This window comes from Streptomyces pyxinicus (assembly GCF_024753135.1).
In the GTDB taxonomy this organism is placed as follows: Bacteria; Actinomycetota; Actinomycetes; order Streptomycetales; family Streptomycetaceae; genus Streptomyces; species Streptomyces pyxinicus.
This window is the reverse complement of the sequence record NZ_JANUGP010000001.1, coordinates 1-56570: the sequence shown is the minus strand read 5'-3', so window position 1 is coordinate 56570 and position 56570 is coordinate 1. Positions and strand designations below refer to the sequence as shown.

At 74.1% G+C, this 56570-nt stretch carries 53 protein-coding genes and 1 pseudogene (1 of these 54 running past the window's edge); 35 read left to right on the top strand and 19 right to left on the bottom strand.

What is annotated here, in order from left to right; all coding sequences use genetic code 11:
• Window positions 1-60, top strand: partial view of a LuxR family transcriptional regulator AbsR2 gene (locus tag NX794_RS00270; RefSeq protein ID WP_258775864.1) — the end only. It extends 1653 nt beyond the left edge of the window; the window shows 60 of its 1713 coding nt (coding positions 1654-1713); its start codon lies off the left edge, out of view; it ends in the stop codon at window positions 58-60.
• A gap of 4 nt (window positions 61-64) precedes the next feature.
• On the opposite strand, the gene NX794_RS00265 is transcribed toward NX794_RS00270, so the two are convergent.
• Window positions 65-2674 (bottom strand): CHAT domain-containing protein, encoded by a 2610-nt coding sequence (locus tag NX794_RS00265; RefSeq protein ID WP_428985822.1) that lies wholly within the window; start codon window positions 2672-2674, stop codon window positions 65-67.
• 73 nt (window positions 2675-2747) lie between these two features.
• Between NX794_RS00265 and NX794_RS00260 the strand changes: the two genes are divergently transcribed.
• From NX794_RS00260 to NX794_RS00250, 3 genes are read left to right on the top strand one after another with little or no spacing between them, the layout of a single operon-like run.
• Complete coding sequence (locus tag NX794_RS00260; protein ID WP_258775860.1) at window positions 2748-4172, top strand: S8 family peptidase; 1425 nt, start codon at window positions 2748-2750, stop codon at window positions 4170-4172.
• Window positions 4169-4807 (top strand): RNA polymerase sigma factor, encoded by a 639-nt coding sequence (locus NX794_RS00255; RefSeq protein ID WP_258775858.1) that lies wholly within the window; start codon window positions 4169-4171, stop codon window positions 4805-4807. Before NX794_RS00260 ends, NX794_RS00255 begins: the two co-directional genes overlap by 4 nt.
• Complete coding sequence (locus tag NX794_RS00250; RefSeq protein ID WP_258775857.1) at window positions 4804-5274, top strand: hypothetical protein; 471 nt, start codon at window positions 4804-4806, stop codon at window positions 5272-5274. Before NX794_RS00255 ends, NX794_RS00250 begins: the two co-directional genes overlap by 4 nt.
• Before the next feature lie 39 nt (window positions 5275-5313).
• Here the strand turns inward: NX794_RS00250 and NX794_RS00245 are convergent, their stop codons facing one another.
• Complete coding sequence (locus tag NX794_RS00245) at window positions 5314-6597, bottom strand: cytochrome P450 (protein WP_258775856.1); 1284 nt, start codon at window positions 6595-6597, stop codon at window positions 5314-5316.
• 76 nt (window positions 6598-6673) lie between these two features.
• Complete coding sequence (locus NX794_RS00240) at window positions 6674-7459, bottom strand: N-formylglutamate amidohydrolase (RefSeq protein ID WP_258775855.1); 786 nt, start codon at window positions 7457-7459, stop codon at window positions 6674-6676.
• An 80-nt stretch (window positions 7460-7539) separates the two neighbouring features.
• Between NX794_RS00240 and NX794_RS00235 the strand changes: the two genes are divergently transcribed.
• Window positions 7540-7881: a DUF5713 family protein gene (locus tag NX794_RS00235; RefSeq protein ID WP_258775854.1), complete on the top strand. Its 342-nt coding sequence runs from the start codon at window positions 7540-7542 to the stop codon at window positions 7879-7881.
• A 10-nt stretch (window positions 7882-7891) separates the two neighbouring features.
• Here NX794_RS00235 and metX read toward each other — a convergent pair whose 3' ends face one another.
• The 5 genes from metX to NX794_RS00210 form a co-directional block, all read right to left on the bottom strand.
• The gene (gene metX / locus NX794_RS00230; RefSeq protein ID WP_258775853.1) at window positions 7892-9010 is read right to left on the bottom strand and encodes a homoserine O-acetyltransferase MetX; all 1119 of its coding nucleotides are present in this window, start codon (window positions 9008-9010) and stop codon (window positions 7892-7894) included.
• On the bottom strand, window positions 9011-10330 hold the full coding sequence (locus NX794_RS00225; RefSeq protein ID WP_258775852.1) for a bifunctional o-acetylhomoserine/o-acetylserine sulfhydrylase: 1320 nt from the start codon (window positions 10328-10330) through the stop codon (window positions 9011-9013).
• Window positions 10331-10516: 186 nt separating this feature from the next.
• The gene (locus NX794_RS00220; protein ID WP_258775851.1) at window positions 10517-12736 is read right to left on the bottom strand and encodes an NADP-dependent isocitrate dehydrogenase; all 2220 of its coding nucleotides are present in this window, start codon (window positions 12734-12736) and stop codon (window positions 10517-10519) included.
• A gap of 108 nt (window positions 12737-12844) precedes the next feature.
• Window positions 12845-13267 carry a DUF4186 domain-containing protein gene (locus NX794_RS00215; protein ID WP_258775850.1) on the bottom strand — a complete coding sequence of 141 codons (423 nt, stop codon included), beginning with the start codon at window positions 13265-13267 and terminating at the stop codon, window positions 12845-12847.
• Between the two features lie 14 nt (window positions 13268-13281).
• A complete protein-coding gene (locus NX794_RS00210; protein ID WP_258775848.1) occupies window positions 13282-13491 on the bottom strand; it encodes an SHOCT domain-containing protein in 210 nt (69 codons plus the stop codon).
• A gap of 95 nt (window positions 13492-13586) precedes the next feature.
• Here NX794_RS00210 and NX794_RS00205 point away from each other — a divergent pair, with 95 nt between their 5' ends.
• The 4 genes from NX794_RS00205 (at window position 13587) to NX794_RS00190 (ending at window position 16600) form a co-directional block, all read left to right on the top strand.
• Entirely contained in the window at window positions 13587-13796 is a 210-nt protein-coding gene (locus NX794_RS00205; RefSeq protein ID WP_258775847.1) for a hypothetical protein, read from the top strand.
• Window positions 13797-13826: 30 nt separating this feature from the next.
• Window positions 13827-14153 carry a hypothetical protein gene (locus NX794_RS00200; protein ID WP_258775846.1) on the top strand — a complete coding sequence of 109 codons (327 nt, stop codon included), beginning with the start codon at window positions 13827-13829 and terminating at the stop codon, window positions 14151-14153.
• 91 nt (window positions 14154-14244) lie between these two features.
• A complete protein-coding gene (locus tag NX794_RS00195) occupies window positions 14245-15576 on the top strand; it encodes a hypothetical protein (RefSeq protein ID WP_258775845.1) in 1332 nt (443 codons plus the stop codon).
• 505 nt (window positions 15577-16081) lie between these two features.
• The gene (locus NX794_RS00190) at window positions 16082-16600 is read left to right on the top strand and encodes a hypothetical protein (RefSeq protein WP_258775844.1); all 519 of its coding nucleotides are present in this window, start codon (window positions 16082-16084) and stop codon (window positions 16598-16600) included.
• Window positions 16601-16662: 62 nt separating this feature from the next.
• On the opposite strand, the gene NX794_RS00185 is transcribed toward NX794_RS00190, so the two are convergent.
• From NX794_RS00185 to NX794_RS00175, 3 genes are all read right to left on the bottom strand, one after another.
• Window positions 16663-17748, bottom strand: a complete 1086-nt coding sequence (locus tag NX794_RS00185; protein ID WP_258775842.1) for a mechanosensitive ion channel family protein — start codon at window positions 17746-17748, stop codon at window positions 16663-16665.
• Window positions 17749-17935: 187 nt separating this feature from the next.
• The gene (locus tag NX794_RS00180; protein ID WP_258775841.1) at window positions 17936-19468 is read right to left on the bottom strand and encodes an amino acid permease; all 1533 of its coding nucleotides are present in this window, start codon (window positions 19466-19468) and stop codon (window positions 17936-17938) included.
• Window positions 19469-19540: 72 nt separating this feature from the next.
• Window positions 19541-20533, bottom strand: a complete 993-nt coding sequence (locus tag NX794_RS00175) for a hypothetical protein (protein ID WP_258775839.1) — start codon at window positions 20531-20533, stop codon at window positions 19541-19543.
• A gap of 260 nt (window positions 20534-20793) precedes the next feature.
• On the opposite strand from NX794_RS00175, the gene NX794_RS00170 reads away from it, so the two are divergent.
• From NX794_RS00170 to NX794_RS00160, 3 genes and pseudogenes are all read left to right on the top strand, one after another.
• Window positions 20794-22224: an FGGY family carbohydrate kinase gene (locus NX794_RS00170; protein ID WP_258775838.1), complete on the top strand. Its 1431-nt coding sequence runs from the start codon at window positions 20794-20796 to the stop codon at window positions 22222-22224.
• On the top strand, window positions 22221-23633 hold the full coding sequence (locus tag NX794_RS00165) for an FAD-dependent oxidoreductase (RefSeq protein ID WP_258775837.1): 1413 nt from the start codon (window positions 22221-22223) through the stop codon (window positions 23631-23633). The genes NX794_RS00170 and NX794_RS00165 overlap by 4 nt, the downstream gene beginning before the upstream one ends.
• Window positions 23623-24543: pseudogene (locus tag NX794_RS00160) on the top strand (NAD(P)/FAD-dependent oxidoreductase); the annotation flags it as partial. The gene NX794_RS00165 and the pseudogene NX794_RS00160, both read left to right, overlap by 11 nt.
• Before the next feature lie 79 nt (window positions 24544-24622).
• Here the strand turns inward: NX794_RS00160 and NX794_RS00155 are convergent.
• Window positions 24623-25387 carry a crotonase/enoyl-CoA hydratase family protein gene (locus NX794_RS00155; protein WP_258775836.1) on the bottom strand — a complete coding sequence of 255 codons (765 nt, stop codon included), beginning with the start codon at window positions 25385-25387 and terminating at the stop codon, window positions 24623-24625.
• A gap of 64 nt (window positions 25388-25451) precedes the next feature.
• On the bottom strand, window positions 25452-26417 hold the full coding sequence (locus NX794_RS00150; RefSeq protein WP_258775835.1) for a lysylphosphatidylglycerol synthase transmembrane domain-containing protein: 966 nt from the start codon (window positions 26415-26417) through the stop codon (window positions 25452-25454).
• Window positions 26418-26579: 162 nt separating this feature from the next.
• Between NX794_RS00150 and NX794_RS00145 the strand changes: the two genes are divergently transcribed.
• The 7 genes from NX794_RS00145 to NX794_RS00115 all read left to right on the top strand — a co-directional run bounded on the left by NX794_RS00145 (window position 26580) and on the right by NX794_RS00115 (window position 37116).
• Window positions 26580-28463: an ABC transporter ATP-binding protein gene (locus tag NX794_RS00145; protein WP_258775834.1), complete on the top strand. Its 1884-nt coding sequence runs from the start codon at window positions 26580-26582 to the stop codon at window positions 28461-28463.
• 174 nt (window positions 28464-28637) lie between these two features.
• Complete coding sequence (locus NX794_RS00140) at window positions 28638-29999, top strand: ricin-type beta-trefoil lectin domain protein (protein WP_258775833.1); 1362 nt, start codon at window positions 28638-28640, stop codon at window positions 29997-29999.
• A gap of 145 nt (window positions 30000-30144) precedes the next feature.
• Window positions 30145-31005, top strand: a complete 861-nt coding sequence (locus NX794_RS00135) for an SCO4651 family lipoprotein (protein ID WP_258775832.1) — start codon at window positions 30145-30147, stop codon at window positions 31003-31005.
• Between the two features lie 72 nt (window positions 31006-31077).
• On the top strand, window positions 31078-31617 hold the full coding sequence (locus tag NX794_RS00130) for a 2Fe-2S iron-sulfur cluster-binding protein (protein WP_258775831.1): 540 nt from the start codon (window positions 31078-31080) through the stop codon (window positions 31615-31617).
• Window positions 31614-32609: an FAD binding domain-containing protein gene (locus NX794_RS00125; protein ID WP_258775830.1), complete on the top strand. Its 996-nt coding sequence runs from the start codon at window positions 31614-31616 to the stop codon at window positions 32607-32609. The genes NX794_RS00130 and NX794_RS00125 overlap by 4 nt, the downstream gene beginning before the upstream one ends.
• A 24-nt stretch (window positions 32610-32633) precedes the next feature.
• A complete protein-coding gene (locus tag NX794_RS00120; RefSeq protein WP_428985821.1) occupies window positions 32634-34742 on the top strand; it encodes a xanthine dehydrogenase family protein molybdopterin-binding subunit in 2109 nt (702 codons plus the stop codon).
• Window positions 34743-34746: 4 nt separating this feature from the next.
• Window positions 34747-37116: a glycoside hydrolase family 65 protein gene (locus NX794_RS00115; protein WP_258775828.1), complete on the top strand. Its 2370-nt coding sequence runs from the start codon at window positions 34747-34749 to the stop codon at window positions 37114-37116.
• Between the two features lie 6 nt (window positions 37117-37122).
• Here the strand turns inward: NX794_RS00115 and NX794_RS00110 are convergent, their stop codons facing one another.
• Entirely contained in the window at window positions 37123-37740 is a 618-nt protein-coding gene (locus NX794_RS00110; protein ID WP_258775827.1) for a TetR/AcrR family transcriptional regulator, read from the bottom strand.
• A gap of 154 nt (window positions 37741-37894) precedes the next feature.
• Between NX794_RS00110 and NX794_RS00105 the strand changes: the two genes are divergently transcribed.
• The 5 genes from NX794_RS00105 (at window position 37895) to NX794_RS00085 (ending at window position 43737) form a co-directional block, all read left to right on the top strand.
• Window positions 37895-39346, top strand: coding sequence for an amidase (locus NX794_RS00105; protein WP_258775826.1), 1452 nt, complete (start codon window positions 37895-37897; stop codon window positions 39344-39346).
• A 91-nt stretch (window positions 39347-39437) separates the two neighbouring features.
• Window positions 39438-40238 (top strand): LytR/AlgR family response regulator transcription factor, encoded by an 801-nt coding sequence (locus NX794_RS00100; RefSeq protein ID WP_258775825.1) that lies wholly within the window; start codon window positions 39438-39440, stop codon window positions 40236-40238.
• 122 nt (window positions 40239-40360) lie between these two features.
• Window positions 40361-40702 carry a hypothetical protein gene (locus NX794_RS00095; RefSeq protein ID WP_258775824.1) on the top strand — a complete coding sequence of 114 codons (342 nt, stop codon included), beginning with the start codon at window positions 40361-40363 and terminating at the stop codon, window positions 40700-40702.
• Window positions 40703-40733: 31 nt separating this feature from the next.
• Complete coding sequence (locus NX794_RS00090; RefSeq protein ID WP_258775823.1) at window positions 40734-42443, top strand: sodium/solute symporter; 1710 nt, start codon at window positions 40734-40736, stop codon at window positions 42441-42443.
• A gap of 94 nt (window positions 42444-42537) precedes the next feature.
• The gene (locus NX794_RS00085) at window positions 42538-43737 is read left to right on the top strand and encodes a sensor histidine kinase (RefSeq protein ID WP_258775822.1); all 1200 of its coding nucleotides are present in this window, start codon (window positions 42538-42540) and stop codon (window positions 43735-43737) included.
• A gap of 3 nt (window positions 43738-43740) precedes the next feature.
• Here the strand turns inward: NX794_RS00085 and NX794_RS00080 are convergent, their stop codons facing one another.
• Window positions 43741-43971, bottom strand: coding sequence for a hypothetical protein (locus tag NX794_RS00080; protein WP_258776413.1), 231 nt, complete (start codon window positions 43969-43971; stop codon window positions 43741-43743).
• 208 nt (window positions 43972-44179) lie between these two features.
• On the opposite strand from NX794_RS00080, the gene NX794_RS00075 reads away from it, so the two are divergent.
• A complete protein-coding gene (locus tag NX794_RS00075; RefSeq protein ID WP_258775821.1) occupies window positions 44180-44374 on the top strand; it encodes an antitoxin in 195 nt (64 codons plus the stop codon).
• A 105-nt stretch (window positions 44375-44479) separates the two neighbouring features.
• Here the strand turns inward: NX794_RS00075 and NX794_RS00070 are convergent, their stop codons facing one another.
• Window positions 44480-45046: a hypothetical protein gene (locus NX794_RS00070; protein WP_258775820.1), complete on the bottom strand. Its 567-nt coding sequence runs from the start codon at window positions 45044-45046 to the stop codon at window positions 44480-44482.
• A gap of 729 nt (window positions 45047-45775) precedes the next feature.
• On the opposite strand from NX794_RS00070, the gene NX794_RS00065 reads away from it, so the two are divergent.
• The 4 genes from NX794_RS00065 (at window position 45776) to NX794_RS00050 (ending at window position 49630) form a co-directional block, all read left to right on the top strand.
• A complete protein-coding gene (locus tag NX794_RS00065) occupies window positions 45776-46630 on the top strand; it encodes an ABC transporter permease (protein WP_258775819.1) in 855 nt (284 codons plus the stop codon).
• 71 nt (window positions 46631-46701) lie between these two features.
• Window positions 46702-47751, top strand: a complete 1050-nt coding sequence (locus NX794_RS00060; protein ID WP_258775818.1) for a taurine ABC transporter substrate-binding protein — start codon at window positions 46702-46704, stop codon at window positions 47749-47751.
• Window positions 47738-48646 (top strand): ABC transporter ATP-binding protein, encoded by a 909-nt coding sequence (locus tag NX794_RS00055; protein ID WP_258775817.1) that lies wholly within the window; start codon window positions 47738-47740, stop codon window positions 48644-48646. The genes NX794_RS00060 and NX794_RS00055 overlap by 14 nt, the downstream gene beginning before the upstream one ends.
• A 102-nt stretch (window positions 48647-48748) precedes the next feature.
• Window positions 48749-49630: a TauD/TfdA dioxygenase family protein gene (locus tag NX794_RS00050; protein ID WP_258775816.1), complete on the top strand. Its 882-nt coding sequence runs from the start codon at window positions 48749-48751 to the stop codon at window positions 49628-49630.
• Between the two features lie 30 nt (window positions 49631-49660).
• Here NX794_RS00050 and NX794_RS00045 read toward each other — a convergent pair whose 3' ends face one another.
• The 3 genes from NX794_RS00045 to NX794_RS00035 form a co-directional block, all read right to left on the bottom strand.
• Window positions 49661-50428 (bottom strand): siderophore-interacting protein, encoded by a 768-nt coding sequence (locus NX794_RS00045; RefSeq protein WP_428985833.1) that lies wholly within the window; start codon window positions 50426-50428, stop codon window positions 49661-49663.
• A gap of 117 nt (window positions 50429-50545) precedes the next feature.
• Window positions 50546-51454 carry a PDR/VanB family oxidoreductase gene (locus NX794_RS00040; RefSeq protein ID WP_258775815.1) on the bottom strand — a complete coding sequence of 303 codons (909 nt, stop codon included), beginning with the start codon at window positions 51452-51454 and terminating at the stop codon, window positions 50546-50548.
• A gap of 37 nt (window positions 51455-51491) precedes the next feature.
• Window positions 51492-52121 (bottom strand): MSMEG_1061 family FMN-dependent PPOX-type flavoprotein, encoded by a 630-nt coding sequence (locus NX794_RS00035; protein WP_258775814.1) that lies wholly within the window; start codon window positions 52119-52121, stop codon window positions 51492-51494.
• 137 nt (window positions 52122-52258) lie between these two features.
• Here NX794_RS00035 and NX794_RS00030 point away from each other — a divergent pair, with 137 nt between their 5' ends.
• The 6 genes from NX794_RS00030 to NX794_RS00005 all read left to right on the top strand — a co-directional run bounded on the left by NX794_RS00030 (window position 52259) and on the right by NX794_RS00005 (window position 56376).
• On the top strand, window positions 52259-52939 hold the full coding sequence (locus NX794_RS00030) for a TetR/AcrR family transcriptional regulator (protein WP_258775813.1): 681 nt from the start codon (window positions 52259-52261) through the stop codon (window positions 52937-52939).
• A 340-nt stretch (window positions 52940-53279) separates the two neighbouring features.
• Window positions 53280-53618: a fasciclin domain-containing protein gene (locus tag NX794_RS00025; protein WP_258775812.1), complete on the top strand. Its 339-nt coding sequence runs from the start codon at window positions 53280-53282 to the stop codon at window positions 53616-53618.
• Between the two features lie 275 nt (window positions 53619-53893).
• Complete coding sequence (locus tag NX794_RS00020; protein ID WP_309505948.1) at window positions 53894-54616, top strand: cytochrome P450; 723 nt, start codon at window positions 53894-53896, stop codon at window positions 54614-54616.
• 64 nt (window positions 54617-54680) lie between these two features.
• The gene (locus NX794_RS00015; protein WP_258776379.1) at window positions 54681-55475 is read left to right on the top strand and encodes an SDR family oxidoreductase; all 795 of its coding nucleotides are present in this window, start codon (window positions 54681-54683) and stop codon (window positions 55473-55475) included.
• 102 nt (window positions 55476-55577) lie between these two features.
• A complete protein-coding gene (gene panD / locus NX794_RS00010; RefSeq protein ID WP_258776378.1) occupies window positions 55578-55997 on the top strand; it encodes an aspartate 1-decarboxylase in 420 nt (139 codons plus the stop codon).
• A gap of 34 nt (window positions 55998-56031) precedes the next feature.
• A complete protein-coding gene (locus NX794_RS00005; protein ID WP_258775811.1) occupies window positions 56032-56376 on the top strand; it encodes a GNAT family N-acetyltransferase in 345 nt (114 codons plus the stop codon).
• Window positions 56377-56570 lie beyond the last annotated feature (194 nt).

Here is a 56570-nt window from a genome sequence, read left to right as displayed (position 1 = left end):
AGCGGCGACCGCGACGCGCTGCCCCTCCTGCTGGACGTGCCCGAGCGGGTGCCGGCGTGAGCGGCTATGCCGCCCCGAACGCCGCGAACGCCCAGCCCGTCGCCTGGTGGACCGCGTCGTCCGGGAGGGCCGCACGGGCGTCCCGCAGGGCCTCGGCCAGACCGAGGCCGGCGGTCAGGCCCTTGTGCAGCGCCAGCATCAGCGGCACCACCGCCGCGTCGTTGACCGGCGCGCTGCTCGCCACCACCCCCGCCGTGCCCAGCGGCAGCAACGCGGTGACCAGGCCCAGGAGTTCGTCGGCGCCCACCGAGGCGAGGCGGGCGGTGTCGCAGCTGGACAGGATGATCCGGTACGGGCTGCGGGCGAGCCGCTCGAAGTCGTGCGCGATCAGCGGACCGTCGGCCATCCGCAGCGCCGAGAACAGCGGACTGTCCGCGCGGAACGTGCCGTGCGCCGCGAGATGCGCGAGCCCCGCGCCGTCGAGCTCCGCCAGTACCCGCGGCACCTGCGCGTCCTCGTCCTCCAGCACCGTCGCCCCGCCGTACCGGTCCGCCAGCTCCGGCACCTCGGCGCCGCCCGTCGCGAGACCGGGGCCGCGCACCAGGACCGTCCGGCCCCCGTGCGGCGGCTCGGTCTCCCGGGCGCGCAGCCAACTGCCCGCCGACGGCGACACACTGAGCACCCGGTCGCGCAGCGCGGGCAGCAGCGCCCACGGCACCCGGTGCAGCGCCCCCGGCGGCACGACCACCACCGGGCCCGGACCGAGCCGCGCCGCGGCCTCGCCCAGCAGCAGCTCCTGCAGGCGCAGCCCCGCCGCCTCCACCAGCGGCAGCCGGGCCGCCGCCCCGGGGTGCGCGAGTCGGCGCAGCCCCGCCTGCACGTGCTCCGCCTCGGCCACCGCCTCCGCCAGCGGACCGCCGGTGAACCGCCGTACCCGGCCGCGCCCGCACAGCAGGACGTGCACCCGGCCCGCCACCACGGCCAGTTCCAGCAGCAGCCCGTCACCGAGCCGGTCCAGCAGCCGGCCCACGTCGAGCCGGTCCCCGGCACCCGGCGCGGCGCCCCGGATGTGCCGGGTGCGGGAGCGGACCTCCCGCTCCAGGCGCCGCTGCTCCCGCTCCAGCGCCGGCACCGGACGGCCGTCCACCCGGGCGCCCTCGGCACGGGCCGCGATCTCCCGGTAGGCGGTCAGACCGCTCAGCAGCGCCGGGTCCTCGGGCGGCCGGGCCGGCGGCGCGGCCAGCACGGTCGCCCGCCACCGCTCGCTCCACACCAGCAGCCGCCGCGGATCGCCCTGGTCGAGGCTCACCTCCTGGGCGAGCGCGGCCAGTTCGGCGCCCTGCGCGGTCGCGTGGGCCCGCAGCTCCGAGGCGCCCAGCGTCATCCGGTGGTCGTCCAGCACGTCCAGGCCGCGCCGGCACGCCTCCAGCACGCCCCGCCGGGAACCGGCCGCCCGCGCCCGCAGCGCCTGTGCCGCCCAGCCCGTCATCCGGGCCGTCGGCCGGCCGCCGTGCCGGCTGCGCGCGGCCACCGCCAGATGCCGTTCCGCGTCCGCCGTCCGGCCGAGCGCGAGCGCGATCCGGCCCGCGAGCAGCGACGCCTCCGGCGCGGCGGGCGAGCCGAACGCGGCCAGCCGCTCGGCGACCGCCGCCGCGTCCGCCACCAGCCGCCCCGACCGGCGCCCGGCCGCCACCCGCGCCTCGATCAGCACCAGCCGGGCGTGCGTCTGCCACCACGTCCGCCGCTGCGCCGCGAACAGCCGTACGGCGACGGCGGCGCGGTCCGTCGCGGTGTGCGCGTCCCCGGCCGACCGGGCGGCGCGCGCGGCGGCCAGCAGCAGTTCGGCCTTGCGGGTGGACTGGCCGCCGATCCGGTCCAGCAGGGCTATGGCCGCGTCCGCCTCGGTGAGTGCCTCCGGGGCGAGCCCGGCCGCCATCAGCACCTCGCAGCGCCGCACCGAGAGCATGTAGGTGGGGGTACCGAGCTTCGCGTACCGCTCCTCGGCCTCGTCCAGCAGCCGCAGCGCCGCCGGGATGTCCCCGGACCGGAACGCGGCGAGCCCCCGGCTCTCCACCGCGTCCGCCTTGTCGTGCTCCTGGCCGGTGGTGTCCCACAGCAGCTCCGCCGCCGTGAAGTCCGCGACCGCCCGGTCCACCGCGCCCAGGGCCAGATGCACGGTCGCCCGCAGGGTCAGCGCCCGCGCGGTCCAGATGTCGTCACCGGCCCCCCGCAGCACCGGCAGCGCCCGCCGCACGTCCTCCAGGGCCTCTCGGTGGTGCCCCAGCACCCACCATACGTACGCCCGCCGGAACAGCACCCGGGCGCGGGTGTGCCCGGTGCCCCGCGCGACACCCCGCTCGAACGCGGCGAGCCCCTCTCTCGTGCGCCCCGCGTGCACCAGTGCGACCCCCAGGGTCGCCAGTACATCGGCCTCCCGGTCGGCCGACTCGGCACGCGCGGCCAGGTCCCGCGCCCGGCGCAGGTGCCGCAGCGCGATCCGCAGGTCCCCGAAGTCCCGCTCCCAGATGCCGAGTACCTGGTGGGCGACGCTGGCGTGCAGCGGCGGCGGCGCGCTGCCCAGCACCTCCCGCGCACGCGCCCGGGCCCCGCCCGGATCGGCGAACACCAGGGGCAGCAGTTCGAGAACCGAGCTTCCCGCCGTCACGTCTCGCATCGTAGTGGCCCGGTGTATCAGAGGGCGGCCCCGCCTCTCTCACTGTCGTACACCGTCTCTCGGGGGAGGACACATGGCGCCAGAGCGGTTCCACGAGCAATTCGACCACATCCAGCGCTCGATGCCGGACGTGCCGCTGGCACTCGGCCCGGCAGGCGACGCCCACTACCTGTACGAGAAGGGCGTCGTGCTCGCCCGGGACGGCGAGGAGGCCCGGGCCGTCGAGGACACCGTGCGCGCCCACTTCACCGCCGTGCGGGGCCTGTCGCCCGAACACGTCGGCCGCAGCGGCCCCGAGACCAACCGCACCGGCGTCACCCGCATCCGGGTCGGCGACCCGGGCGTCGGCGACGACCCGGTGCCGCACGCCCTGCGCGCCCTGCGGCAGGCCGAGGCGCGGCGGGGGCGCCGCCTGGTCAGCCGCAACCACGTGGTGCACATCGCGGTCAACGCCTGCCCCGGTGACGAGCCCGTGCCGGTCGACCGCACCGAGACCCCCAACCCGGCCGTCGTGCTTGACGGTTACGGCATGCCGGACGCCGTCCGCGTCCTGGTCGTCGACACGGGCCTCGTGCACGACCACACCGCTTACCCGCCGCTCACCCGCACCACCGGCGACGTCCAGCTCGCCGAGACCGACGAGGAGGGCGTCCTCCACCAGTACGTCGGTCACGGCACGTTCATCGCGGGCATCCTGGCCGCCGTCGCCCCCGACGCCGCCGTCACCGTGCGCGGCACCCTGAACGACGCCGGCGCCGTCCTGGAGTCGGAGTTCGGCGCCAGGCTCTTCGAGGCCGTGGACAAGGGCGGCTGGCCGGACCTCATCAGCCTCTCCGCGGGCACCCCCGCCGAGAGCACCACCGGACTGCTGGGCCTGGACGCCTTCATGCGGGAACTGCGGGCGCGGCGCACCTTGTTGGTCGCCGCCGCCGGAAACAACGGCAGCGACATCCCCTTCTGGCCCGCCGCCTACACAGCCCTGCCCGAGTACGCCGACAGCGTGCTCTCGGTCGGCGCGCTGCGCGCGGACGGCGAGGCGGAGGCCTGCTTCAGCAACCACGGCCCCTGGGTCCGGGCCTACGCCCCCGGCGAGCGCCTGGTCAGCGCCCTCACCGGCTTCCGCGTCCCCGTGCCCTACCGCTACCAGCACTCCACCTACGACACCTGCCGGTACGGCCACGACTACGTCTGCACCTGCCAGTTCCCGCGCCACACCGGGGTGTTGAGCGAGGGCCGGGAGAGCACCGGCGGCAAGCCGGACCAGGTGATGTTCGACGGACTCGCCCAGTGGAGCGGCACCTCCTTCGCCACACCGGTCGCCGCGGGGCTGGTGGCGGCGCTGATGGCGGTGTGCCGGGAGCGCGACCCGCGCGCGGCCGGCGCACGCCTGCTGCGGGACACCGCCGACCGGGCCGAGGTGCGCGGGGCGCGTGTCCCAGCGCTCCGCCCGCCCACCTGGCGCCCGGTCCGGTCCGCCGCCCCGGCGCTGTCCGCATGAGCGCCGGAACGCTCCGCTCCACGGCGTACGATGACGTCCCGCACACAAGGGGTGGAGTCGTGGACCGTACAGAGGTCGGCGCGCTGGTCCGGTCCGCCGTCGACGGGGACGCCGCGGCCTGGAAGGCGCTGGTGGAGGGGCTGGGCCCCCTGGTGTGGTCGGTGGTGCGCGCGCACCGGCTCTCCGACGCCGACGGGCACGAGGTCTTCCAGACCGTCTGGTTCCGCTTCGCCCAGCACCTGGGCCGGATCCGGGAACCCGACAAGGCCGGCGCCTGGCTGGCCAGCACGGCCCGCCACGAGTGCCTGAAGGTGCTCAAGGGCCTGAACCGGCTGACCCTGACCGACGATCCGCAGGTCCTGGACCGGGCCAGCGAGGAGCGGACGCCGGAGGAGACGCTGATCGACTCGGAGGAGGCGGCGGACCGGGCCGAGCGGGTCCGCCGCCTCTGGCAGGAGCTGGACGGCCTGGGCGAGCGCTGCCGGCAACTCCTGCGCGTGCTGATGGCCTCACCGCCACCCAGCTATACCGACGTATCGGCCGCGCTCGGCATCGCGGTCGGCAGCATCGGCCCCCTCCGCCAGCGCTGTCTGCGCCGGCTGCGGGCCCGGATGGACGCACGGGGTGCGGCGTGAACGGACAGGACGAACGGCCGGACGGACCCGAGGCGTTCGCGGACGCGGCGCTGGAGGAGGAGCTGCGGCAGGCCGCCGCCGTCCTCGACCCGGTACCGGACGGATTGCGCCAACTGGCCCTGGAGGCCTACGCGCTGCACGATCTCGACGCCCGTATCGCCGAGCTGACCTTCGACTCGCTGACCGACGCGCTGCCGGTCCGGGGCGCCTTCGACGCGCCCCGGATGCTGACGTTCCAGGCCGGGGAGGTCACGGTCGACGTCGAGGTCACCGAGGACGGACTGATCGGCCAGGTGCTGCCGCCGGTGCCGGCCCGCGTGGAGGTGCTGAGCGGCCCGAAGACGGCCCGGCCGGTCGCCGTCGACGCCCTCGGCCGGTTCACCGGCGACCTCCCGCCCGCCGGCCCGTTCGCCCTGCGGCTGCGGACCGGCGGCGAGGTGATCGTCACCGAGTGGCTGCGGGCCTGACCGCGCTCCCTGGTGACCGGGAGGAGCGTGCGCTCGCGCTCACCAGGTGACCGGGAGCGTGCGCGGCCCGCGGATCATTGTCTGGTGCCGCCAGCGCACCTGCTCCGCCGGCACCGCGAGCCGCAGGGCGGGCATGCGCTCCAGCAGCGTGTCCACGAGCAGTTCGAGCTGGAGCCGGGCCAGTACCGCGCCGGTGCAGTGGTGCGGGCCGTTGCCGAACGCCAGGTGCGGGTTCGGGTCCCGGCCGGGCTCGATGCGGTCCGGGTCAGGGAAGACGGCCGGATCGCGGTTGGCGGCGAGATAGGAGACGTAGACCGGCTCGCCCGCCGCGATCCGCCGGCCGGCGATCTCCACGTCCTCCCGCGCGATCCGGGCGAGCCCGACCGAGCTGCGGTGAGGGATCCAGCGCAGCAGCTCGTCCAGCACCGGGCCGCGCTCCCCGGGCCGGGCGCGCACCCGGTCCATCAGCTCCGGGCGGGTGAGCATCAGGTAGAACATCTGCCCGCAGTTGTGCGTGACGGCCTCACCGCCGATCTGGAGCGGACCGGCGAGCCCGACGGCCTCCTCCTCGGTGATCTCACCGCGCAGCACGGCCCGGCCGAGCAGCGCGTACACGTCGTCGTCCGCGCTGTGGGCGCGGGCCCGGACGGTCGCGGTGACCCAGCCGTACAGCCCGGCCTTGGCCGTCGCCGCGGCCTCGGAGCCGCCGGCGGTGGAGATGATCTGCCGGGTCCAGGCGTGCACCAGCTCCCGGTCGCCGGCCGGCACCCCCATCACCTCGCTGACCACGGCCGACGGGAACGGCTCCAGCACCCGTGCGACCAGGTCGGCGCGCGGGCCGTCCGCGAGGACCCCGGCCACCAACTCGTCCAGCACGGCCTGGGCGCGGGGCCGCAGCCGCTTCATCGCGCCCACCGTGAAGGCGCCGGCGACCGGCCCGCGCAGCCGGTTGTGCTCGGGCTGGTCGGCCCAGGCCAGCGAGCCCGGCCGGGGCGCGAAGTGCGGTGCCATCCGGGTCACCTGACGCCGGGTGACCTCCTGGCGGCTGAACCGAGGGTCGTTGGTGATCAGCCTGACGTCCGCGTGGCGGGTCGCCAGCCACGCCCAGCCCTCGCCGTGCGGCAGCCTGATCCGGGTCAGCGGGCCCTCGCGCATCAGCGCGGCGAGGAGCGGATCGAAGTCCGTCCCGTCCAGCTCGGCCGGGGGCCAGTCCCGTACCTCGGGGACCGGTGCCGGCGCGGCCCCCGGGTCCGTGACCGGCGCCTGCTCGGGTTCCGGCTCCGGGGGCGGGCCGGTGAGCGTGCGTGTCCCGACGGTCGTCATGCCCCCACCCTGGTACGGCCCCCGCCCCCTGTCTCGCGGGAGTGCTCCAGCCGGACGGCACCGGTGCGCCACTCACCTAGAGCGCGTCGACGAGCGTGGCCAGCGCCGCGGCCAGGCGGTCGAGACCCGGGCCGGCCGGGCCGCCCGGTTCCGTCATGTACGTGTCCCGGCGGATCTCGACCATCAGCGCGCTGACCCGGGCGTCGCGGCCGTGGAGGTCCAGCGGTACGTAGGTGCCGGCGAACGGGCTGTCCAGGCCGGTCTCCCCGCACCCGGCGAAGGCCGCGCGGGCCGCCGCGGTCAGTTCCGGCGGGGTGTGGAAGGGGTCCGTGCCCAGGCACACCGGCGGGCGGGGCCCGGCCGCGTGCAGCTCGTAGGGCAGCGGCTCGGACGGGTAGGAGTGCACGTCGACGATGACCACCCGCCCGGTCGCGGCCAGCCGCCCGGCGACCGCCTCGGCCATCGCCCGCGCGTACGGCCGGAAGTACCGCTCCAGCAGCGGTTCGGGATCGGTGCCGACGCGCCGCAGCTCCGCCCGGTGGGTGGTCCGCGTGTACACGGCGCCCATCCCGACGGCACTCATCTCCTCGCGCTCGTCCGGGAACCGCTCCGGGTCCACCACCAGCCGCGACAGCCCGTTCACGAACCGCCAGGGTCTGATCCCGGCCAGCGCGGCGGCGCGCTCGGCGAGCGGTGCGGTGTGCGCGTCCGTGAGGTGGTCCAGCTCCCGCTCCAGCTCCGCGTCGTCCAGCACGATGCCGGCGCGCACCTGCGGGGGAATCGCCCGCGCCGAGTGCGGCACGTGCAGCAGGACCGGTGACTCCGGGGCGCCGGGCAGGAGGGCGAAGGCGGGGCCGGTCACGGGCTCCTCCACGGGGGCGTTGTCAGTGGCGTGGTGCAGGATCAAGGTGACACATCGGCACGGACGAGAGGTGGGCGGGCATGCCGGTCGGCAATCCCCGCGTGGCGGAACACGCGTTCCTCAGGGCGCTGTACGGGGACGGGTACTACCCCGGTCACGTCCTCGACCGGGCGCGCGCGGTCCTGCTCGCCCTGTGCGAGCGCATCGAGACCGAGCGGCCGGCGGATCTCGCCGCCCTGTACCGGCTCACGCACGCGGCCACCGAGGAGTTCAACGCGCTCCAGGACGTGTTCGAGGCGGCCGGCAGCGAGATCGAGACCGTGGCCCGCGAGGAGATAGCCGAGGATTTCTGGTTCGTCGCCCGGGCCTACGGCTTCGAGGAAGCGGACGTGGAGGAGCTGATCGCCCCCCGCGACTGGTGACCCGGCTCCCTCATCCCAGCAACTCACGCACCAGCGCGCCCACTTGCTCCGCCTCGATCAGGAACCCGTCGTGTCCGTACGGCGACCGCACCACCCGGAGCCCGTCGGCGCCCGGGATCAGCGCGGCCAGCCGCCGCTGCTGGGCGAGCGGGTAGAGCCGGTCGGAGTCGACGCCGGCCACCAGGGTGCGCGCGGTCACCCGGGCGAGCGCGGCGCGCGTACCGCCCCGGTCGCGGCCCACGTCATGGGCGTTCATGGCCTCCGTCAGGACGACGTAACTGGCCGCGTCGAAGCGGCGGAACAGCTTGGCGGCGTGATGGTCCAGATAGGACTCGACCCGGTACCGGCCGCCACGCCACGGGTCCTCCGTGTCCTGCGGGAGCCGGCCGAAGCGGGCCGCCAGCTCCGGTTCGCTGCGGTAGGTCACATGGGCGAGCCGCCGGGCCAGGCCGAGACCGGCGGCCGGGCCCCGGCCGGTGTCGTGGTAGTCGCCGCCCTGCCAGTGCGGGTCGCCCCGGACGGCGCCCGCCTGGACGGTGGCCCAGGCGATCTGCTCCGCGCTCGCCTCGGCCGTGGTGGCGAGCAGCAGCAGCGCCCCGGTCCGCTCCGGGTACGACACCGCCCACTCCACGGCCCGCATGCCGCCCATCGAGCCGCCCGCGACCAGCGCCCACCGGCCGATGCCGAGCGCGTCCGCCAACTGCGCCTCGGCGGCGACCTGGTCGCGCTGGGTGAGGAAGGGGAAGGCACCGCCCCAGGCGGGGCCGGAGCCCGGGCGCGGGGAGGCGGGTCCGGTGCTGCCCTGGCAGCCGCCGAGCACGTTGGGCGCCACCACGAACCAGCGGTCGGTGTCCAGCGCCCGCCCCGGCCCGACCAGCGCGTCCCACCAGCCCGGCGTGGGATGCCCGGGGCCGGCCGGGCCCGCGACATGGCTGTCCCCGGTCAGGGCGTGCAGCACCAGCACCGCGTTGGACCGGTCGGGCGCGAGCCGCCCCCAGGTCTCGAACGCCAGCCGGACACCGGGCAGTTCACCGCCAGCCTCCAGGGGCAGCGGCTTCTCGGCGGCATACCACTGCCGCCGCCCGGGCGGGTCCCCCTCCCGCCAGGCTCCGGTGACCGGGGCCTCCACCTAGGCGTCCTTGGCCGCGCGGAACCCGGCTTCCAGGTCCGCCTTGAGGTCGGCCAGGCTCTCGATGCCCACCGACAGCCGCACCAGGCCGGGCGCGGTGCCGGTCGCCACGAGCTGCTCGGCGTCGAGCTGGCTGTGCGTGGTGGACGCCGGGTGGATGATCAGGCTGCGCACGTCACCGATGTTGGCGAGGTGGCTGAACAGCTCGACGGCGTCCACGAACCGCTTGCCGGCCTCGACCCCGCCGCGCAGCTCGAAGGAGACGATGGCACCGGCGCCGCGCGGCAGGTACCGCTGCCCCGCCTCGTACCACTTGCTGGACTCCAGCCCCGGATAGTGGACGGCGGCGACCTCGTCCCGCCGCTCCAGCCACTCCGCGAGAGCCTGGGCGTTGGCCGTGTGCCGCTCGATGCGCAGGCTCAGCGTCTCCACGCCCTGGAGCAGCAGGAACGCGGAGTGCGGGGCGAGCGCCGGGCCGAGGTCGCGCAGCAGCTGCACCCGCAGCTTGATCGCGAACGCGCCCGGACCGAGCGCCGGCCAGTACCGCAGGCCGTGGTAGCTCGGGTCGGGCTCGGTGAAGTCCGGGAACCGCTCGGCGTGCGCGCCGAAGTCGAAGGTGCCGCCGTCCACCACCACGCCCGCGATCGTGGTGCCGTGCCCGCCGAGGAACTTGGTCGCCGAGTGCACGACGATGTCCGCGCCGTGCTCCAGGGGCCGCAGCAGATAGGGCGTCGGCACGGTGTTGTCCACGATCAGCGGGACGCCCGCCGCGTGGGCCACGTCCGCCACCGCCCGGACGTCCAGGACGTTGCCGCGCGGGTTGCCAAGCGACTCGGCGAACAGCGCCTTGGTGTTCGGCCGGACCGCCGCCCGCCAGGCCTCGGCGTCGTCCGGGTCGGCCACGAAGGACACCTCGATGCCGAGCCGGGGCAGCGTGTGCCGGAACAGGTTGTACGTGCCGCCGTACAGCGAGGCGCTGGAGACGATGTGGTCGCCGGCCCCGGCGAGCGTGAGGATCGCCAGGGTCTCCGCGGCCTGCCCGGAGGACAGGGCCACCGCGGCCACCCCGCCCTCCAGCGCGGCGATCCGCTGCTCGAACACGTCCTGGGTGGGGTTGTGGAGGCGGGTGTAGATGTTGCCGGGCTCGGCCAGCGAGAAGAGGTCGGCCGCGTGCCGGGTGTCCTGGAACACGAAGGACGTGGTCTGGTAGATCGGTGTCGCCCGGGCGCCGGTCGTCGGATCGGGCGCGGCCCCGGCGTGGACCTGCTTCGTCTCGAAGGACCAGGCGGAGCTGTCGGGGGTGTCGGGCTGCGTGCTCATGCTGCGTGCTCCTCGGGCGCGGGAGGGCGGTGGCCTGCGACGAGGTAAGCACGCGCGGACAGCGCCGAACAGGCCCGCGACGCAGGTGACATGAGGACGTCACATACGACACGTCCCGGCAACGCCGCCGCCCCCGGCCGGGAGGATCCGGCCGGGGGCGGCGGCGCGCTGAAGCGAGCGCGGGAACTAGACCAGGGAGGCCAGCGCCGCGTTCCAGGTCGCCGACGGGCGCATGACCGCGTCCGCCTTGGCCGTGTCGACCTTGTAGTAGCCGCCGATGTCGGCCGCGGAGCCCTGGACGGCGTTCAGCTCGTCCACGATCTTCGCCTCGTCGGCCGCGAGGGACTCGGCGAAGGACGCGAACGCCTTCGCCAGGTCGGCGTCGTCGGTCTGCCGGGCCAGCTCCTGCGCCCAGTACAGGGACAGGTAGAAGTGGCTGCCGCGGTTGTCGATGCCGCCGACGCGACGGGTCGGGGACTTGTCCTCGTTGAGGAAGGTCGCCGTCGCGCGGTCCAGGGTGTCGGCGAGGACCTTGGCGCGGGTGTTGCCGGTGGCCGCCGCGTACTGCTCAAGGGAGGGCACGAGCGCGAAGAACTCGCCGAGCGAGTCCCAGCGCAGGTAGTTCTCCTTGACCAGCTGCTGGACGTGCTTGGGCGCGGAACCGCCGGCGCCCGTCTCGAACAGGCCGCCGCCCGCCATCAGCGGGACGACCGACAGCATCTTGGCGCTGGTGCCCAGCTCCAGGATCGGGAACAGGTCGGTCAGGTAGTCACGCAGCACGTTGCCGGTCACCGAGATGGTGTCCTCACCGCGGCGGATGCGCTCCACCGACAGCTTGGCGGCCTCGACGGGGGTCAGGACGCGGATGTCCAGGCCCTCGGTGTCGTGCTCGGTGAGGTACTGCCGGACCTTGGCGATCAGGTTGGCGTCGTGCGCGCGGCCCTCGTCCAGCCAGAACACGGCCGGGTCGCCGGTGGCGCGGGCACGGGTGACGGCCAGCTTGACCCAGTCGCGGATCGGGGCGTCCTTGGTCTGGCAGGCGCGGAAGATGTCGCCCTCGGCGACCGGCTGCTCGATCAGCGCGTTGCCGGCCCGGTCGACCAGGCGGACGGTGCCCGCGGCCGGGATCTCGAAGGTCTTGTCGTGGGAGCCGTACTCCTCGGCCTTCTGCGCCATCAGGCCGACGTTCGGCACCGAGCCCATGGTGGACGGGTCGTAGGCGCCGTGGACCCGGCAGTCCTCGATGACGGCCTGGTAGACACCGGCGTAGGAGGAGTCCGGGATGACGGCGAGGGTGTCGTGCTCCTGGCCGTCGGGGCCCCACATGTGGCCGGAGGTGCGGATCATGGCCGGCATGGAGGCGTCCACGATGACGTCCGAGGGGACGTGCAGGTTGGTGATGCCCTTGTCGGAGTCGACCATGGCGAGGGCCGGGCCCTCGGCCAGCTCGGCGTCGAAGGAGGCCTTGATCTCGGCGCCCTCGGGCAGCTTGTCCAGGCCCTTGAGGATGCCGCCGAGGCCGTCGTTGGCGGAGAGGCCGGCCGACTTGAGGGCCGCGCCGTACTGGGCGAACGTCTTCGGGAAGAAGGTGCGCACGACGTGGCCGAAGATGATCGGGTCGGAGACCTTCATCATCGTGGCCTTCAGGTGCACCGAGAACAGGACGCCCTCCTGCTTGGCGCGGGCGACCTGCGCGGCCAGGAACCGCTCCAGCTCGGCGACGTGCAGGACGGAGGCGTCGACGACCTCGTCCTTCAGCACCGGCACCGACTCGCGCAGCACGGTGGTGGTGCCGTCCTCGGCGACCAGCTCGATGCGCAGGGCGTCGTCCTCGGTGATGACGACCGACTTCTCCGTGGAGCGGAAGTCGTTCTCGCCCATGGTCGCCACGTTCGTCCTGGACTCGCCGGTCCAGGCGCCCATGCGGTGCCGGTGGGTCTTCGCGTAGTTCTTCACCGAGGCCGGGGCGCGGCGGTCGGAGTTGCCCTCGCGCAGCACCGGGTTGACGGCGGAGCCCTTGACCTTGTCGTAGCGGGCGCGGATGTCGCGCTCCTCGTCGGTCTTCGGGTCGTCCGGGTAGTCCGGCAGCGCGTAGCCCTTGGCCTGCAGCTCGGCGACGGCGGCCTTGAGCTGCGGGATGGAGGCCGAGATGTTCGGCAGCTTGATGATGTTGGCCGCGGGGGTCTTGGCCAGCTCGCCCAGCTCGGTCAGCGCGTCGGGGACGCGCTGGTCCTCGTTCAGGTACTCCGGGAAGACGGCGATGAGACGCCCGGCCAGCGAGATGTCCCGGGTGGTCACGGGCACACCGGCCTGCGAGGCGTACGCCTGGATCACCGGCAGGAACGAATGCGTCGCCAGGGCCGGGGCCTCGTCTGTGTAGGTGTAGATGATGGTCGAGTCAGTCACCGGGTGCTCCGCTCCACGTCTGCAACATTGCTCGACATCAAGATATCTCGTGACGGGGGCGGGCTCGACAGGGGTCCCGGCCGGAAACCGTGCCGCGCCGCCGCGCCCTCACGGCGGCCGTGGTCCCGCCGCGCCCTCGGCCCCGCCCCTCGCCAGCTCACGGTCGATCCACCGGCAGATCACGTCCACCACGTACAGATGCTCGTCCCGCGTCAGCCGGTGCCCCCTGGGGATCCGGTGCCAGCGCTCCAGACAGCTCCGGCAACAGGTCGCGGTCGCGTGCTGGGCCACGAAGACCGGATGCCCCCGGTACGGCGTCTGCTTGCCGTCCTTGGCGGGCTCGGCCGGCGCCAGCCGCTGGGCGACCAGGTCGTAGGCGTGCCAGCGCAGGGTGGCCGGGCCCTTCAGCTCGGCCGTGGCCCGCTCGCGTCCGCGCAGGTGGAACCGTGCCCGGAACGGCTGCCGGGCGAGCGCGTCCAGCCGTCCGTCCAGAGCCCCGGGCGTACGGCGCGCGTCCTGCTCCTCCGTCACGCCACCCCTCCGGCTCAGGCCAGCAGCTGCCGCTTCCGCTGCTCGAACTCCGCGTCCGACAGCACGCCCTGGGTCTTGAGGTCGGTGAGCTGCTTGAGCTGGTCGATCTTGCGGGTCAGCTCGTCGGGGGCGTCGGTGCCGGGCGGCGGGTCGGCGGGTGCGGGTGGCGGCGCCGTCCGGTGCGGCTGCCCGTACGCCTGCTGTTGCTGTTCGACACTGTCCATGACCACTCCTTCGCGGCCGGCGGGGAGCCGGGACCGTACGACCGTCTCGTCCGTCCCCTCGGCGGCGCCCCCACGGCCGGCGGCCGGCGTTCGCCGTGCCTCTCCAGTCCAGCACGGCCCCCGGGCGCTCGCACCTCTGCCCCGCGCAGGGTGCCGCGCTGCAACGCCTGTGCAAGCGGGCCTGGGAGATCCCGCGCTCGGGCACCCGGATCGCCCCGTGGCGGTGGCTGGCCCGGCTGGCGCTGCGGATCGCGTTCATGGTCCTTCAGGGACCGGTCCGGGACGGCTTCGGCGCCGGCGCCTGACTGGGGTTCCCGCTCACCTTCCTCAGCCAGGTGGCCCTGTGGTGGTGGACCCAGCACCTGCTGCTCGGCCGCCTGATCGCCCGGCTGCCGCTGCTGCCGGGCGCCCTGCTCACCGCGACCGCCCTCACCGCGCTGTCGCTGACCGCCCGCCTGTACCTGCCCCGGGCCCTCGACCGGGCGCTCGCCGACTACGGCCCGGTCGGCTCGGTGTTCGCGGCGCTCTCCTGGCTGATCGTGGTCTGCGTCACCGGCACGGTCGCCGTCACCGCGGGCGCCGTACTGGCGCAGGAACCCTTCCTGGCCCGGCACCTCGGCAGCCCGCCGCCGCGGCGGGGCGCTCCGCGTCCGGGGCCCTGACCTCGTCCGTACGGCCCACCCGGCGCGCGCGACGCCCGCCGGACTGCCGCAATGGTGACTGTTCAGGCACCGACCGCGCCGGAGGGCCCCCGTGACCGAGCCGCCCGACCCGCAGCCGGAGCCGGTCCCGGGCCCGCAGCCCTCCCCGGACCCGGTGCGGCCGCGGGGCCGTCGTGGCGCCGGTGCCGGGCGCGTCGCCCGCGGCGCCGCCTCCGCCGTGCTCATCGTCCTCACCTGTGTCCTCGTACCCCTGGCCCTGCTCGCCGTCTGGGTGCACGACATCACGCTCGACACCGACCGGTACGTGGCCACCGTCGCGCCCCTGGCCACCGACCCCGCCGTCCAGGACGCGGCGGTCCGCCGGATCACCGAGGCCGTCAGCGCCCGGGACTACGGCAAGGTGGCCGCCGGCGAACTGGCCGCCTGGCTGCGCTCCCAGGGGCTCGGACCGCGCGCCACCGACGCGATCCGGAGCCTCGGCCCCCGGCTCGACTCCGTCGTGGACGACGCCACCACCAAGATCGCCACCCGGGTCGTGGACAGCGAGGCCTTCGCCACCGTGTGGCGCACCGCCAACCGCACCGCCCACAACGTCGTCGTGCACGCCCTGACCGGCGAGGGGCGCGGCGCCGTCGGCGTCAGCGACGGCACGGTGACCCTGAACGTGGGCACCGCCGTGGACCGGGTCAAGCAGGACCTGGTCGAGGCCGGGCTGAAACCCGCCGAGAAGATCCCCCAGGTCGACAAGGAGTTCGTGCTGTTCCAGTCGGACGAACTCGCCACGTTCCGTACCGCCGCCCACCTCCTCGACGTCGTCGGCAACTGGCTCCCGGTGATCGTCGTCGTGCTCGGCGCCGCCGGCGTACTGCTGGCCCACCGCCGGCGCCGGGCCCTTGCCCGGACCGCGCTCGGCGCCGCGTTCGCCTGCCTCGTGGTGGCCCTCGCCCTGGTCGTGGCGCGCCACTACTACCTCGGCCACCTCCCCCCGCAGGTGCAGTCCAAGGCCGCCGCCGGAGCGGTCTTCGACACCCTGCTGCGCTTCCTGCGGGTCAGCCTGCGCACGGCCGTCGTCCTCGGCGTCGTCATCGCCCTCGGCGCCTACTTCGTGGGGCCGGGCCGGCTGCCCGTGGCGGTCCGGGGCGGCTCGGACCACGCCGCCGACGCCGCGGCCCGCTGGGCGGCGGACCGGCACCTCGGCACCGGGCGGGCCGGCACCTGGACGCTCGCCCACCGCCGGTGGCTCACCCTGACCGCCCTGCTGGTCGTCGCCCTCGTCTTCGCGCTGTGGAACCACCCGACGGTCCTCACGGTCCTCCTGCTGGTCCTCATCCTGCTCGGCGTCCTGGCCCTGCTCGCCCTGCTGGCCGCGGGCGGCCGGGTGCGCCCCGGCCCGCTCCCCGACAAGGCGAGCCCCGAGCACTGACCGGGCCCTGCCTGCCCGGCCCCGAACTCTGACCGGTCCCCGCCTGCCCGGCCCCGGGCACTGACCGGGCTCCGCCTGCCCGGCCCCGGGCTCTGACCGGGCTCCGTGTGCCTGGCTTCGGGCTCTGACCGGGCTCCGTGTGCCCGGCCCCGGGCACTGACCGGTCCCCGCCTGCCCGGCCCCGAGCGACCTGCGGCGGTGCCGGAACGCTGGGATGCTGATCGGGTGGAGCACCCGCCACGGCCTGACGGACAGGGGTGATGACCCCGTGGCCGCGCGGCACGAGAAACCGCGGGGACCGGACGTCGCGTACGTCGATCCCCTGGGCGAGCCGTTCCTCGAAACCCGGTTCGCGCTCCGGGCCGGCCGGCCACCTTCCGCCGGCCGCTGGACACTCGCGCCGAGGCCGTACGCCGGGCCCGGGACCACGGCGTGATCCGACCCGCACCCCGCCCGGTCCCTCCCGGCGGCCCGCCGACGCCGCGCGCACGAAAGGTCACCGCGCATGTCCTCGACCGATCCCACCGCGGCCCCCGAGCACCGAGCGCCCCGCCGCGCCCACGCCGACTACACCGGCGCGGTCTACGGCTCGATGCTCGCCGCGTCCGTGGTGATCGGCGCCGGCTCCCCGGGCGAGTTCCCGCGGCTGCACCTGGTGCTCCTGCTGCTGGTCACGGGCCTGGTCTTCTGGATCGCGCACGTACACGCCCAGCTGTTCGGCAACCGTCTCGCGCAACGGCCGCTGGACCGGCCGACCGTGCTGCGGGTCTGCCGCGAGGAGTGGCCCATCGTGAAGGCGGCCGTACCCCCGGCCCTCGCGGTCGCCGTCAGCCCGCTGCTCGGGCTGGACGTCGGGGGCGCCGCCTGGCTGGCGATCGCGGTGGCGGTGGCCGGCCAGGTGGGCTGGTCGGCGGCCGGCGCGCGGCAGGCCTACGCGTCCTGGCGGCAGGTCGCCGGCACCGCCACGGTCAATCTGCTGCTGGGCCTGGCGATCATCGCGTTCAAGCTCGCCGTCACCCACTGAGCCGGGCCCGGGCACGGCGAACCCGTCCGAGGTGATGCCTGGCCACTGCCGGCCGGGGCGGGCTACTCCGCGGGAGAGGGGGACGGGTCCTGGGCCGTGCGCTGCTGCGGGATGACCACCGTGCCCTGCTGGAGGGCGACCGTGCGGGTGGGGGAGGGGATGCGGATGTTCTCCGCGCGGTAGCGGCGGTGCAGGCGTTTGATGAACTCGTGCTTGATGCGGTACTGGTCGCTGAACTCGCCGACGCCGAGGATCACCGTGAAGCCGATGCGGGAGTCGCCGAAGGTGTGGAAGCGGATGGCGGGTTCGTGGTCCGGCACCGCGCCGGTGATCTCCCGCATGGTCTCGGCGATGACCTCCAGGGTGACGCGCTCGACGTGGTCGAGGTCGCTGTCGTAGCTCACGCCCACCTGCACCAGGATCGTCAACTGCTGCTCGGGCTGGGTGAAGTTGGTCATGTTGGCCTTGGCGAGCTGGCCGTTGGGGATGACCACCAGGTTGTTGGACAGCTGGCGGACCGTGGTCTGGCGCCAGTTGATGTCCACCACGTAGCCCTCCTCGCCGCTGCTCAGCCGGATGTAGTCGCCCGGCTGGACGGTCTTGGAGGCCAGGATGTGGATGCCCGCGAAGAGGTTGGCGAGCGTGTCCTGAAGGGCCAGGGCGACGGCCAGACCGCCGACGCCGAGGGCGGTCAGCAGGGGTGCGATGGAGACGCCGAGGGTCTGCAGGACGACCAGGAAGCCGATCGCCAGCACCAGGACACGGGTGATGTTGACGAAGATGGTCGCCGAGCCGGCGACTCCGGAGCGGGACTGTGTCACCGTCCGCACCAGGCCGGCGATCACCCGGGCCGCGGACACCGTCACCACCAGGATCAGCCAGACCTGGAGGAACTGGTCGACGTGGTGCCGGACGCCCCGGGTCAGCGGCAGGACGGCCGCCGCCGCTGCCGCCCCGCCGGCGATCGCCGCCCAGGGCACCACCGAGCGCAGCGCGTCCACGATGACGTCGTCGCCGCTCCAGCGGGTGCGCTTGGCGTGCCCCGCCAGCCAGCGCAGCAGCGTGCGGGACAGGAAGGCGAGCACCAGGCCGGCCGCCAGGGCGATCCCGGCGAGGACGAGGTCGTCCAGGGTCAGCGCGCGGTTCACCGGTCACCTCCGGGGCGGAGAGCGGCTGCGCGGAGCCCGATGTGAAGTCTCGTCACGTTGTCACCTGTTCGACGTCCGGGATGTGCGAGCGCGCGGCCGGCCGGTCACCGACGGCCCGCGCGCTCGCTCATCCTGCCGTATCCGGCACTCCAGTTCGTACCTGGAGCGGCGTCCGGCGGGGGCCGGCTCAGACGATGCCCTCCGCCAGTTCGGCCTGGTCCTTGTCGCTGCCGTAGGCGGCCGTGGTCGGGGTGCCGTACGAGCGGCGGGCGACGTACCACCAGACGCTGGCCAGGACGAGGACGACCGCGAGGGCGATCGAGGCGTAGTTCATCGTGTCGGCCGTGACCGGGGAGGCCTGCGGCAGGCAGAACAGGACGGTCACACAGGCCACCCAGACCACCGCGATCCAGCCGACGGGCCGGCTCCAGCGGCCCAGGTTCCAGGGGCCGGGCCGGAAGCGGTCGCCCGCGCGCAGCCGCAGCAGCACCGGGATCGCGTAGGCGGGCGTGATGCCGATGACGTTGATGGCGGTGACCGCGTTGTACGCCGTCGCGGAGTACAGGGACGGCAGGGCGAGCGCACAGGCGACGGTCACCGACAGCCACACGGCGGCCACCGGGGTCTGCGTGCGGCTGCTGACCTTGCGCCACAGGTGCGAGCCGGGCAGCGCGCCGTCCCGGCTGAACGCGAACACCATCCGGCTGGCGGCGGCGACCTCGGCGTTGCCGCAGAAGAGCTGGGCCACGATCACGACCAGCAGCAGCGCGCTGGCGCCGTCGGTGCCGAGTCCGTCCAGGAGGATCTGGGCGGGCGGCACCCCGGTGTCGGTGGCACGCGTCGCGTCGTAGTCCTGGATGGCGAAGGTCAGTCCGGCCAGCAGCACGAAACCGGCCAGCCAGGACACCCAGATGGACCGGACGATGCCCTTGGCGGCGGAGACCGAGGCGTGCGAGGTCTCCTCGGACAGGTGCGCGGAGGCGTCGTATCCGGAGAAGGTGTACTGCGCGAGCAGCAGGCCGATCGCCGCCACGTACAGCGGGTTGTGCCAGCCGGTCTCGTTGACGAACTTCGTGAACACGAAGGACGCCGACTGGTGGTGGTCGGGGACGATCGCCAGGGCGCCGACGATCAGCGCGACACCGGCCAGGTGCCACCACACGCTGACCGAGTTGAGCAGGCTGACCAGGCGGACGCCGAACAGGTTCAGCGTGGCGTGCAGCAGCAGGATCGCGCAGAAGATCAGCATGGTCTTGCCGGGCGTCGGTTCGAAGCCCCACTGGAGGTTGGCGAACGCGCCGGTGAACAGGGCGGCGCCGTAGTCGATGCCGGCGATCGCGCCGAGCAGGCCGAGCAGGTTCAGCCAGCCGGTGTACCAGCCCCAGCGCCGGCCGCCGAGCCGGTCGGCCATGTAGTACAGGGCGCCGGAGGTCGGGTAGGCGCTGGTGACCTCGGCGAGCGCGAGGCCGACGCAGAGCACGAACAGGCCGACCCCGGCCCAGCCCCAGAGCATCACGGCGGGGCCGCCGGTGTTCAGGCCGAAGCCGTACAGGGTCATACAGCCGGACAGGATCGAGATCACCGAGAAGCTGATCGCGAAGTTGCCGAACCCGCCCATGCGGCGGGCCAGCACGGGCCGGTAGCCCAGCTCGCGCAGACGCTGCTCCTCGTCCTGCTGGTGCCGCCCGGGCGAGGGGACCGGTTCGGGGGTGGGGGACATGCGGGAACCTCCGGGAAGTCAGCGGGACTTGGGGGTGCGGCGGTACGGCGTCGCGGTGGTGTGGTGGTGCGTTCAGGGGTGCGGACCGGAGCCGTCGGAGGCCGCGCGGGAGCGCTCCCGGGCCTGGACGAAGATTTCCACGGCCCGGTCGCGGTCGGAGGTGCGGTACATCCACGGCGGGGGCGTGAAGTACGGCCCGATGGCCTCGAACACCCGTGCCGCGTCCGCGAATCGGTGGGAGCCCCACAGGGCGTGCGCCAGGTGGTTGAGGTCCAGCAGGGAGCGTTCGGCGCGGTGGGTGTGCTCGAACCAGGCGTGCAGGGCGTGCCGGGTCTCGCGTGCCGCGTCCTCCGCCACCCAGTGCAGGTCCAGGGCCGCGTCGTGCCCGCTGTCCCGGCGGTAGCGCTCCACCCGGACGTACAGCGGCAGCACATGAAGGGCGGAGCCGGCCGGGGCGCGGTCGGCGGCCCACTGGGCGTAGCCGGCGGCCTCCGCGAGCCGGCCGGTGCCGCCGCGCGCGTACAGGAACTGGAGCATCCGGTGGTGGGCCTCGCGGTTGTACGGGTCCCGCTTGCCCGCCTCCGCCAACAGCCCCCAGGGGCCCGGCGGCAGCAGCGGTTCGGGGGCCGCGGCCCGGTGCTCCTCCCAGCGCTGCTCCGGGTCCAACTGGGCCAGCGCGAGCAGGCACACCCAGGGCACCGGGTTCTGTGGGGCGACGCGGGAGGCGGACTGGGCGGCGTCCCACGCCTCGATCCACAACTCGTGGGTACGCAGGTGCCGTTCACGCTGGGCACGCAGCGCGCGCTCCACCCCGACCCGGGCCTGCATCACCGCCGCGTGGGCGCTGTCGGGCTCCTCCGCGAGCCAGGCCCGCACCACGTCGGTACCGGCCGCCGCGGCGGCGAGCACCTGGGTGCGCTGGGTCCACAGCCACCACTGGCCGGTCTCCGCGAGCAGGGTCCGCATGGCCATCCAGCGGCCGGTGCGCAGATCCTGGAGCGCGCCGCGCAGGGGGCGGTCGGGGCCGGCGGGGTCGTAGGAGGGACGGGCTCCTTCTCTGGCCATCAGCCGTCGGCCCCCTGCCCCTGGCACGTGGGCGAGATGGCGGGGTGACGTAGCAACAGCCCTCCCCTGGGCGGTGTTCGAAAGTGTCGCGCGCGGTCGGCGGTCACTATAGAGGGGGACGTTCCGGCGCTGCCATTGTTGCTAACTCAACGATTTATACAGGCAAGTTGGCTTTTGGTCAGGGCGGCTTGACGCGCCGCGCCGGCCGACGGCAGGCTGAGGCATGTGATCTTCACCACCGGAGCAGCGGAGCGCACCCGATGACGGGGCCGGTGCTCGCCGTCGACCAGGGCACCTCCGGCACCAAGGCCCTCGTGGTCTGCCCGGAACGCGGCGTGCTCGGCACCGGGTTCGCCCAGGTCGGCCCGCGTCACCTGGCCGGCGGCCGGGTCGAGGTGGACCCCGCCGCGCTGTACGACTCGGTGCTGGCAGCGGGCCGTCAGGCACTCGCCGAGGCGGGCGAGGGCGTCGTCGCGCTGGGCCTCGCCAACCAGGGCGAGACCGTCCTCGCCTGGGACCCGGCCACCGGGCGCCCGCTGACCGACGCCCTGGTGTGGCAGGACCGCCGGGCCGCCTCCGTCTGCGCCGAACTCGCAGCTCAGGGCGAGGAACTGCGCCAGTTGACCGGCCTGCCCCTGGACCCCTACTTCGCCGCGCCGAAGATGGCCTGGATTCGCCGCAACCTCACCCGCGAGGGTGTCGTGAGCACCTCCGACGCCTGGCTGGTCCACCGGCTCACCGGCGTCCACGCCACCGACGCCGCCACCGCCGGCCGCACCCAGCTCCTCGACCTGGACCGCGCCACGTGGTCCCCGCGCGCCCTCGACCTCTACGGCCTCACCGGGGAAACCCTCCCCGAGGTGACCGACTGCGCCCAAGTCGTCGGCACCACCCGGGCATTCGGCCCCGAGATCCCCCTCACCGGACTGATCGTCGACCAGCAGGCCGCCCTGCTCGCCCAGCGCGTCACCGCACCCGGCACCGCCAAGTGCACCTACGGCACCGGCGCGTTCCTGCTCGCGCACACCGGCGAGCGACCCCGGCGCGGCGACTCCGGACTGGTGAGCTGCGTGGCCTGGCGGCTCGCCGGCACCACCAGCTACTGCCTGGACGGACAGGTCTACACGGCCGCCTCCGCCGTGCGCTGGCTCACCGACCTCGGCGTCCTGTCCGGTGCCGCCGACCTCGACTCCGTCGGCGGCACCGTCCCCGACAGCGGCGGCGTCACCTTCGTACCCGCCCTCGCCGGGCTCGCCGCCCCCTGGTGGCGCGGTGACCTGCGCGGCTCCCTCACCGGACTCGGCCTCGACACCACCCCCGGCCACCTGGCGCGCGCCCTGTGCGAGGGCATCGCCGCCCAGGTCGCCGAACTCGCCGAGGCCGCCGCCACCGACCTCGGCGCCCCGCTGGACCTGCTCCGGGTCGACGGCGGCCTCACCCGCTCCGCGCTGCTCATGCAGACCCAGGCCGACCTGCTGCAACGCCCGGTGGAGGTGTCCGCGCTGCCCGACGCCACCGCGCTCGGCGCCGCCGCCCTCGCCCGCCTCGGCCTCGACCCCGCGCTCGGCGTCGCGGACGCCCTGCCCGACGGGAAGCCCGCCGCCGTGTACGAGCCCCGCATCCCGGCCGACCAGGCCGCCGAACGCCGCGCAGGCTTCCGCACCGCCGTCGCCGCCCTGCTCGGCCCGTGACCGTCACGGCGGACGGACCGCTGCCCCCGGAGCCGTACGACGTGGCGATCGTCGGCGCCGGCGTCGTCGGCTGCGCCCTCGCCCGCGAACTGGCCCGCCGGCCCCGGCTGCGCGTCGCCCTCGTGGAGGCGCGGGACGACGTCGGACAGGGCACCTCCAAGGCCAACACCGCCATCGTGCACACCGGTTTCGACGCCACCCCGGGCACCCTGGAGGCCCGCCTCGTCCGGGACGGGTACCGGCGCCTGACGGCCTACGCGGCCGAGTCCGGCATCGCCCTCGAAGCCGTCGGCGCCCTCCTCGTCGCCTGGGACGAGGAGCAACGGGCCGCCCTGCCCCGACTGGCAGGGAAGGCCGTGCGCAACGGACACACCGAGACCCGCATGCTGGGCCAAGGTGAGCTGTACGCCCGCGAACCCCATCTGGGTCCCGGCGCGCTCGGCGCCCTGCACGTGCCCGGCGAGAGTGTCATCTGCCCCTGGACCACCACCCTCGCCTACGCCACCCAGGCCGTCCGCGCCGGAACCGACCTCCACCTGCGAGCGGCCGTCGAGACCGTCACCCGGGACGGCGACGGCCACCTGCTCACCACCACGCGCGGCACCCTGCGCGCCCGCCATCTCGTCAACGCGGCCGGTCTGGGCGCCGACACCCTCGACCGGCTGCTCGGCCACGACGACTTCACCGTCACCCCGCGCCGGGGCCAGCTCCTCGTGTACGACCGGCTCGCCCGCCCGCTGGTCCGGCACATCCTGCTGCCCGTCCCGACCGCGCTCGGCAAGGGCGTCCTCGTCGCCCCCACCGTCCACGGCAACGTCCTGCTCGGCCCCACCGCCGAGGACCTGCACGACAAGAGCGCCACGCACTCCACCGCCGAGGGCATCGCCCTGCTCCGGGACAAGGGCCGCCGCGTCCTGCCCGCCCTGCTCGACGAGGAGGTCACCGCCGTCTACGCCGGGCTGCGCGCGGCCACCGAACACGAGGACTACCGCATCACCGCGCACCCCGGCGAGCGGTACGTCACCGTCGGCTCCATCCGCTCCACCGGCCTCTCCGCCTCCATGGCCATCGCCGCGCACGTCACCGGCCTGCTCGCCGACACCGGGCTCGATCTCGGCCCCGTCCGGGAGCCGGCCCCGGTCACCATGCCGGACCTCGGCGCCACCGCCCCCCGCCCCTGCGAGCGGCCCGGACTCGTCGCCGCCGACCCGGCCTACGCCGACCTCGTCTGCTTCTGCGAGCGCGTCTCCCGGGGCGAGATCCGCGACGCCCTCGCCGCCACCGTCCCGCCCCGCACCCCGGAGGGCCTGCGCCGCCGCACCCGGGCCCGGGCCGGCCGCTGCCAGGGCTTCCACTGCGGGGCGCGGGTGGCGGAACTGCTGCGGGAGGGGACCGCTCATGACACCTGAGAACCAGCCGGCCCGGTCGGCGCCCCGCCCCCTCGACGTGCTCGTCGTCGGCGCCGGGCCCGCCGGACTCACCGCCGCCGCCCGGCTGGCCGCAGCCGGTGCCGGGCGCGTGGAGGTGCTGGAGCGGTCGGTACGGCCCGGGGGAGTGCCGGCGTACTGCGGGTACGGCGGTTTCGGCACCCGGACCCGCCCGCTGACCGGACCCGAGTACGCGCGCCTGCTGACCCGGGCCGCCGAACGCGCCGGCGCCGACCTGCGCACCGGCGTCACCGCGCTGGACTGGGCACCCGGCGGTCTCGCCCTGCGCACCGTCGGGCCCCGGGGACCGGAGACGGTCGCGGCGCGGGCGGTCGTCCTCGCCACCGGTGTCCGCGAACGCCCCCGCCCGGCCCGCCTGGTACCCGGCACCCGCCCCGCGGGCGTCTACACCACCGGTGAACTCCTCCAGACGGTCCACCTGTTCGGCCGGTCCGTCGGCACCCGCGCGGTCGTGGTGGGCGCCGAGGAGGTGGCGTACACGGCGGCGGACACCCTGCGCGCGTCCGGTACCGAGGTCGTCGCCCTGGTCACGGAGGCCACGCGCGCCTGCGCCAGGTCGGGCACCCCGCTGCTGACGGGAACGACCGTCACCGAACTGCTCGGACAGGGGCGGCTGTCCGGCGTCCGTGTCCGCCACCGGGACGGCGAGGGGAGCGTGCTGCCCTGCGACACGGTCGTCTTCACCGGCGAGTTCCTGCCCGAGGACGAACTCGCCCGCCTGGGCGGCATCACACCGGCCCCGGGGGCACGGACCTCACGGCCGGGCGTCTTCGCCGCCGGGGGCCTCACCCACCCGGACGGCAGGGCGGAGGAGGCCGCCCGGGACGGCAGCCGCGCGGCCGACATGGTGCTGGAGTGGCTGGCGGAGGGCGCTCACAGGTCCGAGTAGGGCCCGTGCGGGACTGGCCGGCGGAGGGCGCTCACAGGTCCGAGTGGGCCCCGGAGGGTGCTCACACATCCGAGGAGGACCCGTGCCGCCCGGCCCCCGCAGCGAACCGGCCCGCCCCCTCCACGCCCTCCGCCAACACATCCACCCCGTACCGGAGTTCGTGGCGCATCGCCGTCTCCTCGTCCAGACCCTCCTGGTCCAGCAGTGACGCGCGGTCGCTGCGCAGGCAGGCCTGGGGGAGCCGGGCGAGGCTCGCGGCCAGTTCCTCCGCCTCGGCACGGGCACGGCCGGGCGGTACCAGGCGGTTGGCGAGGCCGATGTCGTACGCCTCGCGGGCCGGAACCGGGCGGCCGGTCAGGATCATGTCCATCGCCCTGCCGCTGCCGATCAGCCGGGGCAGCCGTACCGTGCCGCCGTCGATCAGGGGCACTCCCCAGCGCCGGCAGAACACCCCGAACACGGCCGTCTCCTCGGCCACCCGCAGATCGCACCACAGGGCGAGTTCCAGGCCGCCGGCGACCGCGTGTCCGGCCACCGCGGCGATCACCGGCTTGGACAGCCGCATCCGGGTCGGACCCATCGGACCGTCCCCGTCCCGCGCCACCCGGTTGCCGCGCCCGGTGCCGATCGCCTTCAGGTCGGCGCCCGCGCAGAAGGTGCCGCCCTCGCCCCACAGCACCGCCACCCGGGCGCCGTCGTCCGCCTCGAACGCCCGGAAGGCGGCGGCGAGTTCGGCGGCCGTGGGGCCGTCCACCGCGTTGCGGGCCTCCGGCCGGGACAGGACGACGGTGGTGACGTACCCCTCGCGTTCCACGCGGACCGGCACGGTGGCTCCCCTCGGCGAATGCGGCTCGGACGCGGCTCGACACGGCTCGGAGGGCCACTGTGCCTCAGATGACCTTCAGCCGCACCAGCGCCCCCAGCGTCAGCGCACCCGGCACCAGCGGCACCCACACCGTGATGATCCGGTAGGCCAGCACCACCGCCGTGGCCACCGCGGCCGGACCGCCCACCGCGACCAGCGCCACCACGAGCGCCGCCTCCACCGAGCCGATCCCGCCCGGGGTCGGCACCAGGGCGACCGCGACCGTCGCCGCGAGATACGCCAGCGCCATGTGCGCGGCCGGCACCGGCAGCCGCAACGCCTGCCCCACGGCGGCGAGTCCGGCCGCCTGGAGCGCGGGGAAGGCCAGCGAGCCGCCCCACAGGGCGAGCGCGCGGGACGGCCGGGTGTGCACCGAGCGCGCCTCGTCGAGCGCCTCCCGCGCGAAGGCCGACAGGCGGCTGCGCAGCGGTCGTACCAGGAGCAGGGCGGCCGCCGCCGCGAGCAGGACGGCGGCCACGCCGAGCAGCAGCGGGAGCACCGAGCCGTCCGGCAGCAGGGGGCCCGGCCGCAGCGCGTCCGGGAAGGCGAGGAGCAGACCCGCCAGCAGGGCGAGCCGGCCCACGCACTCGGCCAGCAGATACAGGGCGAGGGCGGCCGAGGAACGGGCCGGCGGTACCCCGCACACCCGCATGAAACGCAGGTTCACCGCGCTCGCGCCGAGCCCGGTCGGCAGCAGGTGGTTGGCCGCGCCGGCCGCGAACTGGGTGGCCAACAGGCGTGCCCGGGGCAGCGGTTGCAGCACCGCGCCCTGCCGGGTGAACGCGGCGGCCACCCAGGTCAGACAGGTCGCGCCGGCCGCCGCGCACAGCCACGGCGGGGACGCGGAGCGCAGGTGGCCGAAGCCCTCGGCGAGCACCGGGCGGTGCCGTACGGCGGTCACCGCCACGAGCACGAGCGGGACCAGGCACAGCACCCGGCGGACCGGGACACGGCGCCCACGGGGCAGCGGAGGAAGCGGGACGGCGGTCACATCAGCAGAGGGTCGCCGCGCCGCGTCAACGGCGGATGGCGGGAGCGGACACGGCGGCTTACAGGCTGGGGTCATCGGGGCCCTCGGCGGGCGGGACACCGGTGCGGGTGAAAAAGAGCGGACCTTGACCTCAACGAAGCTTGAGGTTCTACGTTCTGCTCCATGAGCATGGAGACCACCGCGTGGACGCAGTTGCACAGCGTCCTGAACGCGCAGGCCGGGCGGCGGCCCCTCGCCCGCGCCACCCTGCGCCGTATCGCCGCCTTCGCCCGGCCGCACCGCGCCGGCATCGTCCGGTTCGTCCTGCTGGGGGTGGTCACGGCCCTGCTCGCCGTCGCCACCCCCGTGCTGGCCGGGCGGGTCGTCGACGCGATCGTGGCGGGACACGACTCCGCGGCCGTGGTCCGGCTGTCCCTGCTGATCGCGCTGGTGGCCCTCGCGGAGGCGGGGCTCGGCATCCTCGGACGGCGCCTGTCGGCGACGCTCGGGGAGGGACTCATCCTCGACCTCAGAACGGCTGTGTTCGATCATGTGCAGCGCATGCCCGTCGCGTTCTTCACACGGACTCGTACGGGCGCGCTGGTCAGTCGTCTCAACAACGACGTGATCGGCGCCCAGCGGGCCTTCGCCGGCACCCTGTCCGGAGTCGTGGGCAACGTGGTCACCCTGGTCCTCACGCTCGCGGTGATGCTCACCCTGTCCTGGCAGATCACCCTGCTCGCGCTCGCCCTGCTGCCGGTGTTCGTGCTGCCGGCCCGCCGGATGGGCCGCCGGATGGCCGAGATGCAGCGGGAGGCGGCGGCGCTGAACGCGGCCATGGGCACCCGGATGACCGAGCGCTTCTCCGCACCCGGCGCCACCCTGGTCAAGCTCTTCGGGCGGCCCGGGGAGGAGTCGGCGGAGTTCGCCGCGCGGGCCGCCCGGGTCCGCGACATCGGGGTGCGCACGGCCACGGCCCAGTCGGTGTTCATCACCGCCCTCACCCTGGTCTCCGCGCTCGCGCTGGCCCTCGTCTACGGCCTCGGCGGCTGGTTCGCGCTGCACGGCACCCTGGAGCCGGGTGCCGTCGTCTCGCTCGCCCTGCTGCTGACCCGGCTCTACGCCCCGCTGACCGCGCTCGCCGGGGCCCGGGTGGAGGTGATGAGCGCCCTGGTCAGCTTCGAGCGGGTCTTCGAGGTGCTGGACCTGAGGCCGCTCATCGAGGACCGGCCGGACGCCCGCGCGGTGCCCGAGGGCCCGGTCGCGGTCGAGTTCGCGGACGTCCGCTTCGGCTACCCGGCCGCCGACCAGGTCTCCCTCGCCTCCCTGGAGGAGGTCGCCGCCCTCGACACCCGGGGCGGCGGCGAGGTCCTGCACGGCGTCTCCTTCCGCGCCGAACCCGGACAGACCGTCGCCCTGGTCGGCTCGTCCGGCGCCGGGAAGTCCACCGTCGCGCAGCTGCTGCCGCGCCTGTACGACGTCGACGCGGGCGCCGTCCGGATCGGCGGCACCGACGTCCGGGAGCTGACCGCCGGCTCGCTGCGCGCCACCGTCGGCATGGTCACCCAGGACGGCCACCTCTTCCACGACACCGTCCGCGCCAACCTGCTGCTCGCCCGTCCCGAGGCCACCGACGAGGAACTGTGGGACGCCCTCGGCCGGGCCCGGCTCGCCGAGGTCGTACGGTCGCTGCCCGACGGCCTGGACACGGTCGTCGGCGAGCGCGGCTACCGGCTCTCCGGCGGTGAGCGCCAGCGGATGACCCTCGCCCGGCTGCTGCTGGCCCGGCAGCGGGTGGTCATCCTGGACGAGGCCACCGCCCACCTGGACAACACCTCGGAGGCGGCCGTCCAGGAGGCGCTCACCGAGGCGCTGGCGGACCGCACCGCCCTGGTGATCGCCCACCGGCTGTCCACCGTGCGGGCGGCCGACCTGATCCTGGTCCTGGAGGCGGGCCGGATCGTGGAGCGTGGCACGCACGGGGAGTTGCTCGCGGCGGGCGGCCGGTACGCGGAACTCCACCGCACCCAGTTCGCCGGGCGGGACGACGAGGTGCCGGCGGTCTGACCGGAGCCCGGAGCGCGCGTCCACGTCCGTGACCGCCGTCCCACCTCTTGACTCCGGTGGTCCGGACCTTTAACTTCACGCCTTGAACAAAGGCGCCGGACGCGCTCAACGCCCCAACCGTCCCCCCGTGTTGGGCGCCCTCCGGGCACCCCCACCCGAAAGGCCGCCTCCCGCATGGCCAGACCGCTCCCCGCAGCCGTGTCCCTCGCCGCCCTCTTGCTCGCCACCGGCCTGCTCACCGCCGCTCCCGCCCACGCCGCCACCGGCACCGTCACCGGCATCGGCGGCAAGTGCCTCGACGTCGCCGGCGCCAGCTCCGCCGACGGCACCGCCGTCCAGCTCTACGACTGCAACGGCACCGCCGCCCAGCAGTGGACCGCCGGCAGCGACGGCACCCTGCGCGCCCTCGGCAAGTGCCTCGACGTCACCGGCAACGCGACCGCCGACGGCGCCAAGGCCCAGCTGTGGACCTGTACCGGCGGCGCCAACCAGAAGTGGACCCTCAGCGCCGCCCACGACCTCGTCAACCCGCAGGCGGACAAGTGCCTGGACGCCACCGGCAACAGCTCCGCCAACGGCACCCGTGCCCAGATCTGGACCTGCACCGGCTCGGCCAACCAGAAGTGGACCGCGCCCGCCCCCGGCGACAGCGGCGGCGGCACCTCGACGCCGATGGCCGTCGCGCCGTACCTGTACAACGGCTGGGGCAGCCCGCCGAGCCCGAGCACCATCACCCAGGCCACCGGCGTGAAGTGGTTCACGCTCGCCTTCGTGCTGTCGGGCGGCTACTGCAACCCGCAGTGGGACGGCAGCCGCCCGCTGCCCGGCGGCGTCGACCAGGGGACCGTCACCGCCGTCCGCGCGAACGGCGGTGACGTCATCCCGTCGTTCGGCGGCTACAGCGGCAACAAGCTGGAGAGTTCCTGCTCCAGCGCGGGCGAACTCGCCGGCGCCTACCAGAAGGTGATCAACGCCTACGGCCTCAAGGCCATCGACATCGACATCGAGGCCGACGCCTACGGCAACCCCACCGTGCAACAGCGCACCGTGGACGCCCTGAAGACGGTCAAGGCGAACAACCCCGGCCTGAAGGTGTACATCACCATCGGCACCGGCCAGAGCGGCCCCGACACCAGCCTCATCAACCGGGCCGCGTCCTCCGGACTGACCGTGGACGCCTGGGCGATCATGCCGTTCGACTTCGGCGGCGCCGGCCAGAACATGGGCAGCCTCACCACCAGGGCCGCCGAGGGCCTGAAGTCCGCGCTGAAGAACGCGTACCACTACAGCGACGACCAAGCCTACCGGGACATGGGCATCTCGTCCATGAACGGCGTCACCGACGACAACGAGACGGTCACCGTCGACGACTTCCGGACCATCCTCGCCTACGCCCGCCAGCACCACCTGGCCCGGCTCACCTTCTGGTCCGCCAACCGCGACCGGCCGTGCACCGGCGGCCCCGCCGACAGCTGCTCCGGCGTCTCCCAGAACGCCTGGGACTACACCCGCGTCCTCGCCGCCTACACCGGCTGAACCCCCCTCACCTGACAACTCCGCCGGAAACGTGGCCGATCCGGTCCGCCGTCCGTGAACCCGCGGGCGTGAGACGCAGCGGACGGGGAAACCGGCGTCGGGTCAAGTACCTGTAAAACGACCCGCGTTGCCAGGAGACCCCACCGTGTCGAAAGCCCAGATCGGAAGTGCCGTCGCCGTCCTCCTCCTCGCCGCCGGGCTCACCGGCTGCGGCAGCGAGGACGGCTCCGGCAAGAGCGGGGACGCGCAGGCGCGGCCGAGCGCGACCCCGCCCGTCCGGGCCGTCCAGGACGCCTACCGCAGGACGACGGCCGCCGAATCCGCCCGGATGACCGTCAGCACCGAGGTCACCGCCGAGGGCCGGACCCTCACCGCCGACGGCAAGGGCGTGGCCGACCTGGAGGACGGCACCAGCAAGGTCACGATCACCTCCGCCGGCACCACCGTCGAGCAGCGCGTCCTCGACGGCGTCGTCTACCAGAAGCCGACCGGCAAGCAGCGCGGCAGCGTCCCCGGCGGCAAGATCTGGACCAAGATCGACCTGGCCCGGCTCGCGAAGCAGAACCGGTCCGGGCAGTCCCAGGTCAGCGACCCGGCCGAGCCGGTGCGCTACCTCAAGGGCATCGACTCCGACGACGTCACCCGGCTCGGCACCCAGACCCTCGACGGCACCAGGACCACCCACTACCGCGTCTCCGTCCCCGTCTCCGCCCTCGCCCAGGGCGACGCCGGCAAGGCACAGGAACTGCGCCGCCAGCTCGGGAAGTCCTCGCTGCCGGTCGAGCTGTGGCTCGACGACAAGGGCCGGCTGCGCCAGGAGAGCGTCCGGCTCACCCTGCGCCCGCTCAAGCAGCGCACCCCCGGCAAGGAGAACACCGCCGTGACCAGCACGACCATGCTCCGCTTCACGGACTTCGGCACCGACGTGGACGTCACGGCGCCGCCCGCCAAGGACACCGCCGACGTCACCGACAAGGTGGCCAAGGCCGGCGCCGCCGACAGCTGAGACGTGTGATCCGGCCGGGTCTGGATACGCGAGAGGGCACGGAACCGAGACGTCCGGAAGGTCCGCGGTGCCATGACCAGCGCACATCAGCCCGGCCACCACTCCGAGGTCCACCTGCGGGTGAACGGCAAGCCCGTCACCCTGGACGTCGACCACCGGCGCGTCCTGCTGGACCTGCTGCGCGAGGACCTGGACCTGACCGGGTCCAAGAAGGGCTGCGACCACGGCCAGTGCGGGGCCTGCACCGTGCTGGTCGACGGCCGCCGCCTCAACAGCTGCCTGCTGCTCGCCGTCACCCTCGACGGCAGCGAGGTCACCACCGTGGAGGGCCTCGGCGGTGACGGCGAGGAGCCGCACCCGCTCCAGCGGGCCTTCCTCGACCGGGACGCCTTCCAGTGCGGTTACTGCACCCCGGGCCAGCTCTGCTCCGCCGTCGGCATGCTCGCCGAGGCCGCGGCCGGCCACCCCTCCCACGTCACGGACCCGGCGGCCCCCTCCGGCAGTCCCGTCGCCCTGGACCGGGCCGAGATCCGCGAGCGCCTGAGCGGCAACCTGTGCCGCTGCGGCGCCTACCCCCGCATCGTCGAGGCGGTCGAGGACGTGATCGAGTGAACGGCTTCGCCTACCTCAGGCCCACCGGCGTCCAGGAGGCCGTCGACGCCTACGCCGCCCACCCCGGCGCCGCCTATCTGGCCGGCGGCACCAACCTCGTGGACCTGATGAAACTCGGCGTCGCCCGGCCCACCGCCCTCATCGACGTCGGCCGGCTGCCGCTGGACACCATCGAGGAGCGGCCCGACGGCTCCGTACGCGTCGGCGCCACCGTCCGCAACAGCGACCTCGCCGCCGACCCCCGGGTCCGCGACCGCTGGCCCGCCCTCTCCCAGGCCCTCCTGGCGGGCGCCTCCGGACAGCTCCGCAACGCCGCCACCACCGGCGGCAACCTGCTCCAGCGCACCCGCTGCCCCTACTTCCAGGACCTCGGCAAACCCTGCAACAAACGGGCGCCCGGCAGCGGCTGCGGCGCCCGCGAGGGGGTGCACCGCGACCACGCCGTCCTCGGCCACTCCGAGCAGTGCGTCGCGACCCACCCCTCCGACATGGCCGTCGCCCTGGCCGCCCTGGACGCGCAGGTCGAGCTGTACGGCCCCGAGGGCGCCCGGAAGCTGCCGGTGACCGACTTCCACCGGCTGCCGGGCGAGCACCCCGAGCGGGACACCTGGATGCGCCCCGGCGAACTGATCACCGGTGTGCTGCTGCCGGCCACCACCGCCGGCGTCCCGTCCGCCTACCGCAAGGCCCGGGACCGGGCGTCGTACGCCTTCGCCCTCGCCTCCGTGGCCGTCGTGCTCCGCGTCGCGGACGGTGTGGTCGACCAGGTCGCGGTGGCCTTCGGCGGGCTCGCGCACCGGCCCTGGCGGGCCCGGCACACCGAGCTGGCCCTGCTGGGCGCGCCCGCCGGACCGGCGGCGTTCGAGGGCGCCGTCGCCCTCGAACTCGCGCACGCCGAGCCCCTGCGGGACAACGCCTTCAAGGTCCCGCTGGCCCGCAACCTGGCCCTGGACGTCCTCGGCCGCCTGGCCCCGGCACCGGCGGGCGTCTGACGGCCCGCACCGGATCGCGCCCCCATGGGAGGAACCATGACCGCCACCGCCCTCGGGGCACCGGCCGAGCGCCGGGAAGGACGGCAGAAGGTCTCCGGCGGCGCCCGGTACGCCGCCGAGTACACCCTGCCCGGACGCGCCCACGCCTGGCCCGTGCCCGCCACCGTGGCACACGGCCGGGTCACCGGCGTCGACACCGCCGCCGCCCTCGCCCTGCCCGGCGTCCTCGCCGTCCTCACCCCCGGCGACGCGCCCCGGCTCGCCACCCCCGAGGACGCCACCCTCGCCGTCCTCCAGAGCCCCGACGTGCCGCACCGCGGCTGGCCCGTGGCCCTGGCCGTCGCCGAGACCCCCGAGGCGGCCCGCGCCGCCGCCCGCGCGGTCCGCGTCGACTACGCCGGCGCCCCGCACGACGTCACCCTCACCGAGGGCCACCCCGACGCCTACGCGCCCGAGGAGGTCAGCAGCGGCGCCGCGCACGTCGAGCACGGCGACCCCGAGGCCGCCTTCGCCGCCGCCGAGGTCCGTGTCGACGCCGTCTACCGGGTGCCGCCGCTGCACAACCACCCCATGGAGCCGCACGCCAGCACGGCCCACTGGGACGGCGACCGGCTCACCGTCTACACCTCCAGCCAGGGCGGCACCACGGTCCGCTCCGTCCTCGCCCAGCTCTTCGAACTGGACGAGGACCGGATCACCGTCGAGGCCGAGCACGTCGGCGGCGGCTTCGGCTCCAAGGGCACCCCGCGCCCCGACGTCGTGCTCGCCGCCCTGGCCGCCCGGCACACCGGCCGCCCCGTCACCCTCGCCTACCCGCGCCGCGACCTGCCCGCCGTCGTCGGCCACCGCGCCCCCACCGTGCAGCGGCTGCGGCTCGGCGCGGACCGGGACGGCCGGCTCACCGCCGTCCTGCACGAGGTGACCACCCACACCTCGCACGTGAAGGAGTTCGTGGAGCAGGCCGCCGTCGTCTCCCGCGTCATGTACGCCACCCCCGCCCTGCGCAGCGCCCACCACGTGGTCCCGCTGGACGTGCCGAGCCCCTCCTGGATGCGCGCACCCGGCGAGGCACCCGGCATGTACGCCCTGGAGTCCGCCGTGGACGAACTCGCCCACGCGCTCGGCACCGACCCGGTCGACCTGCGCGTCCGCAACGAACCCGGCAGCGAACCCGGCACCGGCCGCCCCTTCAGCAGCCGGCACCTCGTGGAGTGCCTGCGCGAGGGCGCCCGCCGCTTCGGCTGGGCCGGCCGCGACCCGCGCCCCCGCTCCCGCCGCGAGGGCCCGCTGCTGATCGGCACCGGCGTGGCCGCCGCCACCTACCCCGTCCAGGTGGCCCCCTCCACGGCCACCGCCCAGGCGCTGCCCGACGGGACCTTCACCATCCGCCTCAACGCCGCCGACATCGGCACCGGCGCCCGCACCGTCCTCGCCCAGGTCGCCGCCGACGCCCTCGGCGTGCCCCTGGACCGGGTACGCACCGAGGTCGGCCGCAGCGAACTCCCGCCCGCCCCGCTGGCCGGCGGCTCCTCCGGCACCGCTTCCTGGGGCTGGGCCGTGCACGAGGCCTGCGCCGAACTGGCCGCCCGCCTCGCCGCGCACACCGGGCCGCCGCCCGCCGAGGGCGTCGAGGTCCGCGCCGACACCACCGGCAAGGCCGACGCCGAGAGCCCCTACGCCCGGCACGCCTTCGGCGCCCACTTCGCCGAGACCGCCGTCGACACCGTGACCGGCGAGGTCCGGGTACGACGGCTGCTGGGGATCTTCGCCGCCGGACGGATCCTCAACGCCCGCACCGGACGCTCCCAGTTCACCGGCGGCATGACCATGGGCCTCGGTATGGCCCTCACCGAACACAGCTCCCTCGACCCGGCGTTCGGCGACTTCACCGAATCCGACCTGGCCGCCTACCACGTGCCCGCGCACGCCGACGTCCCCGACATCGAGGCCGACTGGATCGAGGAGGACGACCCGCACCTCAACCCCATGGGCAGCAAGGGCATCGGCGAGATCGGCATCGTCGGCACCGCCGCCGCGATCGGCAACGCCGTCCACCACGCCACCGGCGTCCGCTTCCGCGAACTGCCCCTGACCCCCGACCGGATCCTCCCCGCCCTGTCGGCCGAGGAGTGACAGGGTGACGGGACCGACCTGGGAGTACGACGGCTACCGGCCCGGCGAGGAACGCCTGCGCGAGTCCCTGTGCACCCTCGGCAACGGCTACTTCGCCACCCGCGGCGCGCTGCCCGAGTGCGCCGCGGACGAGATCCACTACCCGGGAACCTACGCGGCCGGCTGCTACGACCGGCTCACCTCCGAGGTCGCCGGCCGCCGGGTCGAGAACGAGGACATGGTCAACCTGCCCAACTGGCTGCCGCTGCGCTTCCGTCCGGCCGGCCGCGACTGGCTCACCCCGGACACCGCCCACGTCACCGAGCACCACCAGACCCTCCACCTCGACCCCGGCCTGCTGGAGCGCCGTACCCGCTTCACCCTCGGCCCGCACTCCTCCCTGCTCGTGCGGCAACTGCGCCTGGTGCACCTCGCCGACCCCCATCTCGCCGCCCTGCGCACCGAGTTCACCGCCGAGGGCGACGCCGTCGACCTGGACGTGGAGGCCGTCCTGGACGGGACCGTCACCAACTCCGGGGTGCTCCGCTACCGGGACCTGGACGGCCGGCACCTCGACCACGCCGAGGCCGGCGGCACGGCACCGGACACGGTGTGGCTGCGCTGCCGCACCCGCACCTCCGACATCGGCGTCGCGCTGGCCGCCCGGCTCACCACCGGGGCATCGGTCACCCACGTCGAGGAGGCCCACCGCGCCGTCCAGCGGGCCCGGCTGCGCCTGCTGCCCGGCGGGACCGTGACCGTGGACAAGACCGTCGCCCTGCACACCTCGCACGACCCGGCCATCGGCGACCCGCTGCGTGCCGCCGAGGACCGGATCGCCGCCGCCCCCGGCTTCGACGAGCTGCGCGAGAGCCACGCCGCCGCCTGGGAGCAGCTGTGGCGCCGTACCGCCCTTGAGGTCCCCGGCGAGGCCGGCAGCATCCTGCGCCTGCACCTCTTCCACGTGCTCCAGACCCTCTCGCCGCACACCGCCGACCTCGACGTGGGCGTGCCCGCGCGCGGACTGCACGGCGAGGCCTACCGGGGCCATGTCTTCTGGGACGAACTCTTCGTCCTGCCCTACCTCAACCTGCACCTGCCCGAGGTCTCCCGCGCCCTGCTGCGCTACCGGCACCGCCGCCTGGACGCCGCCCGGCAGGCCGCCCGCGCGCTCGGCCGGCGCGGGGCGCTGTACCCCTGGCAGAGCGGCAGCGACGGCCGCGAGGAGACCCAGCAGCTCCACCTCAACCCGCGCTCGGGCCGCTGGCTGCCCGACCACTCCCGGCTCCAGCACCACGTCGGCTCGGCCGTCGCCTACAACGTCTGGCAGTACGGGGAGGCGACCGGCGACACCGACTTCCTGCACGGCGAGGGCGCCGAGATGCTGCTGGACATCGCCCGCTACTGGGCGGACTGCGCCGAGTGGGACGACCACCTCGGCCGCTACCGCATCCGGGGCGTGGTCGGCCCCGACGAGTACCACGACGCCTATCCGGACGCCGTCCGGCCCGGCCTGGACGACAACGCCTACACGAACGTCACCGCCGCCTGGGTGCTCACCCGCACCCTGGAACTGCTGGACGCGCTGCCCGAGCCGCGCCGCCGCGAACTCACCGAGGGGGCGGGCCTGGAGAGCGACGAGCCCGCCCGCTGGGAGGACGTCTCGCGGCGCCTGCACATCCCCTTCCACGACGGTGTGGTCAGCCAGTTCGAGGGCTACGGCGACCTCGCCGAACTCGACTGGGACGGCTACCGCAAGCGCTACGACGACATCCGCCGCCTGGACCGCATCCTGGAGGCCGAGGGCGACACCGTCAACCGCTACAAGGCGTCCAAGCAGGCCGACGTCCTCATGCTCGGCTACCTCTTCGCGCCCGCCGAACTGCACGCCCTCTTCCACCGCCTGGGCCACCCGCTGGACGAACGGACCTGGACCGCGACCGTCGACCACTACCTGCACCGCACCAGCCACGGTTCCACCCTGAGCGGCCTGGTGCACGGCTGGATCCTGACCCGGGCCCGCCGCGCCGACGCCTGGTCCTTCGTCCAGGAAGCCCTGCGCGGCGACATCGCCGACCTCCAGGGCGGCACCACCGGCGAGGGCATCCACCTCGGCGCCATGGCCGGCACCCTGGACCTCGTGCAGCGCGGCCTGACCGGCCTGGAGACCCGCGACGGCGCCCTCCGCCTCGACCCGGTCCCGCTGCCCGAACTCTCGTCCTACGGCTTCCCGTTGCGCTACCACGGCCACTGGGGCATCCACCTGCGACTGCGCAGCGGCCGTCTGGACATCGCCGTACCCGCCTCCCACCACTCACCCGTCGACGTCCGCATCGGCGACCGGGAGATGCGGGTGGAACCGGGGAAGACGGCGGGGCTCGTGCTGCCCGAGTGACCTCGGTCAGGCGGCCGCGTGGCGGTCCAGGACGGCCGCGACGATCCTCATCAGCCGTTCGCCGGCCCGCCCGACGCTGCCGTTCTGCGCGCTCACCTGGGCCCCTTCGAGGACGAAGGTGATCTCCGCCGCCGCCTCGTCCGGATCGGACAGCCCGGCGCGGGCGCACAGACCGGTGAGCCGGCGCAGCTGTCCGGCCTTGTGGGCCTCGATCAGCCGGCGCGCCGGGTGGGCGCGGTCGGGCAGTTCCGCGAGGGAGTTGATGAACGGGCAGCCCCGGTGGGAGATCCCGGGAAGCCCGTCGGCGATGAACCGGGCCATGCCCAGGATCTGGGCGCGGGCGTCGTCGGGGTGTGTCTCCGCCAGCCGGTCGAACACGGCGGTGTAGTCGGCCGCGACGATGCGGAGCCACTCCTCGACCAGGGCGTCCTTGGTCGCGAAGTGGCGGTACAGCGCCATCTTGGTGGTCTCGGCGCGGTCGGCGATCGCCTGGACGCCCACCGCCTTGATCCCCTCGCGCGAGAACAGCTCCTCCGCCGCGTCGAGGATCCGCTCCCGGGGCGGCAGCTTGGCCACCCTGCTCTGCCGGCCGGCTCTCCCGCCCCTGTCGTCCGTGTTCGTCATGAGGCCCCTCATCGGTCCGCCGGGGCGGTGCGCCTGCCCCGGCCGCAATGCTACGGTACCGATCAGTCCCGAGCGATACCGCTCGGTATCACTGAATACCGATCGGTATCGCTGACGGGTGTCGACTCTCCTGCCCTCCCTGAACGGACGCACCATGAAGCTCTCCGAATACGTGCGGTACGACGGCGTCGGCCTGGCCGGCCTGGTGGCCCGCGGCGAAGTGACCGCGGCGGAACTCGCGGCGACCGCCCGACGGGCCGCGGACGCGGTGAATCCGCGCGTCAACGCCGTGGTCGAGACCTGGGCCGCCGAGGACACGCCCGTACCCGGCAGCACGCCCCTGGCCGGGGTGCCCTTCCTGATCAAGGACCTCGCCGTCGCGATGGCCGGCAAGCGCACGGAACTGGGCAGCCGGCTCGCCGCCGGGAACGTCGCCCCGGCCGACTCGGCGCTGATGACCCGCCTGCGCCGCGCCGGGCTGGTGACCCTCGGCCGCACGGCGACCCCCGAGTTCGCCTACAGCACCACCACGGAAGGCGTCCTGTACGGCGCCACCCGCAACCCCTGGGACCCGGCCCGCAGCCCCGGCGGCTCCAGCGGCGGCTCGGGAGCGGCCGTCGCCGCGGGCATCGTCCCGATCGCGCACGCCACCGACGCGGCGGGCTCCATCCGCGTCCCCGCCGCCGCGGGCGGCCTGTTCGGGCTGAAGCCGACCCGCGGCCGGATCTCCATGGGCCCCGACGCCGACGAGGTCTTCAACGGGCTCGCCGTCCACGGCGCCCTCAGCCGCTCGGTACGCGACAGCGCCGCGCTGCTGGACCTCGTCCACGGCCCCGAGGCCGGCGACCCCTACGCCGCCCAGCGGCCGGAGCGGCCCTACACCCAGGAGGTCACCCGCTTCCCGGGCAGCCTGCGCATAGGCCTGCTGACCCGGCCCTGGGGCGGCCGGACCGTCGACGCCACCGTCCTCGACGCCACACTCCGCTCCGCCCGGCTCGCCGAATCCCTCGGACACCGGGTGGAAGAGGTCGAAGTCGGCCTCGGCGTCGGCTGGGAGGACTTCGTCGTGGCCAACGCCTGCCTGTGGACGACCAATCTGGTGACCTGGATCGACGGCCTCGCCGCGGCCTTCGGGCGGCCCGTCGACGCCACCACCGTCGAACCCGAGATACTCGCCAGTTACGCCTACGGACAGCGGGTCGGCGGGGCCGAGTTCGTCCAGGCGCTCGCGATGCGCAACAGCGTCGCGCGCGCGATCGGCCGCTACTTCACCGACTACGACCTGCTGCTCACCCCGACCCTGCCCGAACTGCCCGTCCCGCTCGGCACGTACGCCGTGGGCGCCGAGGACGCCGACGGCCTCGGCTGGCTCCGGCAGGTCTTCCACCGCTCGCCCTTCACCGCCCCGTTCAACGTCGCGGGCACCCCCGCCATGTCCGTCCCCCTGGAGGCCGACCTCACCACCGGGCTGCCCGTCGGCATCCAGTTCGCCGCGGGGTACGGACGCGAGGACGTCCTCTTCCGGCTCGCCGGCCAGCTGGAACAGGCCGCTCCCTGGGCGCGGCGGACCCCCGCCGTGTGGGCGGGCGACCACGACGAGGCCTGACCTTCGGGTGGCGGTACGGCAAGGGGGCCAGCACCGGGCGGCGGCCGTGCCACACTCCGGGGGACCGGGTGACGGAAAGGGGCTGCCGGGCATGAGCCTGAGCGACGCCGGCCTGCGCGTGCTGGCGGTGGACGACGAGGAACCCGCGCTCGCGGAACTGCTCTACCTCCTGGACCGGGACCCGAGGGTCGCCGACGCGGTGCCCGCGTCGGCGGCCACCGAGGCACTGCGCCGGCTGAGCCGGGCCGTCGAGCGGGGGCCGGACGGCCCGGAGGGCTTCGACGTCGTCTTCCTCGACATCGACATGCCCGGCCTGAACGGACTCGAACTCGCCCGGCTGCTCGGCGGGTTCACCGCCCCGCCGCTCATCGTCTTCGTCACCGCGCACGAGGACTTCGCCGTCCGTGCCTTCGACCTCAAGGCCGTGGACTACCTGCTCAAACCCCTGCGCCGGGAACGCTTCGCCGAAGCCGTGCGCCGGGTCGCCGAACTGGTCCGCGCCGGGCAGGGGCCCCGGTCCGGCACCGCGCCCGAACCGGTGCCGGCCCTCGGTGACCAGGTCCCGGTGGAACTCGGCGGCGTCACCCGGTTCGTGCCCGTCGCCGACATCACCGACGTCGAGGCCCAGGGCGACTACGCGCGCCTGCACACCCCGGCCGGCAGCCACCTGGTGCGCGTTCCGCTGTCCACCCTGGAGGAGCAGTGGCGCTCGCGCGGCTTCGTCCGTGTCCACCGCAGCCGGCTGGTCGCCCTCGGCCGGATCGAGGAACTGCGCCTGGACGGCGGCAACCTGACCGTCCGGGTCGGGGACCGCGTCCTCGCCGTGAGCCGGCGCAACGCCCGCGAACTGCGCGACCTGCTGGCCCGGCACGCCGCGGCCCGCGCGCGCTGAACCGGCCGGCCGGGACCGGGGTGACGGACCTGTGGCGATTCTCGTCCGACGGCTGTCCGGGCACCGGCCCGCTGCGTACACTCGCCGCACACAGGTGATCACCGCCGCGTCGGGAGTGCGTCATGGGTGCGGAGTCCGTCCCGCGCAGAGAGGTGGTCACCGGGGGCCCGCTCCGCGCGGACGGCACCGCCGTCTCCCGCCCGGCGCCCCCGCGACCGGGCCGCCCGGACCCCGCCGTACGGCACCTGATGCGACGTCAACTCCGCGCCGCGCTCACGGTCACCGGCCTGCTGCTCGCCCTGGCCGGACTGCTCCCGGTGCTGTCGCGGGCGCTGCCGCCGCTCGCCGGCTGGCTGCTGCTGGGCGTGGCCCCCTACCCCGTCCTGCTCGCCGCCGGCGCCTGGTACGTGCGCCGCGCCGAACACCACGAGACCACCGCGACCGCACCCGGGGAACGCCCCTGACCATGCGCGACACACCCGCCGGGACCGCCCGGTGAACCAGACGTACGGCATCGCGGGCGTCACGGCCGTGGTCCTCGCCACGGTCCTCGTCGGCGCGCTCGGCCTGCGCGTCTCCCGCACCACCTCCGACTTCTACGTCGCCTCGCGCACCGTCGCCCCCCGGCTCAACGCCTGTGCGGTCAGCGGCGAGTACCTGTCCGCCGCCTCCTTCCTCGGCGTCGCCGGGCTCGTCCTCGCCCACGGCGTCGACATGCTCTGGTTCCCCATCGGCTACACCGCCGGGTTCCTGGTGCTGCTGGCCTTCGTCGCCGCCCCGCTGCGCCGCTCCGGTGCCTACACCCTGCCCGACTTCGCCGAGGCCCGGCTGGAGTCGCGGGCCGTGCGCGGCATCGCCGGCGTCCTCGTCGTCGGCATCGGCTGGCTGTACCTGCTGCCCCAGCTGCGCGGCGCCGGCCTGACCCTCCGGCTGCTCACCGGCGCGCCCGGCTGGCTCGGCGGCCTGATCGTCGCCGTCGTGGTGACCGGGGCCGTCGCGGCGGGCGGCATGCGCAGCATCACCTTCGTCCAGGCCTTCCAGTACTGGCTCAAACTGACGGCTCTGCTGGTGCCGGCGGCCTTCCTGCTGCTCGCCTGGCGCGCCGACCACACCCCGGCCGCCGTCTGGGACGACCGACCCCTCTTCCAGCGCGCCACCGAGGTACGCCTCGACGCGCCGCTCACCCTCACCGTGCGCGAACCGGTCCGGGTCACCGTCTCCGGCACCCTCGACGGCCGCCCGCTGCACGGGAGTTCGCTACGGCTGGCGGAGGGCCGGCACCGGGCCGGCCCGGACACCACGCTGCGCTTCCCGGCCGGCGCCCGCGTCCCGCTGTCCGACCGCACCACCTCATCCAGCTGGGCCGAACCGCTCTCGGCCGGCCATGACCGGCACGGCCTGTACGCCACCTACGGGCTGATCCTCGCCACCTTCCTCGGCACCATGGGCCTGCCGCACGTCGTCGTCCGCTTCTACACCAACCCCGACGGCCGCGCCGCCCGCCGCACCACCGTGATCGTCCTCGCCCTGCTCGGCGCCTTCTACCTGCTCGTCCCCCTGTACGGCGTGCTCGGCCGGCTGTACGCCCCCGACCTGCTGCTCACCGGCGACACCGACGCGGCGGTGCTGATGCTGCCGCAGCGTCTGGTCGGCGGGGTCGGCGGCGACCTGCTCGGCGCGCTGGTGGCCGGCGGCGCCTGCGCGGCGTTCCTGTCCACGGCCTCCGGGCTGACCATGTCGGTGGCCGGGGTGCTCGCCCAGGACGTGCTGCCCACGCTCGGCATCCGGCACGTGCGCCACTTCCGGTTGGCCACACTGCCCGCGATCGCGGTGCCCACCGCCGCGGGCACGGTGGCCGGCGACCTGCCGGTGGCCGACGCGGTCGGGCTCGCCTTCGCGGTGTCCGCCTCCTCGTTCTGCCCACTTCTCGTCCTCGGCATCTGGTGGCGCGGCCTGACCCCGCCGGGCGCGATCGCCGGCCTGCTGCTCGGCGGCGGCTCGGCGCTCACCGCGGTGACGGTCACCATCGCCGGTGGCGCCCGCTCGGGCTGGCCGCACACCCTGCTCGCCTGGCCGGCGGTCTGGTCCGTACCCGTCGGCTTCGCCGCCATGGTCCTTGTCTCCCTCAGCACCCGCCACCGCCTCCCCCCGAACACCGCCACGACCATGGCCCGCCTCCACCTCCCCGAGCCCCGCACCCCGTGAAGGAGCCGGCCGCCATGTACACCAACCCCCGGCCCCCAGCGCCTCGTACCGGCCGCACGCGGCAGCCGCACCCCGCCCGGCCGGGGGACCGTTCATGACCGCCCTCGCCGTCGCCGTCCTCGTGCTGGCCGCGCTCGCCGTCTTCGCCCTGGGGGCCGCCCTCGGCCACGGTGCGGCCCGGCGGCAGCGGGAGTACGCGGCCGACGGCGACGCGGTCCGCGCGGCGTTCCACGTCCTGCACACCGCCTCGCTCGCGGCGGCGCCCCTGCGCTCGGGCCTGGCCCCCGACACCGCCCGCAAGGCGGCCCGCAGACTCCGCCCGCTGCTCGGCACCCCGGCCCTCGCCCTCGCGGTGCCCTCCGGCGGAGTCCTCGTCTGGGACGGCACCGCCGAACACCACCGCGACCAGCTCGCCGCCCACCTCACCGGGGCCCCCACCGCCCGCACCCGGGCGGTCCCGCTGCCCTGCGACGAGGACGGCTGCCCGGTCCGCTGGGCCCTCCTGGTCCCGCTCACGACGGGCGCCACCACCGCCGCCACCCTGGCCGTGCTCACCGCGGCCGAGGCCACCACCACCCTCGCGCGGGCCGCCGAGGAGGCGGCACGCCGGCTCGCGGTCGAGCTGGACCTCGCCGACCTGGACCGGGCCCGCGCCGGCGAGCACGAGGCCGAAGTGCGCGCCCTGCGCGCCCAGATCTCCCCGCACTTCATCTACAACTCCCTCGCGAGCATCGCCTCCTTCGTCCGCACCGACCCCGAACGCGCCCGCGAACTCCTCCAGGAATTCGCCGACTTCACCCGCTACTCCTTCCGCCGCGACGGCGACTTCACCACGCTCGCCGAGGAGTTGCGCTCCATCGAGCAGTACCTGGAACTCGCCCGCGCCCGCTTCGGCCCCCGGCTCCGGGTCACCCTGCGCGTCGCCCCCGAGGTGCTGCCGGTGACCCTGCCGTTCCTCTGTCTGCAACCCCTGGTCGAGAACGCCCTCAAGCACGGCCTGGAGGAGACCGTCGAGCGCAGCACCGTCACGATCGCCGCCGAGGACGAGGGCACCGAGGCCCGGGTGGTCGTCGAGGACAACGGCGTCGGCATGGAACCCGAACGCCTGCGCGCGATCCTGCGCGGCACGGCCGGCCCGGCCACCGGCATCGGCCTGAGCAACGTCGACCGCAGACTGCGCCAGGTCTACGGCGACGCCTACGGCCTCGTCATCGAGACGGGCGTCGGAGCCGGCACGAAGATCACCGTCCGCGTCCCGAAGTTCCGCCCCGGCGTCCAGGCACCACCGCCCTGACGGTCAGGCGGGGGAGCTGCCGACGGTCCGCGCGTGCGGCACCGGCCGGTCCGCCTGCGGGGGCGTGTGGGCCAGGAAGGTCGCGATGGTCCTCTCGGCTCCCTCGGCGGGCTCCAGCACCAGCCGCGCGGTGAGGGCGAACCCGGCCTGCCGCAGCAGCTCCGCGATCCGTCCCGGCGGCGTCCGGAGCGCCGAGCGAGAGGGCCGGCCACCGCACGTGGTCGAGCACGACACGGCCGTCGGCGGGGTCGTCGTAGGCGTCGACGGTGTGCCAGAGCCGGAACGCCTCGTCCGCCGGCCAGACGCCGGAGCGGAGTGCGTTCCCCCACACCAGTGAAATACCGGGCCCGGGGCCCCTCCGCCGAGGCACGCCCCGTTTCAACGCGGCACAGCGGGTACCAGCAGCCAGGTACCTGTACACGGATCGCCCGGGAGGTAGCTCATGGGCAAGCTGGGAGACATGGCGAACAAGGCCAAGGAGATGGCCAAGGGTCACCCCGACCAGGCCGACAAGGGGGTCGAGCGCGCGGAGCGGATGGTCGACGAGCGTACCGGCGACAAGTACGACACGCAGACCGACAAGGCCGCCGACGCGGTACGCCGCTCCTACGGCAGCGAGGGCACCACGGGGCACTGACCCCGCGCCCCCGTGACCGGGCCCCCGGCGTTCCGCGCCGGGGGCCCGGTCGTGCCGTTCGCGCGTGTCGGCAGGTGTCTCAACGGCCCGGTTCGGTGACCGTCCTCAGTCGGGCCGGTGCGGGGCGCCGGGCTCGGCGGTCTGCCGCTGCCGGTAGCGGTCCATGAACCGGAGCACGGCGATGACCGCGGCGATGGGCAGCAGCCAGTTGCACACGGTGGAGAGCCGCCGGTCGCCGGGATCGCCGGCCGCGATGAGATGGCACACGGTCATGAACGCGAACGCCACGCCCCACACGGCGGAGAAGACCACGTTCGTCCGCCTGAACCGCTCGGTGCCCCACAGCTCCCGGGGCACCACCCGGCGGGCGTACTGCGTGGTGAACGGCGCGAACGGCAGCGTCAGGAGGACGAACAGCGCCAGTGCCCCGGTCGCCATGGTCCGGCCGTAGTCGGCGATGATCTGCCGGCCGTGCGGTCCCGCCAGGAACGCGGCCACCGCCATGACGACGAACAGCCCGATCGCCAGCAGGTCCAGCGACAGCGGGGACCGGGCGACGAGCGACGGCCAGGCGATGACCAGCGCGGCCACGGCCGCACTCGCCGCCGCCCACTGCGGCGACGGGGCGGCGCGGTCGATCACCGCGAAGACCACCCAGGGGATCAGACTCACGAAGGGATTCCGCGTCGTTCCCATCCGCCGCCTCCCGCCACCGTTCACTTCAGCGTGAACCGCCGCGGGTCGGGCCGCAACAGGGGTCGGGGAGGGCGACCGGTCCGCATGGCGGGGGCTGCCAGACGGGCGGGGCCCGGGGCGGGGCCGCGATCCGGCCGCCGGCGCCAAGGCGGGCGATGTGCCGCCTCCGGTCGCCCCCGGCACGGTCGCCGGGCACGGGTGGGTCGACCCCGAGCACGGGACGCGCACCCGGCCGCTCGCCGTCCCCAACGTGCCTGACGATCCCGCCCGTTCATCGCCTCCCTCCGCCACCGCCCGCAGCGCCGTGACCGGGTCGTCCCCGCGTGCGGTGCCGCCGACCTCGGCCGCGTCGGCGGCCAGGTGCGCGGCGATCCTGACCGCCACGACCCGTCTCACCACCGTCCACCACGTGGGACGGCCCTTGGTGGGGTGCGGTGGGCTGCGGTAGAAATGGGCCCCATGAATCACGAGCCCTTGGTGCGACGCCTGGTCATCGACCTGTGCCGACGCGCGGCTCCGTGTTGTCGCTGAACCCGCGTTCCTGACGCTTCCCACCGGCCGGCGGTCCCGCCCGGCCGGTGACGCATGGCCCCCGCCGTCCGCGCCGGGGCCGTTCACTCCGCCCTGACCCCCGCGCTCAGGGCTGTCCGCTCACGTCGGCCGGCATCGGCTCCGCATGCTCCGGCGCTCCCTGGAGGCCGCCCCATGACCTCGGCAACACGTCCACGAGAAGCCGGCACCGGCAAGGCCGCGCGCTCCCGTCGAGCCCGTACGCCGGTCCGGGCACGCCGCGTCGCCCTGCCGTTCGGCTCGCTCCTGCTGTTCCTCGCCCTGTGGCAGTTGCTGGCCGCGAGCGGTACCTGGAGCGAGACGCTGGTCCCGCCGCCCGCCAAGGTGTGGGACGCCTTCGTCGACGTGTCCACCACGCACGACGGCGTACGGGGCTACAACGGCACCTACCTCGTCGAGCACCTCGGCATCAGCCTGCGGCGCATCGCGTTCGGAGCCGGCCTCGGCATCGCCGCCGGGGTGGTGTTCGGCCTGCTGATGGGAACCGTCGGCTGGATCCGCTCGCTGTTCGAGCCCTGGATCACGTTCCTGCGGACGCTGCCGCCGCTGGCGTACTTCTCCCTCCTCATCATCTGGCTGGGCATCAACGAGGAACCCAAGATCACCCTGCTCGCGGTGGCCGCCTTCCCGCCGGTGGCGGTGTCCACCACGACGGCCGTGGCCGCCGTACCGAGCAGCCTGGTCGAGGCGGCCCGCGCCCTCGGGGCCTCACGCTGGGACGTCGTCAAGGACGTCCTTGTCCCGTCCGCGCTGCCGGAGACGCTCACCGGTGTCCGGCTGGCCGTCGGCGTGGCCTACTCCTCGCTCGTCGCCGCCGAACTGGTCAACGGGCTGCCCGGCATCGGCGGCATGGTCAAGGACGCCGCCAACTACAACAACACCCCGGTCGTGCTCGTCGGCATCATCGCCATCGGCGTCTCCGGACTGGTCATCGACGGCCTGCTGCTGCGCCTGGAACGCGCCGTCGTCCCGTGGCGCGGCCGGGTGTGACCGGCCTGCCCCTTCCCGTCTCCTCATCACACAGAGCACGCTCCCTCCCCTTGCACAGAAACGGCCCCGCCATGTCCCGCGTTCCCCACGGCCCCTCCCGCCGGCTGCTGCTCGCCGGCGCGCTCGCCGCCGCCTCCGCGGCCGTCACCGGCTGCTCGTCGGGCGGCGATGATTCCTCGGGCGGCGCCAAGCGCCTGCGCATCGGCTACTTCGCCTTCCCGAGCGGCGACCTGATCGTGAAGCACGGGAAGCTGCTGGAGAAGGCCCTGCCCGGCTACACGATCACGTGGATCAAGTTCGATTCGGGGGCCAGTGTCAACCAGGCCTTCATCGGCAAGTCCCTCGACATCGCCGCGCTCGGCTCCAGCCCGTTCGCCCGGGGCCTGTCGGGCTCCTCGCCGATCCCCTACAAGGTCGCCTGGATCCTCGACGTGGCCGGTGACAACGAGGCGCTCGTCGCCCGCAAGAGCACCGGCGTCTTTGACGTCGCCGGCCTCAGAGGCAGGACCGTCGCCACCCCCTTCGCCTCCACCTCGCACTACAGCCTGCTCGCGGCACTGGACACGGCCGGTCTGAAGGCGTCCGACGTCAAGCTCGTCGACCTGCAACCGCAGGCGATCCTCGCCGCCTGGCAGCGCGGCGACATCGACGCCGCCTACGTCTGGCTGCCCACCCTGGACGAGCTGCGCAAGACCGGCAGGCAGCTCACCAGCAGCAAGCGGATCGGCGCCGAGGGCAAGCCGACCCTGGACCTGGCCGTCGTGTCGGACGACCTGATCGCCCGGGACCCGAAGGCGATCGACGCCTGGCGCAAGGCCGAGGCCGAGGCGCTACGGCTCCTCAAGTCCGACCCCGACGGAGCGGTCAAGGCCGTCTCGGCCGAGCTGGGCATCAGCGCGGCGGACGCCAAGGCCCAGCTCGCGCAGGGGGTGTTCCTCACCCCGGAGCAGGTGACCTCCGCCGACTGGCTGGGCACCGACGGCGACCCCGGCAAGCTGCGGTCCTACGTCAGCGACACCGCCGCGTTCCTGGCCGGCCAGAAGCAGATCGACGCCGCGCCCTCCGCGGACGCCGTCCGCGAGGCCTTCTACCTCAAGGGGCTGCCCGATGTCCTCAAGTGACACGACGTCCTCAAGTGAGACGACGCCCTCAAGTGAGACGACGCCCTCAAGTGAGACGACGTCCGCGAGCGAGACAACGTCGCCCGGGGACACGATCACGGCCGCCGCGAGCGGGCCGGCCGGGTCCGACGGCGCCGTCCGGCTCGACGGCGTCGTCCACCGCTACGGCCGGGGCGGCGAGACCGTCACCGCCGTGGGGCCCGTCGACCTGACCGTGCCCGCCGGCGAGTTCCTGGTCCTGGTCGGCGCCTCCGGATGCGGCAAGAGCACGCTGCTGCGCCTGATCGCCGGGTTCGAGCGGCCCACCGAGGGCGGCGTGCGGGTCTCCGGCGCCCCGCCGAGGCCCGGCGCGACGGCCGGGGTGGTGTTCCAGACGCCGAGGCTGTTCCCCTGGCGGACCGTGCGCGGCAACATCGACCTGGCCCTGCGGTACGCCGGTGTCGACCGCGCCCACTGGCCCGAGCACCGGGCGCGGCTGCTGGCCCGGGTCGGTCTGGAGGGCACGGAGAAGCGGCGCACCTGGGAGATCTCCGGCGGCCAGCAGCAGCGCGTCGCGATCGCCCGCGCCCTGGCCGCCGAGAACCCGCTCCTGCTGCTGGACGAGCCGTTCGCGGCGCTGGACGCGCTGACCCGGGAACGCCTCCAGGAGGACGTCCGCCGGGTGGCCGCGCAGACCGGGAGCACCACGGTGTTCGTGACCCACTCGGCCGAGGAGGCGGTGTTCCTCGGTTCCCGCATCGTCGTACTGACCAAGGGACCCGGAACCGTGGCCCTTGACCTGCCGATCGACCTGCCGCGCGGCGATGTCGACGCCGAAGAGCTGCGGGCGTCACGGGAGTTCGCCGAGCTGCGGGCCCGGGTCTCCCACGCGGTGAAGGCCGCGGCAGCCGCCTGACCCGCCCGCACCCGGCGAGCGGAACGCCGTACCCCGGCGGGAAACCGAAGACCCGAGCAGAAACCGAAGACCCGAGCAGGAAACCTACGGAAGGACAAGCCCGTGAGCATCGTCAGTGTCCGGACCGAAGCGGAACGGCTGCCGATCACACCGCTCGGCCCGGGTTTCGGCGCCGAGATCCACGGCGTCGACCTCGGCCGTCTCGACGACGACCAGGTCCGCGCGCTCCGCGAGGCGCTCGTGCGGTACAAGGTGCTGTTCGTCCGCGGCCAGGGTGGCCTCGACGACGCCGCGCAGATCGACTTCGGCCGGCGCCTGGGCGAGGTCACCGTCGGGCACCCGGTCCACGACTCCGGGGACGTGGCGCCCGAGGTGTACTCCCTGGACAGCCAGGACAACGGCTTCGCCGACGTGTGGCACACCGACGTGACGTTCGTCGAGAAGCCGCCCGCGATCTCCGTCCTGCGGGCCGTGGTGCTGCCGCCCACCGGCGGTGACACCAACTGGGCCGACAGCCAGCTCGCCTACGAGTCGCTGTCGCCGGGCCTGCGGGCCCACATCGACACCCTCACCGCCGTCCACGACGGCACCCGCGAGTTCGGCTACTACCTGGCCCAGCGCCGCAAGGGCCGCGGCAACCTCTGGGAGGGCGAGGTGTTCACCGAACTCAAGCCGGTGGAGCACCCGGTGGTGCGGGTCCACCCGGAGAGCGGACGCAAGGGCCTGTTCGTCAACCCGGGCTTCACCTCGCACATCACCGGCGTCTCCGAGCACGAGAGCCGGGGCATCCTCGACATCCTCTACGCCCACCTCACCAAGCCGGAACACGTCGTACGCCACCGCTGGCGGCCCGGCGACGTCGCCCTGTGGGACAACCGAAGCACCGCCCACTACGCCAACCGCGACTACGGCGACCAGCACCGCGTCATGCACCGCATCACCCTGCGCGGGGACACCCCGGTCGGCCCCGGCCCCGTCCGGTAGACGCCGTCCGCCGGGGCGGGGGAGGACGGATCAGCCGGGGCTGGAGCGGCCGTGCCGCCAGTAGCCGTAGAAGGCGACGTCCGGCTTCGGCACGCCCCGCTCGCGCACCAGATGCCGGCGCACTCCGGTGGCCAGGCCGGACTCGCCGGCGACCCAGGTGTAGCAGCGGTCCCGCGGCAGGTCGGCGTCCCTGACCGCGTCGAGGGCGAGCCGGCCCGGGAGCCCGGAGCCGCCGTCCCGGGCCAGCCAGTGGACGCGGACGCCCTCGGGGGCGACGACGTCCGCGCGCACGTCCGACGCCTCGGGCACCTCCAGGAACACCTCGGCGACCAGGGAGCCGGGCGCGTCCTCCAAGATGGCGAGCACCGCGGGTACGGCGCTCTCGTCCGCGACGAGCACCTGCGCCGCCACGTCGGGCGGCGGCAGGTAGGTGCGGCCGATGTCGAAGATGCCGGCGGGGTCGCCGGGGCGGGCGTTGAGCGCCCAGTCGCAGGCGGGGGTGTCCCCGTGCAACGCGAACTCGACGTCCAGTTCACCGAGTTCGGGCCGCACCCGGCGCACGGTGTAGTTGCGCACCCACGGCCGGCGCGACTTCGGCAGCAGCATGACCTGCGCCATCCACGCCTCGTTGGAGAGCGTGGGCATGGTGAGACCGGTCTGCCCCGCGCGGGGGAAGAAGAGCCGTACGGCCTGGTCGAACCCGGTGGGCACCAGGTGCTCCAGCTCGGGACCGCCGAGCGTGACGGTGGCGAAGCCGGGCGTGGTCCGGGTGGTCCGCCGCACCTCCAGCGTGATCATGCGCCGGGACACGGGCGTCTGCACCTTGGGCAGCATGGTGGTGGAAATTCCCTTCACGGGGCGACAAGTTCACAGGTTCACGGGTTCACAGATTCACGAGTTCACGGATTCGCGGGTTCACAGGTCCAGGACGAGCCGCGGCGACAGCGCCCGGGACACGCACGGGTACATCCGGCCCTCGGGGCCCGAGATGTCGTCCCGGTGCTCGGGTACGCCGTCCAGGACGGCGACCTCGCAGCTGCCGCAGACGCCTTCGCGGCACCCGGAGGGCAGGGGGTGCCCGGCGTGGGCGAGGGCGTCCAGCAGCGACTCGTCGGCCGGCACGGCGACGGTGTCCCCGGACCGGGCGCAGACCGCCTCGAACGCCGTGTCGGGGCCGAACGTCCGGGCCACCGGCTGGAACCGCTCGGCGTGCAGCCGGCCGGCGGGGAACGCGGCGTCGGCCGCCGCCAGCATGGCCGCCGGGCCGCAGCAGTAGACCAGCGTGCCGGCCTCCAGACCGGCCGCGAGGGCGGCGAGGTCCGGCCTGCCCTGCCGCCCGGTCTCCACGATCCGCACCCGGTCGCCATGGCGGCGCCGCAGTTCGTCGGCGAAGGGCATACGGTCCGCCGACGGCCCCGCGTACACCAGGGTCGCGGGCAGCCCGGCGGCCGTCACCGCGCGCAGCATCGGCAGCAGGGGCGTGATGCCGATCCCGCCGGCGAGGAACAGGTACCGGGGTGCGGCGACCAGCGGGAAGTGGTTGCGGGGCGGCGAGACCGGCAGGGTGCGTCCCGGCCGCAGGAACCGGTGCACGTACTCCGAGCCGCCCCGGCTGAGCGGGTCGTACCGGACGGCGACGCGGTAGGCGTGCCGGTCGGCGGGGTCCCCGCACAACGAGTACTGCCGGGTGAGCCAGTTGGGCAGGGACAGGTCCACATGGGCGCCGGGCTCCCAGGGGGCCAGCTCCCCGGCGGCGGCGCGCAGGGTGAGGGCGACGACGTCCTCGGCGACGCGGTCGATGTGCTCGACGACGGTCTGTTGCATCGGTGCTTCCTCTGTCGGGCCGGTGCGGCCCGGTCGGTCAGTAGAGCTTGCGGTAGCTGTCCTCCACGGCCGCTTCGAGCAGCCCCGGATCCACGTCGGCGCCGAACTGCGCCGCGGCGATCTCGCCCATCGAGGGCATCTCCTCGGCGAGGGCCCGGCTCGCGGGGTCCCACAGCCGGGACCGCAGCAGCGCGCGACCGCAGTGGAAGTAGACCTCGGCGACCTCCACGACGATCGCCAGCTCCGGCTTCCTGGCCTCGGTGCGCATCCGCACCAGCACGTCGGGCTCGTCGGTGACGTAACCGCTGCCGTTGACGCGCAGCACCTCCCGCACACCGGGGATCAGGAAGCACAGGCCGACGCCGTCGTTCTCGGCGAGGTTGCGGAAGGAGTCGGCGATCTTGTTGCCGGGGCGGTCGGGGAGCGCGAGGGTGCGCTCGTCCAGCACCTTCACGAAGCCCGGGTAGTCGCCGCGGGGCGAGCAGTCGGCCCGCCCGGCCGCGTCCGCCGTGGCCATCGCCAGGAACGGCGAGTGGGCGATGAACTGCCGGAAGTAGTTGTCGATACGGTCCTTCACCTTGGCCCGGACCATGGCCTCGGGCTGCCCGATCCGGGCCCGCACCTCCTCCGGGGAGACCCGGCGAGGACGCGTGGGGGCATGTGTCATGACACCTTCCTCACAACAGGGGCGACGGCCCACGGCAACGGCCACTCGGGCCCGCATCGCCGCAGCTCATGGCAGTATTGTGAGTAATTGCTCAGGTCGCGCGCTACTCGCTTTTCGCGCCCCGCACCGGAGGTGTCATGACGTCCGACCGCCGTGGACTCCAGCCACGTAAACAGCCCCGTCAGGTGCGGGCCGAGCTGACCCGGCAGCGCATCCTCGACGCCGCTGCTCACGTTTTCGCCGAGTACGGGTACGCGGCGGGGACCACCAACCGCATCGCCGAGCGGGCCCGGGTGTCCATCGGCTCGCTGTACCAGTACTACCCGAACAAGGACGCGATTCTGGTCGAGCTGCTGACCCGGCACCTCGACGCCGGCATGGACGCCGCCCCACTGGACCAGGACGAGTTCCTCTCGGAGCCCATCGAGGACGTGATCCGCCGGCACGTGCGCGGAGCGCTCCGGAACCACAGGGACGACCCGCAGTTGCTCCGCGTGATGATGGAACAGGGGCCCCGCGCCCCGGAGTTGCTGGAACGCATCGCCCAGGACGAACGCAGACGCATCGCTTACGCCCGCCGACTGCTGCGCACCCACCCCGAGGTCCGGGTCGCCGATGTCGACGTCGCCGCCCGACTCGTCGTCTCCACGGTGGAGATGGTGGTGCACCGCGTGATGGCGGGCCCCGGCGAGGTCGACGTCACCCGTTTCGAGAACGAACTGGTCACCATGCTCACCGGGTACCTGACGGGCGGCCCGGGTACGTCACCCGAGCCGTCGCGGAGCCGGGAGTGCCGGGGGACAGGTCCTTCCCTCTGACCATCCTCTCCCGCTCCACCGGTCGGCGCGGCCGGAGCGCCCGTGCCGGTCCCGCCCTGGAGATGCGGTACCCGGCACGTGCTGGATACGCTCGCTGAGTGGCGGGGCACCCTGGTACCCGGCCGGCCCCGCGCATCAACCGCCCCGATGTCGACAGGTTCCACCCTGGCACGGGAGGAAGGGTCGCGATGAGGTTCACCCGCATGCGTACAGCGAAGGCCACTGCGGCGGTGCTTGTCGCCATCCCGTTCTCACTCGGAGGTCTGGCGTCGCAGGGCCACGCGCAGGACGCGTCCCCCAGCCCGTCCGGCACGTTCGGCTGGTCTCCGCCCTGGTCAGGGTGAACCTGGGCGACACCCTGGACGGGAAGTCCGACATCACCGTCTTCGCCCCCGACCAGAAGGCCTTCCAGAACGTGACGGCCTCGCAGCTCTCCTCGCTGCTCGGCAACCAGGGGCAGCTGAAGAAGGTGCTGACCTACCACGTCGTGGACAAGCGGATCACCCCCGACCAGCTCTCCAAGGGCTCCTTCACGACGGTGGAAGGGAGCAAACTCACCACGTCGGGCTCGGGTTCCGACTTCAAGGTCAACGGCAAGGCGAACATCGTCTGCGGCAACATCAAGGGCGCGAACGCCACCATCTACGTCGTGGACGGGGTCCTCCAGCCCCCGTCATGACCATGAGGCCTCACGCCACAACCGAAGGTGAGGGGCGATGATCGTGACGACGGCGTACATGCCGGAGGTGGCCTACACGCCCGTGGACCTCGCGGAGGCGCGCAGCAGACTGAGGACCGCCCGCTTCCTGCTCGTCGACATCGACCTGTCGTCCGAGGCCGTGGAGGAGGCCGCGGGGGAGTCCGTGGAGGAGGCTGCGGGGGAGGCCGAGCCGCTGGCACGCCTGCTCGGACTGGAACCGGAAGAGCTGGACTGGTTCCCGGTTCCACGTGTGGGTGAACGCCATCATCGACTCGATCGGCTACGACCCCGAGACCGACCCGAAGGAGGATCTGGACAACGGCGTACAGGCGACCAAGGACCTGCGCCAGTACCTCGGCGGCCTGCTGGAACAACGCCACGGACGCCCCGGCGACGACCTGCTGACACGGCTGGCCAACGACGACGGGCCCGACGGGCGGATGACCGACGACGAGATCGTCAGCACGGCCAACCTGCTGTTGATCGCCGGCCACGAGACCACCGTCAACCTCATCACCAGCGGCATGCTGACCCTGCTGCGCCACCCGCACGTGCTCCAGCGGCTGCGCGCCGAGCCGGACCTGGTCGTACCGCTGGTCGAGGAACTCCTGCGCTACGAACCCCCGGTGCACATCATCCCGTGGCGGGCGGCGTACAGCGACATCGCCGTCGCCGACACGGTCATCCCCAAGGGCTCGCAGATCATGCTCATGCTCGCCTCGGGCAGCCGCGATCCGGACCGCTTCCACGAGCCCGACCGCTTCGACCCCGATCGGCGGGACAACCAGCACCTGGGATTCGGCAGCGGCATCCACCTGTGTTTCGGCGGACCGATGGCCCGGCTGGAGACACAGATCGCGCTGACCGAGCTGGTACGCCGCCTCGACGAGCCCCGGCTGGTCACGGACCCACCGCCGTACCGGCCAAGTCCCGTTCTGCGCGGCCCGATCCACCTGCAGGTCGAGAGGAACGGCTGACCCGCCCCGGTCTCGCCGGCGTTGAGCAAGGAGGCAGACCATCGTGAACGCCACCGCAGACGGCATCCTCAAGGGCCAGAAGGCCCTGATCACCGGCGCCAATTCCGGAATCGGCAGGGCAACGGCCGTCGCACTCGGCCGGGCCGGCGCCGACGTCGTCGTGAACTACGTGGCCCGCCGCGAGGACGCCGAGAACGTGGTCGAGGAGATCACCTCCTTCGGCGTGCGCGCGGCCGCGTACGAGGCGGACGTGTCGAACGAGGACCAGGTCGTCGCCATGACGGACCGGATGATCGAGGAGTTCGGCACGATCGACATCCTGATCGCCAACGCCGGACTCCAGCGCGACGCGCCCGTCACGGACATGACCCTCGCCCAGTGGCAGAAGGTGCTGGACGTCAACCTGACGGGGCAGTTCCTGTGCGCCCGGGAGGCGACGAAGGAGTTTCTGCGGCGCGGGGTCGTCCCGGAGGTCTCCCGTGCCGCCGGAAAGATCATTTGCATGAGTTCCGTGCACCAGCTCATCCCGTGGGCAGGGCACGTCAACTACGCCTCGTCCAAAGGCGGTGTGCTGATGATGATGCAGACCCTGGCCCAGGAACTCGCACCCCGGCGCATCCGCGTGAACGCGGTCGCCCCGGGAGCCGTCAGGACACCGATCAACCGCAGCGCCTGGGAGACGCCCGAAGCCCGGGAGCAGCTGCTGCGGCTGATCCCCTATCAGCGCATCGGCGAACCCGAGGACATCGCCAACGCGGTCGTCGGTCTCGCCTCGGACCTCATGGACTACGTCGTGGGAACCACCCTCTACGTCAACGGCGGCATGACCCTCTTCCCCGGCTTCGCCACCGGCGGCTGACCTGCACCACCCCTACTCCGACGAGCGACGCCCGTTGTAGGCTGTCGAAACAGCCCTTGACCTGCTAAATCGCAGGCAGGGAGCCGACTTGTGGGAGTCTCGATGCTGCGCACGATGTTCAAGTCCAAGATCCACAGAGCCACCGTCACCCAGGCCGACCTGCACTACGTGGGATCGGTGACCATCGACGCCGACCTGCTCGACGCCGCCGACCTGCTGCCCGGCGAGCTGGTGCACATCGTCGACATCGACAACGGCGCCCGGCTGGAGACCTACGTCATCGAGGGCGAGCGCGGCTCCGGGGTGATCGGGATCAACGGCGCCGCCGCCCATCTCGTGCATCCCGGAGACCTGGTGATCATCATCAGCTACGCTCAGGTCTCCGATGCCGAGGCACGCGCGCTGCGGCCCCGGGTCGTCCATGTCGACGGTGACAACCGGATCGCGTCCCTCGGCGCCGACCCGGCCGAGCCGGTGCCCGGCTCCGACCAGCGGCGCAGCCCGCAGGCCGCGAGGGCCTGACGAGCGGGCCGGTATCCAGGGAGCGTGCGTGGCCATGAGCGAGACCGAGATCCGCGACGACCGGGCGGCGGGCCGCCTGGAGGCACTCGGCGAGGGCGAGGTCGTCGGCCGCGTCGAGTACTTCGTGCTGGAGGCGCCCGCGCGCGCCCTGGTGCCGGTGCACACCGTCGTCGAGCCGGCCCACGAGGGCAAGGGCATCGCCGGTTCCCTGGCCCGTGAGCTGTACGCCCTCGCCGAGCGCGAGGGCGTCCCCGTGGCTCCGCTGTGCCCGTACGTCGTCACGTGGGCCGAACGCCACCCCGACGTGGCCCCGCCGGCCGACCCCGCTCTGCTGTCGGCCGCGAAGGACTGGCTGCGCGCCCATCCCGACCGCTTCTGACCGGGTGAGTGGCCGAGCGGGGCCCGGGTAGGCGGGGGAGTAGTCCAGAGGTGACGTCCAGCGACGATCAGGAGGCACCGATGACGAGTCCGCAGCCCGGCCCCACTCCGCCGGATCCCTACCCGAGCCCGGTCCCGCCCCCACAGCCCGGCCCCGAGCCCACCCCACCGACCCCGGGCCCAGACCCCACCCCA

What these genes read in the sequence shown, in the direction of transcription:
- NX794_RS00265 (WP_428985822.1), bottom strand. Translation starts at nt 2,674, where the DNA reads ATGCGAGACGTGACGGCGGGAAGCTCGGTTCTCGAACTGCTGCCCCTG.
- NX794_RS00260 (WP_258775860.1), top strand. Translation starts at nt 2,748, where the DNA reads ATGGCGCCAGAGCGGTTCCACGAGCAATTCGACCACATCCAGCGCTCG.
- NX794_RS00255 (WP_258775858.1), top strand. Translation starts at nt 4,169, where the DNA reads ATGAGCGCCGGAACGCTCCGCTCCACGGCGTACGATGACGTCCCGCAC.
- NX794_RS00245 (WP_258775856.1), bottom strand. Translation starts at nt 6,597, where the DNA reads ATGACGACCGTCGGGACACGCACGCTCACCGGCCCGCCCCCGGAGCCG.
- NX794_RS00235 (WP_258775854.1), top strand. Translation starts at nt 7,540, where the DNA reads ATGCCGGTCGGCAATCCCCGCGTGGCGGAACACGCGTTCCTCAGGGCG.
- NX794_RS00225 (WP_258775852.1), bottom strand. Translation starts at nt 10,330, where the DNA reads ATGAGCACGCAGCCCGACACCCCCGACAGCTCCGCCTGGTCCTTCGAG.
- NX794_RS00210 (WP_258775848.1), bottom strand. Translation starts at nt 13,491, where the DNA reads ATGGACAGTGTCGAACAGCAACAGCAGGCGTACGGGCAGCCGCACCGG.
- NX794_RS00190 (WP_258775844.1), top strand. Translation starts at nt 16,082, where the DNA reads ATGTCCTCGACCGATCCCACCGCGGCCCCCGAGCACCGAGCGCCCCGC.
- NX794_RS00180 (WP_258775841.1), bottom strand. Translation starts at nt 19,468, where the DNA reads ATGTCCCCCACCCCCGAACCGGTCCCCTCGCCCGGGCGGCACCAGCAG.
- NX794_RS00175 (WP_258775839.1), bottom strand. Translation starts at nt 20,533, where the DNA reads ATGGCCAGAGAAGGAGCCCGTCCCTCCTACGACCCCGCCGGCCCCGAC.
- NX794_RS00170 (WP_258775838.1), top strand. Translation starts at nt 20,794, where the DNA reads ATGACGGGGCCGGTGCTCGCCGTCGACCAGGGCACCTCCGGCACCAAG.
- NX794_RS00145 (WP_258775834.1), top strand. Translation starts at nt 26,580, where the DNA reads ATGAGCATGGAGACCACCGCGTGGACGCAGTTGCACAGCGTCCTGAAC.
- NX794_RS00140 (WP_258775833.1), top strand. Translation starts at nt 28,638, where the DNA reads ATGGCCAGACCGCTCCCCGCAGCCGTGTCCCTCGCCGCCCTCTTGCTC.
- NX794_RS00130 (WP_258775831.1), top strand. Translation starts at nt 31,078, where the DNA reads ATGACCAGCGCACATCAGCCCGGCCACCACTCCGAGGTCCACCTGCGG.
- NX794_RS00120 (WP_428985821.1), top strand. Translation starts at nt 32,634, where the DNA reads ATGGGAGGAACCATGACCGCCACCGCCCTCGGGGCACCGGCCGAGCGC.
- NX794_RS00110 (WP_258775827.1), bottom strand. Translation starts at nt 37,740, where the DNA reads ATGACGAACACGGACGACAGGGGCGGGAGAGCCGGCCGGCAGAGCAGG.
- NX794_RS00105 (WP_258775826.1), top strand. Translation starts at nt 37,895, where the DNA reads ATGAAGCTCTCCGAATACGTGCGGTACGACGGCGTCGGCCTGGCCGGC.
- NX794_RS00100 (WP_258775825.1), top strand. Translation starts at nt 39,438, where the DNA reads ATGAGCCTGAGCGACGCCGGCCTGCGCGTGCTGGCGGTGGACGACGAG.
- NX794_RS00095 (WP_258775824.1), top strand. Translation starts at nt 40,361, where the DNA reads ATGGGTGCGGAGTCCGTCCCGCGCAGAGAGGTGGTCACCGGGGGCCCG.
- NX794_RS00085 (WP_258775822.1), top strand. Translation starts at nt 42,538, where the DNA reads ATGACCGCCCTCGCCGTCGCCGTCCTCGTGCTGGCCGCGCTCGCCGTC.
- NX794_RS00075 (WP_258775821.1), top strand. Translation starts at nt 44,180, where the DNA reads ATGGGCAAGCTGGGAGACATGGCGAACAAGGCCAAGGAGATGGCCAAG.
- NX794_RS00065 (WP_258775819.1), top strand. Translation starts at nt 45,776, where the DNA reads ATGACCTCGGCAACACGTCCACGAGAAGCCGGCACCGGCAAGGCCGCG.
- NX794_RS00060 (WP_258775818.1), top strand. Translation starts at nt 46,702, where the DNA reads ATGTCCCGCGTTCCCCACGGCCCCTCCCGCCGGCTGCTGCTCGCCGGC.
- NX794_RS00055 (WP_258775817.1), top strand. Translation starts at nt 47,738, where the DNA reads ATGTCCTCAAGTGACACGACGTCCTCAAGTGAGACGACGCCCTCAAGT.
- NX794_RS00045 (WP_428985833.1), bottom strand. Translation starts at nt 50,428, where the DNA reads ATGATCACGCTGGAGGTGCGGCGGACCACCCGGACCACGCCCGGCTTC.
- NX794_RS00040 (WP_258775815.1), bottom strand. Translation starts at nt 51,454, where the DNA reads ATGCAACAGACCGTCGTCGAGCACATCGACCGCGTCGCCGAGGACGTC.
- NX794_RS00035 (WP_258775814.1), bottom strand. Translation starts at nt 52,121, where the DNA reads ATGACACATGCCCCCACGCGTCCTCGCCGGGTCTCCCCGGAGGAGGTG.
- NX794_RS00030 (WP_258775813.1), top strand. Translation starts at nt 52,259, where the DNA reads ATGACGTCCGACCGCCGTGGACTCCAGCCACGTAAACAGCCCCGTCAG.
- panD (WP_258776378.1), top strand. Translation starts at nt 55,578, where the DNA reads ATGCTGCGCACGATGTTCAAGTCCAAGATCCACAGAGCCACCGTCACC.
- NX794_RS00005 (WP_258775811.1), top strand. Translation starts at nt 56,032, where the DNA reads ATGAGCGAGACCGAGATCCGCGACGACCGGGCGGCGGGCCGCCTGGAG.